The 41,251-nt window shown below is 72.6% G+C and carries 38 protein-coding genes, 2 pseudogenes and 1 riboswitch; of the genes and pseudogenes, 5 read left to right on the top strand and 35 right to left on the bottom strand.

The annotated features are described in order from the left end of the window. The 14 genes and pseudogenes from BU198_RS14430 to pyrR all read right to left on the bottom strand — a co-directional run. A pseudogene (locus BU198_RS14430) lies at nt 1-509 on the bottom strand (primosome assembly protein PriA); the annotation flags it as partial. A 91-nt stretch (nt 510-600) separates the two neighbouring features. Continuing rightward, nucleotides 601-1,824, bottom strand: a complete 1,224-nt coding sequence (gene metK, locus BU198_RS14425; RefSeq protein ID WP_188297241.1) for a methionine adenosyltransferase — start codon at nt 1,822-1,824, stop codon at nt 601-603. Nucleotides 1,825-1,975: 151 nt separating this feature from the next. Beyond that, the gene (coaBC, locus tag BU198_RS14420; RefSeq protein WP_188297243.1) at nt 1,976-3,193 is read right to left on the bottom strand and encodes a bifunctional phosphopantothenoylcysteine decarboxylase/phosphopantothenate--cysteine ligase CoaBC; all 1,218 of its coding nucleotides are present in this window, start codon (nt 3,191-3,193) and stop codon (nt 1,976-1,978) included. Between the two features lie 152 nt (nt 3,194-3,345). Continuing rightward, entirely contained in the window at nt 3,346-3,615 is a 270-nt protein-coding gene (gene rpoZ / locus BU198_RS14415; RefSeq protein ID WP_188297240.1) for a DNA-directed RNA polymerase subunit omega, read from the bottom strand. Nucleotides 3,616-3,652: 37 nt separating this feature from the next. Then, nucleotides 3,653-4,210, bottom strand: coding sequence for a guanylate kinase (gmk, locus tag BU198_RS14410; RefSeq protein WP_188297239.1), 558 nt, complete (start codon nt 4,208-4,210; stop codon nt 3,653-3,655). Between the two features lie 49 nt (nt 4,211-4,259). Next, nucleotides 4,260-4,586, bottom strand: a complete 327-nt coding sequence (gene mihF / locus BU198_RS14405) for an integration host factor, actinobacterial type (RefSeq protein ID WP_030056187.1) — start codon at nt 4,584-4,586, stop codon at nt 4,260-4,262. Between the two features lie 353 nt (nt 4,587-4,939). Then, complete coding sequence (pyrF, locus tag BU198_RS14400) at nt 4,940-5,773, bottom strand: orotidine-5'-phosphate decarboxylase (RefSeq protein ID WP_188297238.1); 834 nt, start codon at nt 5,771-5,773, stop codon at nt 4,940-4,942. A gap of 41 nt (nt 5,774-5,814) precedes the next feature. Beyond that, the gene (locus tag BU198_RS14395) at nt 5,815-6,918 is read right to left on the bottom strand and encodes a quinone-dependent dihydroorotate dehydrogenase (RefSeq protein WP_188297237.1); all 1,104 of its coding nucleotides are present in this window, start codon (nt 6,916-6,918) and stop codon (nt 5,815-5,817) included. A gap of 99 nt (nt 6,919-7,017) precedes the next feature. After that, entirely contained in the window at nt 7,018-10,326 is a 3,309-nt protein-coding gene (gene carB / locus BU198_RS14390; protein ID WP_188297236.1) for a carbamoyl-phosphate synthase large subunit, read from the bottom strand. Beyond that, a complete protein-coding gene (gene carA / locus BU198_RS14385) occupies nt 10,319-11,476 on the bottom strand; it encodes a glutamine-hydrolyzing carbamoyl-phosphate synthase small subunit (protein WP_188297235.1) in 1,158 nt (385 codons plus the stop codon). The genes carB and carA overlap by 8 nt, the downstream gene beginning before the upstream one ends. Then, nucleotides 11,473-12,078 carry a hypothetical protein gene (locus BU198_RS14380; protein ID WP_188297234.1) on the bottom strand — a complete coding sequence of 202 codons (606 nt, stop codon included), beginning with the start codon at nt 12,076-12,078 and terminating at the stop codon, nt 11,473-11,475. Before BU198_RS14380 ends, carA begins: the two co-directional genes overlap by 4 nt. Then, nucleotides 12,078-13,382 carry a dihydroorotase gene (locus tag BU198_RS14375; RefSeq protein WP_188297233.1) on the bottom strand — a complete coding sequence of 435 codons (1,305 nt, stop codon included), beginning with the start codon at nt 13,380-13,382 and terminating at the stop codon, nt 12,078-12,080. Before BU198_RS14375 ends, BU198_RS14380 begins: the two co-directional genes overlap by 1 nt. Then, on the bottom strand, nt 13,379-14,368 hold the full coding sequence (locus BU198_RS14370; protein ID WP_188297232.1) for an aspartate carbamoyltransferase catalytic subunit: 990 nt from the start codon (nt 14,366-14,368) through the stop codon (nt 13,379-13,381). Before BU198_RS14370 ends, BU198_RS14375 begins: the two co-directional genes overlap by 4 nt. Before the next feature lie 5 nt (nt 14,369-14,373). Further along, complete coding sequence (gene pyrR / locus BU198_RS14365; protein WP_188297231.1) at nt 14,374-14,997, bottom strand: bifunctional pyr operon transcriptional regulator/uracil phosphoribosyltransferase PyrR; 624 nt, start codon at nt 14,995-14,997, stop codon at nt 14,374-14,376. Between the two features lie 330 nt (nt 14,998-15,327). Here pyrR and BU198_RS14360 point away from each other — a divergent pair, with 330 nt between their 5' ends. Then, nucleotides 15,328-15,831 (top strand): transcriptional regulator, encoded by a 504-nt coding sequence (locus BU198_RS14360; RefSeq protein ID WP_188297230.1) that lies wholly within the window; start codon nt 15,328-15,330, stop codon nt 15,829-15,831. Nucleotides 15,832-15,968: 137 nt separating this feature from the next. On the opposite strand, the gene BU198_RS14355 is transcribed toward BU198_RS14360, so the two are convergent. From BU198_RS14355 to BU198_RS14335, 5 genes are all read right to left on the bottom strand, one after another. Beyond that, entirely contained in the window at nt 15,969-16,886 is a 918-nt protein-coding gene (locus BU198_RS14355; protein ID WP_188297229.1) for a hypothetical protein, read from the bottom strand. Nucleotides 16,887-17,095: 209 nt separating this feature from the next. Next, nucleotides 17,096-17,923 carry a thioesterase family protein gene (locus BU198_RS14350; protein WP_188297228.1) on the bottom strand — a complete coding sequence of 276 codons (828 nt, stop codon included), beginning with the start codon at nt 17,921-17,923 and terminating at the stop codon, nt 17,096-17,098. A 166-nt stretch (nt 17,924-18,089) separates the two neighbouring features. After that, nucleotides 18,090-18,527 (bottom strand): transcription antitermination factor NusB, encoded by a 438-nt coding sequence (gene nusB / locus BU198_RS14345; protein ID WP_188297227.1) that lies wholly within the window; start codon nt 18,525-18,527, stop codon nt 18,090-18,092. Nucleotides 18,528-18,531: 4 nt separating this feature from the next. Then, entirely contained in the window at nt 18,532-19,095 is a 564-nt protein-coding gene (gene efp / locus BU198_RS14340; protein ID WP_188297226.1) for an elongation factor P, read from the bottom strand. A 76-nt stretch (nt 19,096-19,171) separates the two neighbouring features. Next, entirely contained in the window at nt 19,172-20,278 is a 1,107-nt protein-coding gene (locus BU198_RS14335) for a M24 family metallopeptidase (protein ID WP_188297225.1), read from the bottom strand. Between the two features lie 259 nt (nt 20,279-20,537). Between BU198_RS14335 and rpmG the strand changes: the two genes are divergently transcribed. Then, nucleotides 20,538-20,702 (top strand): 50S ribosomal protein L33, encoded by a 165-nt coding sequence (gene rpmG / locus BU198_RS14330; protein WP_188297224.1) that lies wholly within the window; start codon nt 20,538-20,540, stop codon nt 20,700-20,702. A gap of 59 nt (nt 20,703-20,761) precedes the next feature. Here the strand turns inward: rpmG and BU198_RS14325 are convergent, their stop codons facing one another. Further along, nucleotides 20,762-21,889 (bottom strand): HoxN/HupN/NixA family nickel/cobalt transporter, encoded by a 1,128-nt coding sequence (locus tag BU198_RS14325; RefSeq protein ID WP_188297223.1) that lies wholly within the window; start codon nt 21,887-21,889, stop codon nt 20,762-20,764. A 30-nt stretch (nt 21,890-21,919) separates the two neighbouring features. Beyond that, a riboswitch (cobalamin riboswitch) is annotated at nt 21,920-22,134 on the bottom strand. 81 nt (nt 22,135-22,215) lie between these two features. Between BU198_RS14325 and BU198_RS14320 the strand changes: the two genes are divergently transcribed. Beyond that, complete coding sequence (locus BU198_RS14320) at nt 22,216-22,599, top strand: ArsR/SmtB family transcription factor (protein WP_188297222.1); 384 nt, start codon at nt 22,216-22,218, stop codon at nt 22,597-22,599. Nucleotides 22,600-22,650: 51 nt separating this feature from the next. Next, entirely contained in the window at nt 22,651-24,324 is a 1,674-nt protein-coding gene (locus tag BU198_RS14315) for a hypothetical protein (protein WP_223244368.1), read from the top strand. Here BU198_RS14315 and BU198_RS14310 read toward each other — a convergent pair. From BU198_RS14310 to BU198_RS14240, 15 genes are all read right to left on the bottom strand, one after another. Next, on the bottom strand, nt 24,308-26,347 hold the full coding sequence (locus tag BU198_RS14310; protein WP_188297221.1) for an AAA family ATPase: 2,040 nt from the start codon (nt 26,345-26,347) through the stop codon (nt 24,308-24,310). The two genes, BU198_RS14315 and BU198_RS14310, sit on opposite strands and share 17 nt — an antisense overlap. A 72-nt stretch (nt 26,348-26,419) precedes the next feature. After that, nucleotides 26,420-26,746, bottom strand: a complete 327-nt coding sequence (locus BU198_RS14305) for a putative quinol monooxygenase (RefSeq protein WP_188297220.1) — start codon at nt 26,744-26,746, stop codon at nt 26,420-26,422. Nucleotides 26,747-26,868: 122 nt separating this feature from the next. Beyond that, nucleotides 26,869-27,678: an Fpg/Nei family DNA glycosylase gene (locus BU198_RS14300; RefSeq protein WP_188297219.1), complete on the bottom strand. Its 810-nt coding sequence runs from the start codon at nt 27,676-27,678 to the stop codon at nt 26,869-26,871. A 79-nt stretch (nt 27,679-27,757) separates the two neighbouring features. Next, nucleotides 27,758-28,585, bottom strand: a complete 828-nt coding sequence (locus BU198_RS14295) for an AAA family ATPase (RefSeq protein ID WP_188297218.1) — start codon at nt 28,583-28,585, stop codon at nt 27,758-27,760. Nucleotides 28,586-28,670: 85 nt separating this feature from the next. After that, complete coding sequence (gene aroQ / locus BU198_RS14290) at nt 28,671-29,111, bottom strand: type II 3-dehydroquinate dehydratase (protein WP_188297217.1); 441 nt, start codon at nt 29,109-29,111, stop codon at nt 28,671-28,673. Further along, nucleotides 29,108-30,199 (bottom strand): 3-dehydroquinate synthase, encoded by a 1,092-nt coding sequence (aroB, locus tag BU198_RS14285; protein WP_188297216.1) that lies wholly within the window; start codon nt 30,197-30,199, stop codon nt 29,108-29,110. The genes aroQ and aroB overlap by 4 nt, the downstream gene beginning before the upstream one ends. Then, nucleotides 30,192-30,713 (bottom strand): shikimate kinase, encoded by a 522-nt coding sequence (locus tag BU198_RS14280; protein ID WP_188297215.1) that lies wholly within the window; start codon nt 30,711-30,713, stop codon nt 30,192-30,194. The genes aroB and BU198_RS14280 overlap by 8 nt, the downstream gene beginning before the upstream one ends. After that, nucleotides 30,710-31,894, bottom strand: coding sequence for a chorismate synthase (aroC, locus tag BU198_RS14275; RefSeq protein ID WP_188297214.1), 1,185 nt, complete (start codon nt 31,892-31,894; stop codon nt 30,710-30,712). The genes BU198_RS14280 and aroC overlap by 4 nt, the downstream gene beginning before the upstream one ends. A 194-nt stretch (nt 31,895-32,088) precedes the next feature. Further along, nucleotides 32,089-32,919 carry a shikimate dehydrogenase gene (locus tag BU198_RS14270; RefSeq protein ID WP_188297213.1) on the bottom strand — a complete coding sequence of 277 codons (831 nt, stop codon included), beginning with the start codon at nt 32,917-32,919 and terminating at the stop codon, nt 32,089-32,091. Between the two features lie 34 nt (nt 32,920-32,953). After that, nucleotides 32,954-34,870, bottom strand: coding sequence for an endolytic transglycosylase MltG (mltG, locus tag BU198_RS14265; RefSeq protein WP_188297212.1), 1,917 nt, complete (start codon nt 34,868-34,870; stop codon nt 32,954-32,956). Between the two features lie 188 nt (nt 34,871-35,058). Continuing rightward, a complete protein-coding gene (gene mltG / locus BU198_RS14260) occupies nt 35,059-36,306 on the bottom strand; it encodes an endolytic transglycosylase MltG (RefSeq protein WP_188297211.1) in 1,248 nt (415 codons plus the stop codon). Nucleotides 36,307-36,444: 138 nt separating this feature from the next. Next, on the bottom strand, nt 36,445-36,924 hold the full coding sequence (gene ruvX / locus BU198_RS14255) for a Holliday junction resolvase RuvX (RefSeq protein WP_188297210.1): 480 nt from the start codon (nt 36,922-36,924) through the stop codon (nt 36,445-36,447). Beyond that, entirely contained in the window at nt 36,924-39,593 is a 2,670-nt protein-coding gene (gene alaS / locus BU198_RS14250) for an alanine--tRNA ligase (protein WP_188297209.1), read from the bottom strand. Before alaS ends, ruvX begins: the two co-directional genes overlap by 1 nt. Beyond that, the gene (locus BU198_RS14245) at nt 39,593-40,069 is read right to left on the bottom strand and encodes a DUF6167 family protein (RefSeq protein WP_188297208.1); all 477 of its coding nucleotides are present in this window, start codon (nt 40,067-40,069) and stop codon (nt 39,593-39,595) included. Before BU198_RS14245 ends, alaS begins: the two co-directional genes overlap by 1 nt. Before the next feature lie 4 nt (nt 40,070-40,073). After that, entirely contained in the window at nt 40,074-40,553 is a 480-nt protein-coding gene (locus tag BU198_RS14240; protein ID WP_188297207.1) for a DUF948 domain-containing protein, read from the bottom strand. Between the two features lie 219 nt (nt 40,554-40,772). Between BU198_RS14240 and BU198_RS14235 the strand changes: the two are divergent. Then, nucleotides 40,773-41,251 (top strand): annotated as a pseudogene (locus BU198_RS14235) (hypothetical protein); the annotation flags it as partial.

Raw genomic sequence — 41,251 nt, 5'->3', positions numbered from 1 at the left:
GGGGCCGGCAGCGGCGGCGGCGAGGGCTCGGCCTCGGCCTTGGCGTGCCGGGGCGGGACGGCCAGCTGGAGCACGTCGGCCAGCGTCCCGGCGTACCGGTCGGCGACGGTGCGGCACAGCCGCAGCAGCTGCGGGGTGAGCACCGGCTCGGGCGAGAGCACCTGGGCCAGCGGGGCGAGCGGGCCGGCGAAGTCGCTCTTCTCCAGCCGGGCGACGATGAACCCGTCGTGCAGTTCCCCGCCCTCGCGCTGGCCCTTCACCACCCGCGCCCCGAACCGCACCCGCACCCGGACCCCCGGCTGGGCCTCCTCGGCCATGCCGGCCGGCACCGCGTAGTCGAAGAACTTGTCGATGGTGAGCACGCCCTTGTCCACCACGACCCGGGCCACCGGCAGGTGCTCGGCCGGCTTGGCCCCGTGCCAGGTGCGCGGTTTGGCCCGCTTGACCGTCTCCCGGATGAACGCCAGCTGCTCCGGCTCGCCGGCCCCGTTCTCCCCTGTGCTGCTCATCGTCACCAACTACTACCAGGTCACACCGACAATGCACGAAGCGGCGCCCGCCCCCGGACGGGGACGGGCGCCGCAACTCGCGCTTCGGACGTCAGTCCTTGACGGCGGCCTTCAGCTGCTCCACCCGGTCGGTGCGCTCCCAGGTGAAGTCCGGCAGCTCACGGCCGAAGTGGCCGTACGCGGCGGTCTGGGAGTAGATCGGGCGCAGCAGGTCCAGGTCGCGGATGATCGCGGCCGGACGCAGGTCGAAGACCTCGGAGACGGCGTTCTGGATGGAGAGGACCGGCACCGTCTCGGTGCCGAAGGTCTCCACGAACAGGCCGACCGGCTCGGCCTTGCCGATCGCGTACGCGACCTGCACCTCGGCGCGGCGGGCGAGGCCGGCGGCGACGATGTTCTTCGCCACCCAGCGCATCGCGTACGCGGCCGAGCGGTCCACCTTGGACGGGTCCTTGCCCGAGAAGGCGCCGCCGCCGTGGCGGGCCATGCCGCCGTAGGTGTCGATGATGATCTTGCGGCCGGTGAGGCCGGCGTCGCCCATCGGGCCGCCGATCTCGAAGCGGCCGGTCGGGTTGACCAGCAGGCGGTAGCCCTCGGTGGTGAGCTTGATGCCCTGCTCGGCCAGCGCCTTCAGCTCCGGCTCGACCACGAACTCGCGGATGTCCGGGGTGAGCAGCGACTCCAGGTCGATGTCGCTGGCGTGCTGGGTGGAGACGACCACGGTGTCGAGGCGGACGGCCTTGTCGCCGTCGTACTCGATGGTGACCTGGGTCTTGCCGTCGGGGCGCAGGTAGGGGATGGTCCCGTTCTTGCGCACCTCGGTCAGCCGCCGGGAGAGGCGGTGCGCCAGGGTGATCGGCAGCGGCATGAGCTCGGGCGTCTCGTCGGACGCGTAGCCGAACATCAGGCCCTGGTCACCGGCGCCCTGCTTGTCCAGGTCGTCGCCGTCGTCCCCCTGGGTGGCGCCTTCGACCCGTGCCTCGTACGCGGTGTCGACGCCCTGCGCGATGTCGGGCGACTGGGCACCGATGGACACCGAGACGCCACAGGAGGCGCCGTCGAAGCCCTTCTTGGAGCTGTCGTAGCCGATCTCCAGGATCTTGTCCCGGACGAGCTGGGCGATCGGCGCGTACGCCTTGGTGGTCACCTCGCCGGCCACGTGCACCTGGCCGGTGGTGATGAGCGTCTCCACGGCGACCCGGGAGGTCGGGTCCTCTCGCAGGAGAGCGTCAAGGATGGTGTCGCTGATCTGGTCAGCGATCTTGTCGGGGTGTCCCTCGGTCACGGACTCCGAGGTGAACAGGCGGCGAGACACAGCGCTCCCTGGGGTTGCAGCGGCTGCTGACTGAAGTTCCCCGGGCGGGCCGGGGATCTCCGGAAAGACTTGATTCCTGGAGTCTAACGGTCTGGTTCCGCCGAACGTCACCCGCTTCAGGAATTCTCGACCGCCGCGCGACCGGTTCCGATCACATCGCGACCGATTCCAGTCGCTTCGCGACCAGGTCCCAGACCACGTCCGCGAGCGCCTCCTTCGGGCCCACCGGAACGGCCGTCTCACTGCCGTCCGAGCCCAGTACCACGGCCTCGTTGACGTCCTGGCCGAAGGCCTTGCCGTTCCCCACCTCGTTCACGACGAGCAGGTCACAACCCTTGCGGACGAGCTTGGCCCGGCCGTTGGCGAGCACGTCGTCGGTCTCCGCCGCGAAGCCCACCACGAGTTGACCCGAACGGGCCCGGTGGGACGACAGCTCGGCCAGGATGTCGGGGTTGCGGACCAGGGCGACGGGCGCCGGCTCGGTCCCCTCGACCTTCTTGATCTTGCCGGTCGCGTACTCGGCGGGCCGGAAGTCCGCCACCGCCGCGGCCATCACCACGGCATCCGCGTCCCGGACGGCCTCCAGCGCGGCCCCGCGCAGCTCCAGCGCGGTCGAGACGTGCACCACGTCCACCCCGGCCGGGTCCGGCAGCTCGGCATTGGCCGAGAGCAGCGTCACCCTGGCCCCCCGCGCCGCGGCCGTCACGGCGAGCGCGTAGCCCTGCTTGCCGGAGGACCGGTTGCCCAGGTAGCGCACCGGGTCCAGCGGCTCCCGGGTGCCGCCGGCCGAGACCACCACGTGCCGGCCCGCGAGGTCGGTCGGCACCGCCCCGCCGCGGCGCAGCACGGCCCGGCAGGCGTCGAAGACCGCGGACGGCTCGGGCAGCCGGCCCTTGCCGGTGTCCTTGCCGGTGAGCCGCCCGACGGCCGGCTCCAGCACGATCACGCCCCGGCGGCGCAGCGTGGCGACGTTGTCCCTGGTGGCCGGGTGCTCCCACATCTCGGTGTGCATGGCGGGCGCCACCACGACCGGGCAGCGGGCGGTGAGCAGGGTGTTGGTCAGCAGGTCGTCGGCGAGGCCGTGGGCGGCCTTGGCGATCAGGTCGGCGGTGGCCGGGGCGACCACCACCAGGTCGGCCTGCTGCCCGATCCGCACGTGCGGCACCTCGTGCACGCGCTCCCAGGTCTCGGTGGCGGCCGGGCGGCCGGACAGCGCCGCCCAGGTCGCCTCGCCGACGAAGTGCAGCGCGGCCGCGGTCGGCACCACGGTCACCTGGTGGCCGGACTCGGTGAAGCGGCGCAGCAGCTCGCACGCCTTGTACGCGGCGATCCCGCCGCTCACGCCGAGGACCACGCGGGGGGCGTCCACAGTCACGTACCGACCTTTCTCCCGATCCGGAACCCGCTCACCCTACGACCCCCGGGACGGCACCCGCACGGCGCCCCACCCGCGAGCGGGAACGCCGGAGGGCCCGGCGGAAACGATTCCGCCGGGCCCTCCGGGAAAGGTGCGGGGCTGCCTCAGGCGGCGCCCTCGACCGCCTCGGCGGTCAGCATGCCGGCGTTGATCTCGCGCAGCGCGATCGACAGCGGCTTCTCGTGCACATGGGTGTCGACCAGCGGGCCGACGTACTCCAGCAGGCCCTCGCCCAGCTGGGAGTAGTACGCGTTGATCTGGCGCGCGCGCTTGGCGGCGTAGATCACGAGGCTGTACTTGGAGTCGGTGGCCTCGAGCAGCTCGTCGATCGGCGGGTTGATGATGCCCTCGGGCGCGGTCATGGAAGAGGACACGCTAAAACCTTCCGAAAGGGTGGAAAAGACAGACAGGTCAGGCTACACCGAGCAAGGCTAGCAGTTCGGCCGCTACCTGCTCGACGGAGGTGTTGACAAGGGTCGTGTCGAACTCCGGCTCGGCGGCGAGTTCGATCTTCGCCGCCTCCAGCCGCTTCTCGATCACGTCCTGCGACTCGGTGCCCCGGCCGGTCAGCCGGCGGACCAGCTCGTCCCAGCTCGGCGGAGCCAGGAAGACCAGCTGCGCCTCGGGCATCGACTCGCGCACCTGCCGGGCGCCCTGGAGGTCGATCTCCAGCAGCACCGGCTCGCCGCGCTCCAGCTTCTCCAGCACGGCCGCACGCGGGGTCCCGTAGCGGTTCCCGGCGAACTCGGCCCACTCCAGCAGTTCGCCGTTGGCGACCAGCTTGTCGAACTCGTCGTTGTCGACGAAGTGGTACTGGACCCCGTGCTTCTCGCCGGGCCTCGGGCGGCGGGTCGTCGCCGACACCGAGAGCCAGACCTCGGGGTACATCTTCCTCATATGAGCGACGACCGTGCTCTTGCCGACCCCCGAAGGGCCGGAGAGCACGGTCAGCCGCGGACGCTCACTCATGCACCGATTATCCCGGATCGCGGGGGATCCTGGGACCACGGGGGCACGGTCAGGCGGCGCCACCGCCGAACTCCCGCTCCAGGGAAGCGATCTGGTTCGTTCCGAGGCCGCGGACACGCCGGCTCTCGCTGATGCCGAGGCGCTCCATGATCTGCTTGGCCCGGACCTTGCCGACGCCCGGAAGGGACTCCAGCAGAGCCGAGACCTTCATCTTGCCGATGACGTCGTTGTCGGCCTTGCCGGCCTTGATCACCTCGTGCAGGGAGGCGCCGGAGTGCTTGAGCCGGTTCTTCACCTCGGCGCGCTCCCGGCGAGCCTCGGCGGCCTTGGCGAGCGCGGCGGTGCGCTGTTCAGGGGTAAGGGGCGGAAGAGCCACGCCGTTCACCTCAGGGTGTGGATGGATGGGATTGAGCTATGACTGGTTCGGTACCGAGGACACCGTCCGCAAGGGGAACCACAAGGCCCTGACCTGCGGGAGCCACGAAAATCGCGCCTCGCCGATGACCTATCGCCGGACACTACCCGGATTGCGGCTCCGCGTCAGGAAAAGAACACGAAAAGTCCTGGTCAGCCAAGGCCGACCAGGACTTTCCAGGGCAAAATGACCGCGATTGCGAAACTTTGACGGGTCCGATGTGACGGCGCTCACGTCAACTCCCGGGCGCAGCCGCCGTCCTGCGGACACTGCGCACGGTCACGGTGCGGCTACCTCGCCGGCCGGCCCGACGGCTACTTGACGGCGTCCGCGAACTCCCCGGCGAAGCGCTCCGCCGCCTCCCGCAGGGCCGCCACCGAGGGGCCGTGCCTGAGCACGTCGCGGCTCACGCTCGGCACCACGTTGATCACCGCGCCGCCGAACACCCGCGGCAGGTCCGCCATGGTCGCGCCCTGGGCGCCGATCCCGGGGGCCAGCAGCGGGCCGTTGATGGCCAGCTCCACGCCCGCGTCGGCCAGCGTCGCGCCGACCACCGCGCCGAAGGAGCCGAGCGGCGCGGCGCCCTCGTTCTCCGCCGCCAGCTGCCGCAGCACCGAGGCCGCGACCGGCTCGCCGTCCGCGCCCACCGCGCGCTGCACCTCGGCGCCCTCCGGGTTGGAGGTGAGCGCCAGCGCGAAGACGCCGCAGCCCTGCTCCCTGGCCAGGTCCAGGGCCGGGCGCAGCGAGCCGAAGCCCAGGTACGGGCTGACCGTCACGGCGTCCGAGAACAGCGGGCTGCCCGGCGACAGGAAGGCCTCGGCGTAGGCGGCCATGGTGGAGCCGATGTCGCCGCGCTTGGCGTCCATCAGGACCAGCGCGCCGGCCGCCCTGGCCTCCTCGACGGTCTTCTCCAGCACGGCGACGCCCTTGCTGCCGAAGCGCTCGAAGAAGGCGGCCTGCGGCTTGAGCACGGCCACCCGGTCGGCCAGTGCCTCGACCACGGTGCGGCTGAAGGCCTCCAGCCCGGCGAGGTCGTCGCCGAGGCCCCAGGAGGCGAGCAGGGAGGCGTGCGGGTCGATGCCGACGCAGAGCTGGCCGCGGGTGTCGAGGGCCTTGCGCAGCCGGGCGCCGAACGGGGCGAGGGTCATGTCGTCTCTTTCCTGGGGTGGCCTGGGGTGGTGGGAGGGGTTCAGGAGCTGCGCACGGCGCTGCCGACGGCCTCGGCCAAGCTGCGGAAGCCGCCCTCGCGGACCTTGGCGGACAGGCCCTTGTGGATCCGCCGGCACCAGAACGGGCCCTCGTAGATGAAGGCGCTGTAGCCCTGGACCAGGTCGGCGCCGTGGACGATCCGCTGCCAGGCGTCCTCGGCGGTCTCGATGCCGCCGACCGAGACCAGGGTCAGCCGGCCCTCGGTGCGGGCGCGCAGCCGCTGGAGCACCTCCAGGGCGCGGGCCTTGAGCGGGGCGCCGGACAGGCCGCCCATGCCGATCTCCTCGACCCGCCCGGCGTCGGTGCGCAGGCCCTCGCGGCCGATCGTGGTGTTGGTGGCGATGATGCCGTCCAGGCCCAGCTCCAGGGCGAGGTCGGCGACCGCGTCGACGTCCTCGTCGGCCAGGTCGGGGGCGATCTTGACCAGCAGCGGCACGTGGTGCGCGGTGGTCCGGTCGGCGGCCTCGCGGACGGCGGAGAGCAGCGGCCGCAGGTGGTCCACGGCCTGGAGGTTGCGCAGCCCGGGGGTGTTCGGCGAGCTGACGTTGACCACCAGGTAGTCGGCGTACTGGGCCAGCCGCTCGGTGGACTTCACGTAGTCGGCGACGGCGTCGGCCTCCTCGACCACCTTGGTCTTGCCGATGTTGACGCCGAGCACCGGGGTGGAGCTGGTGTGCGGGCGGGCGGCCAGCCGGGCGGCGACCCGGGCCGAGCCCTGGTTGTTGAAGCCCATCCGGTTGATCAGCGCGCGGTCCTCGACCAGGCGGAACAGCCGGGGCTCCGGGTTGCCGGGCTGGGGCTCGCCGGTGACGGTGCCGATCTCGACGTAGTCGAAGCCGAGCATCGACAGGCCGTCGATGCCGACGCCGTTCTTGTCGAAGCCGGCCGCCAGGCCGAACGGGCCCGGCAGGTCGAGGCCGAGGGCCCCGGTGCGCAGGGCCCGGTCGCGCGGGGCGAGCACCAGCCGCACCAGGGTGCGCAGGCCGGGCACCGAGGAGGCCAGGCGGATCCAGAAGAAGGCCAGGTGGTGGGCCTTCTCCGGGTCCATCTTCTTGAAGACGAGATCGAAGAGGAACTTGTACAAGGGTGGTTCAACTCCCGCGGCGCGGACCGTACGTGGCATGGAAGTGGGCATGGGAGTGGGGGGCACCCAAAGGCTCCGGTGCCCCCCACTGCGGTGGTGCTACTTGCGGCCGGCGTTGATCAGCTCGGCGTGCTCCTGGAGCGACATCACCCCGACCTCTTCGCGCAGCAGCCGGTCGATGCCCTGCACGGCCGCGCCCATCGCCTGGACGGTGGTCAGGCAGGGCACCGCGCGGGCCACGGCCGCAGTGCGGATCTCGTAGCCGTCGAGGCGGCCGCCGGTGCCGTACGGCGTGTTGATGATGAGGTCGACCTCACCGTCGTGGATCAGCTGGACGATGGTCCGCTCGCCGTTCGGGCCCTCGCCCTCGCTGTGCTTGCGCACCAGCGTGGACGGGATGCCGCCGCGCTGGAGCACCTCGGCGGTGCCGGCGGTGGCGAGCAGCTCGAAGCCGAGGCCGGCCAGCGCGCGGGCCGGGAAGACCAGGTTGCGCTTGTCCCGGTTGGCCACCGAGACGAAGACCTTGCCCTTGGTCGGCAGCGCGCCGTAGGCACCGGTCTGGGCCTTGGCGTAGGCCGTGCCGAAGACCTTGTCGATGCCCATGACCTCACCGGTCGAGCGCATCTCCGGGCCGAGCACGGTGTCCACCCCGCGGCCGTGGATGTCGCGGAAGCGGCTCCACGGCATCACGGCCTCCTTGACCGCGATCGGCGCGTCGGCGGGCAGCGTGCCGCCGTCGCCCTCGGCCGGGAGCAGGCCCTCGGCGCGCAGCTCGGCGATGGTGGCGCCGAGCGAGACCCGGGCGGCGGCCTTGGCCAGCGGCACGGCGGTCGCCTTGGAGGTGAACGGGACGGTCCGGGAGGCGCGCGGGTTGGCCTCCAGGACGTACAGGATGTCGCCGGAGAGGGCGAACTGGATGTTGATCAGACCACGGACGCCGACGCCGCGCGCGATGGCCTCGGTGGAGGTGCGCAGGCGCTTGATGTCGTGGCCGCCGAGGGTGATCGGGGGCAGCGCGCAGGCGGAGTCGCCGGAGTGGATGCCGGCCTCCTCGATGTGCTCCATGACGCCGCCGAGGTACAGCTCGGTGCCGTCGTAGAGCGCGTCGACGTCGATCTCCACCGCGTCGTCCAGGAAGCGGTCGATGAGCACCGGGTGCTCGGAGATCAGACCGGCGTGGCGCTCCAGGTACGAGGCGAGCGAGGCCTCGTCGTAGACGATCTCCATGCCGCGGCCGCCGAGCACGTAGGACGGGCGGGCGAGCACCGGGTAGCCGATCTCGTCGGCGATCGCCTTGGCCTCCTCGAAGGAGAAGGCGGTGCCGTGCTTGGGCGCGGGCAGGCCGGCGTCGCGCAGGACGCGGCCGAAGGCGCCGCGCTCCTCGGCGAGGTCGATCGCCTCGGGCTGGGTGCCGACGATCGGCACGCCGTTGTCCTTGAGCGCCTGGGCCAGGCCCAGCGGGGTCTGGCCGCCGAGCTGGACGATCACACCGGCGAGCGGGCCGGCCTGCTGCTCGGCGTGGACGATCTCCAGCACGTCCTCCAGGGTGAGCGGCTCGAAGTAGAGCCGGTCGGAGGTGTCGTAGTCGGTGGAGACGGTCTCCGGGTTGCAGTTGACCATGACGGTCTCGTACCCGGCGTCGGCGAGCGCGAAGGAGGCGTGCACGCAGGAGTAGTCGAACTCGATGCCCTGGCCGATGCGGTTCGGACCCGAGCCCAGGATGATCACCGCGGGCTTGGTGCGCGGGGCGACCTCGTTCTCCTCGTCGTAGGACGAGTAGAAGTACGGGGTCTTGGCGGCGAACTCGGCGGCGCAGGTGTCGACGGTCTTGAACACCGGGCGGATGCCGAGGGCGTGGCGCACCTCGCGGACGACGTCCGGCTTCAGGCCGCGGATCTCGCCGATCTGCTGGTCGGAGAAGCCGTGCCGCTTGGCGTGGCGCAGCAGCTCGGGGGTGAGCTCGGCGGCCTCGGCCAGCTCGCCCGCGATCTCGTCGAGCAGGAAGAGCTGGTCGACGAACCACGGGTCGATCCTGGTGGCCTCGAACACCTCCTCCGGGGTGGCGCCGGCCCGGACGGCCTCCATCACGGTGTTGATCCGGCCGTCGGTCGGGACGGCCGCCTTCTCCAGCAGCTCCGCCTTGCCGCCCACCGGGCCGGTCCAGGAGAACTGGGAGCCCTTCTTCTCCAGCGAGCGCAGCGCCTTCTGGAGCGCCTCGGGGAAGTTGCGGCCGAGGGCCATCGCCTCGCCGACCGACTTCATGGTGGTGGTCAGCGTCGCGTCGGCGCTCGGGAACTTCTCGAACGCGAACCGCGGCACCTTGACCACGACGTAGTCGAGGGCCGGCTCGAAGGAGGCCGGGGTCTCCTCGGTGATGTCGTTGGGGATCTCGTCCAGGGTGTAGCCGACGGCCAGCTTGGCGGCGATCTTGGCGATCGGGAAGCCGGTGGCCTTGGAGGCGAGCGCCGAGGAGCGGGAGACGCGCGGGTTCATCTCGATGACGATGATCCGGCCGTCGTCGGGGTTGACGGCGAACTGGATGTTGCAGCCGCCGGTGTCGACGCCGACCTCGCGGATGACGGCGATGCCGACGTCGCGCAGGATCTGGTACTCGCGGTCGGTGAGGGTCATCGCCGGGGCGACGGTGATCGAGTCACCGGTGTGCACGCCCATCGGGTCGAAGTTCTCGATGGAGCAGACGACCACGACGTTGTCGTTCTTGTCGCGCATCAGCTCCAGCTCGTACTCCTTCCAGCCGAGGATGGACTCCTCCAGGAGCACCTCGGTGGTCGGCGAGAGGGTCAGGCCCTGGCCGGCGATGCGGCGCAGGTCCTCCTCGTTGTGGGCGAAGCCGGAGCCGGCGCCGCCCATGGTGAAGGAGGGGCGGACGACGACCGGGTAGCCGCCGAGCGTGCCGACGCCGGCCAGCACCTCGTCCATGGTGTGGCAGATGACCGAGCGGGCGGACTCGCCGTGGCCGATCTTGGCGTTGACGGCCTCGACGACGCCCTTGAAGAGCTCGCGGTCCTCGCCCTTGTTGATCGCCTCGACGTCGGCGCCGATCAGCTCGACGCCGTACTTCTCCAGCGTGCCCGCCGCGTGCAGCGAGATCGCGGTGTTGAGCGCGGTCTGGCCGCCCAGCGTCGGCAGCAGCGCGTCGGGGCGCTCCTTGGCGATGATCTTCTCGACGAACTCCGGGGTGATCGGCTCGACGTAGGTGGCGTCGGCGATCTCCGGGTCGGTCATGATCGTGGCCGGGTTGGAGTTGACCAGGATGACCCGCAGGCCCTCGGCCCTGAGGACCCGGCAGGCCTGCGTACCCGAGTAGTCGAACTCGGCGGCCTGGCCGATCACGATCGGGCCGGAGCCGATCACCAGGACGGACTTGATGTCAGTGCGCTTAGGCACGCTGGCCCTCCAGGAGCTTCACGAAGCGGTCGAACAGGTAGGCGGCGTCGTGCGGACCGGCGGCCGCTTCGGGGTGGTACTGCACGCTGAACGCGGGGACGTCGAGCGCCTGGAGGCCCTCGACCACGTCGTCGTTGAGGCAGACGTGGGAGACCTCGACCCGCCCGAAGGGGGTGTCGCTCACCTTGTCCAGCGGGGCGTTCACGGCGAAGCCGTGGTTGTGGGCGGTCACCTCGACCTTGCCGGTGGTGCGGTCCTGCACCGGCTGGTTGATGCCGCGGTGGCCGTACTTGAGCTTGTAGGTGCCGAAGCCCAGGGCGCGGCCGAGGATCTGGTTGCCGAAGCAGATCCCGAAGAACGGGGTCCCGCGCTCCAGCACGCCCTGCGCGACGGCGACCTGGTGGTCGGCGGTGGCCGGGTCGCCCGGGCCGTTGGAGAAGAAGACGCCGTCCGGGTTCACCGCGTAGACGTCCTCCAGCGTCGAGTCGGCCGGCAGCACGTGCACCTCGATGCCGCGCTCGGCCATCCGCTGCGGGGTCATCGCCTTGATGCCGAGGTCCAGCGCGGCGACGGTGAAGCGCTTCTCACCGATCGCGGGCACCACGTACGGCTCGGTGGTGGCGACCTCGGCGCACAGGTCGGCGCCCTTCATCTCGGGCGACTGCTGCACCCGGGCGAGCAGGGCGGCCTGGTCGGCCAGGGCCTCGCCGGAGAAGATGCCGCAGCGCATCGCGCCGCGCTCGCGCAGGTGGCGGGTCAGCGCGCGGGTGTCGATGCCGCTGATGCCGACGACGCCCTGGGCGACCAGTTCCTCGTCGAGCGAGCGGCGGGAGCGCCAGTTGGAGGCGACCCGGGCGGGGTCGCGCACCACGTAGCCGGCGACCCAGATCCGCTTGGACTCGTCGTCCTCGTCGTTCCAGCCGGTGTTGCCGATCTGCGGGGCGGTCATCACGACCACCTGGCGGTGGTACGACGGGTCGGTGAGGGTCTCCTGGTAGCCGGACATGCCGGTGTTGAAGACCGCCTCGCCGAAGGTCTCGCCGGTGGCGCCGTAAGCCTCGCCGCGGAACGTCCGGCCGTCCTCCAGGACGAGCACGGCAGGCGTACGCTCCCGCCTTTGGCGCTGCGTGGTGGGGGCAGGTGCGGTCATTTGGCGGCCTCTTCCGTCTTCTTCGTCTTCGTACGTGTGGCGAGCTGCGTGATCGCCTCGACCCAGGCGGCGTGCTCGTCGGGGTGGTCGGCCCGGAAGCCGGAGTCCAGCTCGGTGTCCGGCTCGGTGTCCGTGGAGGTCTCCCCGGCCGGGGCCTGGGAAAGGGTCCAGGTGACGACGAGCAGCCCGGAGGGGACGACCTTGCCGGCGATCCCGGAGTCCGTGCGGGCGCCGGTCAGCCGGTCGGCCGGGATCCAGAAGTCGACGGCACCGGGGCGCTGCACCAGCAGGCCGTCCTCGCCGAGGGTGAGGTCGGCGCGGCTGCGGGTGCCGAGTCCGTGCGCGACGATCCGGTCGAGCCAGTTCCCCGCGGTGGTCGTGCCGTGGTACCGCCCGCTGGTCTCCAGGATCGTGCGCCCGGCCCTGGCCGGCACGGCGGGCAGCGGCGGGATGCCGGACTGCAGGGTGCGCCGCCAGTTCCAGCCCTGGCGCATCAGCCAGTAGACGAGGCCGATCAGGATCAGCAGGCCGACGGACCAGCCGATGTAGCCGGGCCAGTTGGTGACCTTCGCCTGCTCCTGGGCGAGTGCGGCGTGGTCCATCACCGCGTGCCGTCCTGCTCGACCGGCTCGCCGGCCAGCACGGTGGCCCGGCCGCGCAGGAAGGTGGCGTGCACCCGTCCGGGCAGGTCCAGGCCCTTGTAGGGGGTGTTGCGGCTGCGGGTGGCGAAGCTGTCCGGGTTCACGGCACCACGGTACGCGGGGTCGAACAGCACGAGGTTGGCGGGCTCACCCACCGAGACCGGCCGGCCGTGCCCGGCGAGACGGCCGATCCGGGCCGGGCGGTGCGACATCCGGTCCGCGACGCCCTCCCAGTTCAGCAGGCCGGTGTCGACCATGGTCTGCTGCACGACCGACAGCGCGGTCTCCAGGCCGACCATGCCCATCGCGGCCACGGCCCACTCGCAGTCCTTGTCCTCGGCCGGGTGCGGCGCGTGGTCGGTGGCGACGGCGTCGATGGTGCCGTCGGCCAGCGCCTCGCGCAGCGCCTGGACGTCCTCGGCGGTACGCAGCGGCGGGTTCACCTTGTACACCGGGTCGTAGCTGCGGACCAGCTCGTCGGTGAGCAGCAGGTGGTGCGGGGTCACCTCGGCGGTGACGTCCCAGCCCTTGGACTTGGCCCAGCGGATGATCTCGACCGAGCCGGCCGTGGAAACGTGGCAGACGTGCAGCCGGGAGCCGACGTGCGCGGCGAGCAGCACGTCGCGGGCGATGATCGACTCCTCGGCGACGGCCGGCCAGCCGCCGAGCCCGAGCTCGCCGGAGACCTGGCCCTCGTTCATCTGGGCGCCCTCGGTCAGCCGCGGCTCCTGGGCGTGCTGGGCGACGACGCCGTCGAAGGCCTTGACGTACTCCAGGGCGCGGCGCATCAGCACCGCGTCGTCCACGCACCTGCCGTCGTCGGAGAAGACCCGGACGCCCGCGGCGGACTCGTGCATCGCGCCGAGCTCGGCGAGCTTCTTGCCGCCCAGGCCGACGGTGACGGCGCCGACCGGCTGCACGTCGCAGTAGCCGGCCTCCTGGCCGAGCCGCCAGACCTGCTCGACCACGCCGGCCGTGTCGGCCACCGGGGTGGTGTTGGCCATCGCGTGCACGGCGGTGAAGCCGCCCATCGCGGCGGCCCGGGTACCGGTGAACACCGTCTCGGCGTCCTCGCGGCCGGGCTCGCGCAGGTGGGTGTGGAGGTCGACCAGGCCGGGCAGGACGACCAGCCCGGTGGCGTCGATGTCGATGTCCGCCTCGACCGCCAGGCCGGTGCCGATCTCCTTGATCACGCCGTCGGCGAGGTGGAGGTCCTGCGGGGCTCCGCCCAGGATCTTGGCGTTGCGGATCAGGTAGCTGGTCACTTGGCGGTCTCCACGGAGTCGGTACGGGGGGCGTCGGTGGGCGCGTCGGCGAAGACGGCGCCGCCGAGCAGCAGGTAGAGGACGGCCATCCGGACGGACACGCCGTTGGCGACCTGCTCGATCGCGGTGCAGCGCGGCGAGTCGGCGACCTCGGCGGTGATCTCCATGCCGCGGACCATCGGGCCGGGGTGCATCACGATCGCCCGGTCCGGCAGCTGGGCCATCCGGCGGCCGTTCATGCCGTAGCGGCGGCTGTACTCGCGCTCGGTCGGGAAGAACGCGGCGTTCATCCGCTCGCGCTGCACCCGCAGCATCATCAGCGCGTCCGTCTTGGGCAGCACGCTGTCCAGGTCGTAGCTGATCTCGCAGGGCCAGTTCTCGATGCCGATCGGCAGCAGCGTCGGCGGGGCGACGAAGGTGACCTGGGCGCCGAGGGTGTTCAGCAGGTGGACGTTGGAGCGGGCGACCCGGCTGTGCAGCACGTCGCCGACGAGGGTCACCCGGCGGCCCGCCAGGTCGTTGCCGCCGCCCGGGTTGAGGTGGCGGCGCATGGTGAAGGCGTCGAGCAGCGCCTGGGTGGGGTGCTCGTGGGTGCCGTCACCGGCGTTGATCACGCTGCCGTGCAGCCAGTCGGACTGGGCCAGCCGGGCCGGCGCGCCGGAGGCGTGGTGGCGGATGACCACCGCGTCGGCGCCCATCGCCTGGAGGGTCAGCGCGGTGTCCTTGAGGCTCTCGCCCTTGGAGACCGAGGAGCCCTTGGCGGAGAAGTTGATGACGTCGGCCGAGAGTCGCTTCTCGGCGACCTCGAAGGAGGTCTTCGTCCGGGTGGAGTCCTCGAAGAAGAGGTTGACGACGGTGCGGCCGCGCAGCGTGGGCAGCTTCTTGACGGCCCGGCCGGAGAGCTGGGCCAGCTCCTCGGCGGTGTCCAGGATCAGCAGCGCGTCGTCGCGGCTGAGATCGGCGGCGGAGACGAGGTGGCGCTTCACGCGGGTTACTCCGGGAGGTGCGGTTCGGTGGGCCTGGAGGCCAGGGCCTGGGAGCTGCGGGCGGCGTGGTCGCGGTCGCCGACCAGGACGGCGTCCACGCCGTCGCTGTCGGACAGGCGCACCTGCACGGCCTCGCGCAGCGAGGTGGGGAGGTTCTTGCCCACGTAGTCGGCGCGGATCGGCAGCTCGCGGTGGCCTCGGTCGACCAGGACGGCGAGCTGGACGGCGCGCGGGCGCCCGATGTCGTTCAGCGCGTCGAGCGCGGCCCGGATGGTGCGGCCGGAGAAGAGCACGTCGTCGACCAGGACGACGAGCTTGCCGTCGATGCCGCCGGGCGGGATCTCGGTGTGCTCCAGGGCGCGGGCGGGCTTCAGCCGCAGGTCGTCCCGGTACATGGTGATGTCCAGGGTGCCCAGCGGGATCTCGCGCCCGGTGATCTGGGCCAGCCGGGCGTGCAGCCGGCGGGCGAGGTGGACGCCCCTGGTGTGGATGCCGAGCAGCACGACGTCCTCCGCGCCCTTGGCGCGCTCGACGATCTCGTGCGCTATCCGGGTGATGACCCGGGCGATGTCCGTGCCGTCCAGCACCTGGTGGGGCGGCCGGGGCGTCGGTTCGTGGTTGGTGGTCATGCCGAAGCGGACCTCCTTCCCCGCCTCACTGGACGGGTCTTAAAGGATGTCTGGGGATGGCCCCCGCCGACCGGGCGCGGGCTTCGGTCATCCTAGCAGCGCACTGGATCGCAAACGGACGGCCACCATTCCGCTTCCCCGGGTTAACACCCCGGACGCGCCGACGATGCGGGCCATTCGCACGACTGCCCCATTCGGCTTGACGCAACTACCTTACTCTACGTAACCTCACAGTGAGTTACGAGACGGACGTCGGACCCACCGGTAACGGCGTCGACAATCGCCCGTGACCCACCACTGAACGCGAAACAATCTCGTCCGGGGAGATCAATGTCCAGCGACTACGCGAAGCAACTCGGAGGCAAGCTCCGAGCGATCCGCACCCAGCAGGGTCTCTCCCTGCACGGTGTCGAGGAGAAGTCCCAGGGGCGCTGGAAGGCAGTCGTCGTCGGCTCGTACGAGCGCGGCGACCGTGCGGTCACCGTGCAGCGACTGGCCGAGCTGGCCGAGTTCTACGGCGTCCCGGTCCAGGAGCTGCTGCCCGGCGGCACCCCCGGCGGCGCGGCAGAGCCGCCGCCGCGCCTGGTGCTCGACCTGGAGAGACTGACCCAGGTCCCTTCCGAGAAGGCCGGCCCGCTCCAGCGCTACGCAGCGACCATCCAGAGCCAGCGCGGTGACTACAACGGCAAGGTGCTGTCGATCCGTCAGGACGACCTGCGCACCCTGGCGGTCATCTACGACCAGTCGCCGTCGATCCTCACCGAGCAGCTCATCTCGTGGGGCGTACTCAACCCCGACGCGCGCCGCGCGGTGCGCGAGGAAGACGTGAGCTGAGCCTCGCCGCACCGGCTCCCGCCAGCGGATCCAGGCACGGCCCAGCACGTTTTTCACCTGTGCTGGCAAGCAGAAACGTCACGGCGCGGCTCCCCAGAGCGGGGGCCGCGCCGCGGTGCGTGGCACGGCCGGAGGCGTCAGCAGACCGTGTCCAGGCTGTAGCCGGGCTGCGCCGACACCCCGTCCAGCCGGACCTGCCGGTCCGCGGGCGCCCAGTCCTGCCCGCCGCTCGACCAGGCCCAGGAGGCCGGCAGGTACTCCCCGCAGGAGGCGGCCGAGCCCTGCGAGCCGTGCAGCACCGCGACGCCCGGCAGCTCCAGGGCCAGCCCGGCGCAGAGCACCGCGCAGACCAGCTCCAGGTCCTCGTCGTTGATCCGGACCACGCCGTCCTCCCACTGGAGCACCCGCGCCGCCGCGTTCAGCTGCCCGCCGGGTGCGTCCACCCGCAGGCGCAGCTCGTACACGCCGGCGCCCGCGCCGACCAGCATCCGCCGGAACACCTCGCCCCCGCGCCGGTAGGCGGCGCGCACCCAGGCGGCGTGCTCCTCGTCGGGCGCGGCAGCGCCCCCGTACAGGCCCCCGTCGAGCAGCAGGTCGGTGTGGCAGAGCGTCAGCCCGTTCTCCCGGGCGCGCACCAGGCGCGGCACGAAGTCCCCGGCCAGCTCCTCGCCCTGATAGGCGAGCAGCTGGGTCTGCAGGGCCGGGTTGACCAGGTAGCGGTCCCGCGCGGCGGGCTCGGCCGGGTCCAGCCCGTGCAGCACGCAGAACTCCTCGAAGTCCTGCGGGTGGAACATCCGGGCCCGGACGGTGTCGAACCGCTCCAGCGCCTCGGCCAGCAGGTCGGCGGTGTCGGCCAGGTAGCGCTCGTGGTCGGGGGCGTCGGAGACCCCCCAGGCGCGTGCCCGGGCGAAGTCCGCGGCATTGGCGAGCACCCCGATGACGAACGCCTGCTCGGCGCCCGCGGCCCGCTGCGGCCCGTGCGGCGCGCGCACCGCGGGCCGCGAACCGCCGGCGGTGCAGTCGGAGTTGCGGCGGGCGCGACCCTTCTGGCTCATGCGCCCACCTCGCTGCGCTCGGCAGAGGCATTCGCCCAGACGCACCTATCGACTGTTCGCTCGCTGCGCTCGCTCACGAGTGGCTCCTGGCTTCAGGGGTGGACGGTCCGCGGCAGTCATGCCGCTGACCGTCTTCCTCCCCATCCGCGCGCGCCGCACACGTACGGCGTGTCACAGGAATGTAACCACCGGTAATGCGGGGCCGCGGGTCAGGCCGTCCGGGGCACCCGGGCCAGCTGGCGGGACTGCGCGACCAGGCGGCCGGACTCGTCCCAGACCTCGGCGTCCTCCTCGAAGTAGCCGCCGGCCAGGTTGCGGGTGGCGTGGGCGACCCGCAGCCAGCCGGGTACGGGCCTGGCGCGCAGGTGGACGGTCAGCTCGACGGTCGGGGCCCAGCCCGGCATGCCCAGGTCGAAGGTGACAGGCGGCAGCGCGTCGGCGACCAGCAGGAGCAGCAGCGGGTCGGGGTCGCGACCGTCGGCGAGCCGGAACCAGCCCTGGATCCGCCCCTGGCCGGAGGGCTGCCCGAGCGCCCAGCCGACGGTGGCCGGGTCCAGCCGCAGGTCGAACCGCTCCAGCAGGGCGGCCTGGGCGATCAGCTCCCTGGGCGCGTGCTCGACGCCGACGCACTGGTCGGGCGGCGGCAGCTGCGGCGGCCGCGCGCTGGTGCGCACCTCGCCGTCGGCGGTGGCGAGGTCGCCGTGGCTGGCCACCACCCGCAGCCGCTCGACGCCGTCCTGGCTGAGCGAGGCGGTACCGGTGGACAGGCCGCGGCCGGAGCGCAGCACCTCGGTGCGGACGGTGGCGGGCCCCGGGGTGGAGGCGGACAGGTAGTAACCGCTGATCGACACCGGGTCCGGGTGGGTGCCGTGCTCCAGCGACAGCGCGTGTCCGGCCACCGCGAGCAGCAGTCCACCGTTCACCCCGCCGCCGATCTGCCAGCCGGCGCCGAGCTCGGCCTCGTAGCGGCCGGCCTCCTCGGGGTGCCTGGTCAGGGCGATGCCCTGGTCGAACTCGCTGCGGATCGCCGTGGTCATGGGGAGAGACCTGCCCTTCAGGCGTGCTTACGGACATCAAGTTACTGATGGGTAAGCCATCACCCTACGCCGCCCGGGTGAAACGCGGAACGGCCGCCGGACCCGTGTTCGGGTCCGGCGGCCGTTCCGAGGTCGATCCGTGCGGTCGACCCGCGAGGTCGATCCGTCAGCGGCGGATGCTCGGCTTCAGCTCCAGGAAGCGGGCGAGCAGGCCGTTGACGAAGGCCGGGGAGTCGTCCGTGGAGAACTCCTTGGCGATCTCGACGGACTCGTCCAGGACGACGGCGTCCGGGACGCCGTCCTCCCAGATCAGCTCGTACGCACCGAGCCGCAGGACGTTGCGGTCCACGATCGGCATCCGGTCGAGCGTCCAGCCCACCGCGTACTGCTCGATCAGGTCGTCGATGCGACGGGCGTGCTGGACGTACCCCTCGATGAGCTCCATGGTGTACTCACCGACCTGCGGGGTGCCCTCGTCGGGCTTGGGCTCGCGAGCGCGGGCCACCCAGTCGGCGAGGACCCGCTGCGGGTCTACCCCGCGGTGGTCGGCCTCGAAGAGGATCTGGAAGGCCCGGGTACGGGCCTTGCTGCGTGCGGCCGACACGGACTTACTTCACCCGGCCGAGGTAGCTGCCGTCGCGGGTGTCGACCTTGACCTTCTCGCCGGTGGTGACGAAGAGCGGGACGGCGATCTCGGCGCCGGTCTCCAGCTTGGCCGGCTTGGTGCCACCGGTGGAGCGGTCGCCCTGGACGCCCGGCTCGGTCTCGGCGATGACCAGCTCGACGGCGGCCGGCAGCTCGATGTACAGGACCGAGCCCTCGTTCTGCGCGACCGTGGCCTCGAAGCCCTCGAGCAGGTAGTCGGCGGCGCCGCCGACGACGGCCGGCTCGATGGTCAGCTGGTCGTAGGTGCTCATGTCCATGAACACGAAGTTCTCGCCGTCCTTGTACGAGAACTGCATGGTGCGCTTGTCGACGTTGGCGGTCTCGACCTTGGTGCCCGCGTTGAAGGTCTTGTCGACGACCTTGCCGGTCAGGACCTCCTTCAGCTTGGTACGCACGAAGGCCGGGCCCTTGCCGGGCTTGACGTGCTGGAACTCCACGACGGACCAGAGCTTGCCGCCGTCCAGCTTGAGGACCATGCCGTTCTTGAGATCGTTCGTGGAAGCCACGGGCGCACTTACTCCTGGATATAGCTGTCAAGGAACCAAGGTTCGCGTCCTGCCGCCGACGGCCGGAGGGCCGCGGTCACAGGGCGAGGAGCTCCTTGGTGGTGATGGTGAGCAGCTCGGGCCCGCCCTCTTCGAAGGGGCGCACGACGAGCGTGTCCTCGATCCGGACGCCGCCCTTGCCCGGGAGGTGGACCCCTGGGCCGACGGTGACCGGCACGCGGCTGTCCAGTTTACCCATGTCCGACGGACCGAGGCGCGGCGCCTCCCGGATCTCCAGCCCGATGCCGTGGCCCACCGGGTGCGGGGAGGCCTCGGCGTGGCCGGCCGCCTCCAGCACCTGCCGGGCGGCACGGTCGGGCACGCACTGCTCCACCCCTGGTCCGAGCGCCTCCCGCCCGGCCCGCTGGGCCCGGAAGACCAGCCGGTGCAGCTCCACCTGCCAGGGCGCGGGGGCGGCGCCGATCACGAAGGTGCGGGCGGTGGAGACGCCGTAGCCGCGGTACTGGGCGCCCATCACCACGGTCAGGAAGTCACCCTCCTCCACCCGGCGGTCGGTCGGCTGGTGGGCGGCCTGGCCGGAGTGGCTGCCGGTGCCGACCGAGACCGGGAAGGCGGCCCGGTCGGCGCCGTGGTCGATCATCCGGCGCTCCAGCTCCATCGCCAGGTGCCGCTCGGTGCGGCCGACCAGGATCGACTCCAGCAGCTCGCCGAGCGCCTGGTCGGCGATCTCGGCGGCGATCCGCAGGTCGGCGATCTCGTGCTCGTCCTTGACCACCCGCAGCCCCTCGACCACCCGGCCGAGGTCCACCAGCCGGGCCCCCTCGGTCAGGCCCCCCACCGCCCGGTGCCTGCTGACGGTCAGGTCGTGCTCCTCCACGGCCAGGCCCGACACACCGGACCTGGCGGCGGCGGCCGCGGCGGCCAGCGCGGTGTCCGCCCCGGCCGCCACCGGCATCCGGGCGACGTCCGGGGCGATCAGGTGCTCCCCGGAGTCGTCCGGGGGCAGGTCGTCCGGCAGCGCGAGCAGCGCTCTTTCCCTGGTGAGCAGCAGGGTCGCCCCACAGGGCGCGCAGCCCGTGAGGTACCGCACGTTCGCCGCACGGGTGACCAGGGCCGCATCGGCCCCCGTCGCACTGCAGTGCTCCCTCACCCGTTCCCGCCGCCCCGCGTACGCATCCGCCATGCGTCGAGCCTACGAACCCCCGGCCCGAAGCGCCCGCCGAGCACCCCCGACAGAACCCCCAGTACCCCTTGCGCGCCCCCCGTGCTTCCGTGCCCTCCCCCTCGGGCACGCGCCGGGTTCCCCGCTCCCCCGGGCGTCGGACGCCGGGAATGGGCGGGGCCGGGCCCGCGTTGGACGGGGTGGAAATGAATTCCATTTCGGTGAACGGGTTCGGTCCACCGTCCGAGACCCGCCGCCCCTGGCCCCAGGAGGACGCCCGATGGCCCGCAGCGAACTGCGCCCGGTGATCAAGCTCCGCTCCACCGCCGGCACCGGCTTCACGTACGTGACCCGCAAGAACCGCCGCAACGACCCGGACCGGATGGTCCTGCGCAAGTTCGACCCGGCCGCCGGCCGGCACGTCGACTTCCGCGAGGAGCGCTGACCCCGCCCACCCGGACGGCGCCTCCCCCGGCCCGGGGGAGGCGCCGTTCCGCGCGCCGGTCAGTGCTTCTGTGCCCCCTGGCCGGGCGTCCAGCGCTTCTCGACGTGGGCGAGCTTCCAGTACCCGATCGCGATCGCCCAGACCACCACGAACAGCCCGGCGATGGCGTACCCGACGTTGTCCAGCGAGATCTCGGCGATGAACCCGGTGACCGGGTCGGTCAGGTCCAGCTTCTCGTGCAGCACCCCGACCAGCTCGATGGTGCCGATGATGAAGGCCACCGCGATCGACAGACCCGTGATGGTCAGGTTGTAGTACACCTTCCGCACCGGGTTGGCGAAGGCCCACTGGTACGCGAAGTTCATGAACGTCCCGTCCAGGGTGTCGAACAGGCTCATCCCGGCCGCGAACAGCAGCGGCAGGCAGACGATCGCGTACCAGGGCAGCCCGGAGGCCGCGCCCGAGCCGGCCATCACCATCAGGGTGACCTCGGTCGCGGTGTCGAAGCCCAGGCCCAGCACCATGCCGACCGGGAACATCTGGCCCGGCCTGGTGATCGAGCGGGTCGCCCGGTTCAGCACCCGGGCCATGAAGCCGCGCGAGTCGAGGTGGGCCTCCAGCTCCTTCTCGTCGTACTGCCCGGCCCGCATCGAACGGAACACCTTGAGGATGCCGAGCAGCGCCGCCAGGTTGAGCGCGCCGATCAGGTAGAGGAACACGCCGGAGGTGGTGGTGCCGACCACGCCGAGCCACTTGTGGGTGGCCGACTCGTCGTCCATCAGGGTGTTCGCCAGCTGCGCGCCGCCCGCCACCAGGGCGGCCATCAGCACCACCATCGAGGAGTGCCCGAGGGCGAACCAGAAGCCCACCGAGACGGGCCGCTTGCCGTCCGCCATCAGCTTGCGGGTGGTGTTGTCGATCACCGCGATGTGGTCGGCGTCGAAGGCGTGCCGCATCCCGAGGGTGTAGGCGGTGATGCCCAGGCCCACCCCGAAGACCTGGGTGCCGACCTCGTACTTCTCGGGCGCGACCAGGAAGAGGAGCGTCCCGAAGGCCACCACGTGCATGGCCAGGATCACCCCCATCAGCCCAGCCGTACGGATGGTGTCCTCGCGCCGCCACTGGAAGCTGGGCAGCACCGAGGGCGCCGGATTCGCCCCGGCGGCAACGGTTTCGGGCAGGGTCATCTGCGGATCACGCTCCAGCACCTCGTGGAAAACCTCGTGAGATGCCGTGGCCGGTCTCCTGGCTTACGGGACGCCCGTACCCGCCTTCCCAGGTGCGCGGGGCACCCAGTGGCTCCATGGGTACGGACGACGCTCCTCCGCGGACGGAGGAACGACCCGATCACAGTGGCGAGGGCCGCTCCGGACTGGGGACCCCTGAGGGTCCGTCACCGGTCTTCCCGAGCACCACGGCGGGCTACACCGTAGGGGCCCCGCCCGACCCGTGCAAGGCTGCGCACTTGCGCAGGTGTCCAGGATCACAGACCCTTGCCTGCGAGAATGCCGGCATGCATCTCGTACCTGCCGACCGCGTGGGCCACCGCACCATCGACGGGCACCGGGTCTGCGAGGCCATCGCCGCGATCGGCGATCCCGCGCACGTCCGGACCTGGGCCGAGCGCTTCTCGCTGCTCGCCGACCCCGGACGCCTCGCCCTGCTGCTCGCCCTCCACCGGGCCGGGCCGCTCGCCGTGACGGACCTGGCGGTCGCCACCGGCATGCGCGACCCCGCCGTCTCCCAGGCCCTGCGCCTGCTCCGCACCGCCGGGGTGGTCACCGGCGACCGGGACGGACGAGTGGTGCGCTACCGGCTCGTGGACGAGGCCATGCGCCCCCTCCTCGACGAGTGCGCCGCCGCCGAGCACCACGAGCCCAGCGCGGCGGCGGGCTGACCCCCACTCGGAAACCGTGCCGCGGCGGAGCCGGATGAGTACGATCATGGTGTGCCGTCCCACCCCCACGCCTGGCCCGCCGATCGCTGGAGCACCCGACCGGTCAGGGCCCGCGTGCTGGCGGTCGCCCGCACCCTCACCTCGGCCACCCGGGTCCTGGACGTCCTCACCCTGCTGAGCCCGGACGGCATCGAGCGGTACTTCACCGTCAACCCCGGCTCCGCCTTCGCCGACCGCGCCCTGGACGAGTACCTGCGCGCCCTTCCCGGCTTCACCGTGCTGGACTGGGAGGACGCCGTCCGGCACCGCTTCGACCTGGCCGTCGCCTGCGCCGTCCACTCCTCCATGCACCGGCTGGACGCCCGCCTCGTCGTCCTCCCGCACGGCGTCGGCTACAACCGCCTGGTCACCGAGTCCACCGGCGACACGGTCACCGCCGCCGGCCTGTCCCGCAACGAACTCACCCACCGCGGACGGGTGTTCGTGGACGTCCTCGGCCTCTCCCACCCCGAACAGCTGGACCGGCTGCGGGTCTCCTGCCCCGAGGCGCTGGACGTCGCCCGGGTCGTCGGCGACCCGTGCTTCGACCGGATGCTCGCCAGCCGGCGCTCCCGCGACGGCTACCGCGCCGCGCTCGGCGCCACCGGCGGCCGACGGCTCGTCGTCGTCAGCTCCACCTGGAGCGGGCACTCGCTGTTCGGCCGCCACCCCGACCTCCCCCAGCGGCTGGTCCGCCGGCTGCCCGCCGACGAGTACACCGTGGCCGTCGTCCTGCACCCCAACGTCTGGAGCCGCCACGACCCCGAGGCGCTGCTCGACGACGCCCGCCGGATGGGCCTGCGCCTGATCCCGCCCCACCAGGGCTGGCAGGCCGCACTCGTCGCCGCCGACTGCGTGATCGGCGACCACGGCTCGGTCACCGTCTACGGCGCCGCCCTGGAACACCACACCGTGCTCGTCGCCACCGGCGCCGCCGAACTCGACCCGCACTCCCCCGGCTACGCCTTCGGCCAGGCCGCGCCCGTCCTCGACCCGGACGGGGACCTCGCCGCCCAGCTCGAACTCGCCCTGGCCCGGGGCCCGGCCGACCTCAGCGGCGTCACCGGCCGCTCGCTCGCCCACCAGGGCGAATCCGCCTACCTGCTGCGCCCGCTGCTCTACTCCTTCCTGGACGGACTCGACGAACCCGCGGACGAACCGGCCGTACCGCCCTACCCCAGACCCGTTCCGCGCCCCGCGACCGCCGAGGGGCCCACCGCGTACGACGTCGAGGGCGTGAGCGAGGGCACCGAGGTCAGCCTCCGGCGCTACCCCTTCGACCCGCGCGACCACACCCCGCGCGGCTTCCACGCCCTCACCGACGACCACCCCGGCGACGCCCTGCGCCACACCGCCGAGGTGCTCGCCCGCACCGAGGCACACGCCGAACGCCCCGCCACCCGCTGGCTCGCCGACACCACCGCCGAACTGCCCGGCCTCGCCGTCGCGGTGGCCGCCCTCGGCCCGGCCCGCCACCTGCTGCGGCTGCGCGGCGGCCTGCTGCTGGAGGCCCGCGCCGAACCGGACTGGGGCCGCCCCGACCCCGGCATCGACCCGCTGCTGCTCGGCTCCGCCGTCGCCTCCTGGCTCGCCGACGGCGGCGACCCGGCCGGCCTCCCCGACCACGGACTCACCGTCCGCACCGGCGGCCACCGCACCCGGGTGTCCTTCAGTACCGGCCCCTAGGCTCCTGGGACAGGCCCTGACCGGCCAGTTCCCGCAGCCGTTCACGGCTGCGCTCCGCCAGTTCCCCGTCGCCCCGCTCCTCGGCGAGGCCGAGCAGCAGGGTGTGCGCCTGCGCCTCCTTGGCGTACTGGCTCCGCTCCCTGGCCTGCCGGGCGCAGTCGTCCGCCTGGGCGACGGCGAGGTCCAGCTGCCCGAGCGCCCGGTGGGCCCGGGCGCGGACCAGCGGCAGCTTCATCAGCATGTCGTCGTCCCGCGTCCGCCCCGCCTGGGCGGTGGCCCCGGCCAGCAGGGCCAGCGCCTCCTCGGGACGGCCGTCGGCGATCAGCGCCTGCGCCACGTTGTAGCTCTGGACGATCTCGCCGTGGTCGTCGCCCCGGTTCTCCGCCAGGGCCAGGGTGAACCGCTCCACCGCGTCGGCCGGGCGCCCGTCGGCCAGGCAGAGCAGACCGTCCGTCTCGTAGAGCACCCCCACCACCTGACGGTCGGTCACCAGCGGGACCACCTCGGTGGCGAGCGCCAACTGCTCGGCGGCGAGCCGGTACTCCCCGCGCTCGAAGTGGGCCCTGGCGAGCTGGTTGCGCATCCGGACCACGGCGGCCGGCCGGTTGTCCCACTGGGCCGACTCGATGCCGAGCCGGTGGGCGGCGATCCAGTCCTGGTAGAGCTTCCGGTCGTGGTAGAGCGGCCAGAGCGACTCGCAGAGCCGCCACACCTCGCCGTGCCGGCCCCGCTCGGCCGCCGTCTCCACCACGGCGCGGAAGTTGGCGCGTTCGGCGTACAGCCACTCCAGGGCCGCGGCCCCGGAGGGGAAGCGGGGCAGGTCGTCACCGCTCGGCTCCTGGAGGCGCAGCCGCTTCCCGGTCATCGCCCGGTCGGCCGCCGACGCCCGGCCGCGGTAGTACGCGACGACTCCGGCGAGCAGCCCCTCGCGGTCGGGCAGTTCCCGCGCCCGGCCGTAGGCGTGCGTCCGCACCACGTCATGGGCCCGGAAGCGGTCCTCGCCGTCGTCGTCCAGCACCTCGTCCAGCAGGTGGACGCCGCGCAGCTCCCCGATCGCCCGCTCGGCCCGCCGGACGCCGACCGCACGCGCCAGTCCGGCGGACACGAAGGGGCCCGGGTGCACGCCGATCAGGTGGTAGAGCGCCCGGCCCTCCGGCGACAGCCGCTCGTAGACCAGGTCGTACGTCGCGCCGAGATCGTTCTCCTCGTCCTCCAGCATCGCCAACCTGCCCTCGCGGTCGTGCAGTTCGGCCAGCACCCGGCCGACCGGCAGGCTGTCGCGGTCCAGCAGCTGGCTGCCGACCGCGTTCAGCGCGAGCGGCAGTCCGCCGCACAGCTCGACCAGCTCCGCCAGCTCCCCGTCGGTGCCCCGCCCCGAGCCCACCCAGCCGCGCACCAGCTCGGCGCCCGCCGTCGCGCTCAGCGGCCCGAGCTGGCGCACCCGCGCGCCGTCCGTCCGCAGCGCGGGCAGCCGGCGCCGGCTCGCGACCACCACCAGCCCGCGGGCCGGGAGCAGCGCCCGGACCTCCGCGGCGTGTTCGACGTTGTCCAGGAAGAACAGGCAGCGGCGCTCGGCGGTGGCGGTACGGAAGGCCGTGAACCGCTCGGCCTCCACGGCCGGCGGCTCGGTGCCGAGGGCGCGCAGGAAGCCGGCCAGCAGCTCGGGGAGGTCCACCCCGCCCTGGTGCCGGTAGGCGAGGAGGTCCGCGTAGAGGTCGCCGTCCGGGAAGTCCGCCCGGTGCTCCTCGGTGAACTTGGCGATCAGCTCGGTCTTGCCGACCCCGCCCAGACCGGTGAACACCACGATCCCGAGTCCGCCCGCCTCGACCAGGGCCAGGGCCTCGGCGAGGGCGGCGAGTTCCGGCTCGCGGTTGACGAACGGGCCGTGCGGCGCCCGGACCTGACGAGGTCTCGCCTTCTGCTCGGGCTGGTGAATGTGCAGCGATCCGATGGTCCCGGCCTGCACCACATGGCCGCCCACCGTGGCCCCCGACAGGGTGTTGGCCACCTCGTGCCGCTCCATCTGCCCGCTCCCTCCGACCGGCCCGGGCCCCAGCCTACGGGCTGGGCACCGGGCCGGAGGGGCACTCGGATGTCAGCGGGGGGTGATCTCGCCCATCTCCGCCCAGCCGTCCATGCCGGGGATCTCGGTGGAGACGATCCGCGGCTTGGCGGCCACCGCGTACGACAGGTCCTCCATGGCCTTGGCGAAGTGCGCGGACTCCACGTGCTCCTTGCCGGCCTCGCCGTCGCGGAACGCCTCGACCAGGACGAACTCGTTGGGGTCGTCGACGCTGCGGGACCACTCGAAGAAGATGTTGCCGGGCTCGTTCCGGGTGGCCCGGGTGAACTCGTCGACCAGGTCGAGCCAGCCGTCGACGCGCTCGGGGCGGACCGGGAACTTGACGGTGATGAAGATCATGGGGCTTCCTTCCACGCCACGCTCACACGTGGCCGTACGGGTTCGGGGGCGGGCGGCTCGACGAGCACAGTGTCCATCGTCGCAGGTCAGCAGGGCCGCCTACGACACAGGACCGGTTCCGCTCAGGCCGCCTGGCAGCTCGGGCACCAGAAGAGGTTGCGGGCGGCGTGCTCCTCCGTCCGCACGTCGGTGCCGCAGACCAGGCACGGCATGGCGGCCCGCCGGTAGACGTAGACCTCGCCGCCGTGGTCGTCCACCCGGGGCGGACGGCCCATCGCCTCGGGGGTGTGCTCGGGGCGGACGGTGTCGATCCGGCCCGCGGTGACGCCCTCGCGCATCAGCGCGACCAGGTCCGCCCAGATCGCGTCCCACTCCCGGCGGGTGAGGTCACGGCCGGCCCGGTGCGGGTCGATGCCGTGGCGGAACAGCACCTCGGCCCGGTAGACGTTGCCCACCCCGGCCAGCACCTTCTGGTCCATCAGCAGCGCCGCGACCGTCGTCCGGCTGCCCGATATCCGGCGCCAGGCGGCCTCCGCGTCGGCGTCGGCGCGCAGCGGGTCCGGCCCCAGCCGGGCGGCGACGGCCGCCTTCTGCTCCTCCGTGACGAGCGCGCAGGTGTTGGGGCCGCGCAGGTCCGCGTAGCCGTCCTCGTTCTCCAGCCGCAGCCGGACCAGCCCGACCGGCTCCGGCGCCGGGCCCGTGCCGAAGGTGAAGCCGCCGTAGAGGCCGAGGTGGACGTGCACCCAGCCGCCCTCCTCGAAGCCGAGGAAGAGGTGCTTGCCGGTGGCCTCCGCGCCGGTGAGCAGCTGCCCGTCGATCACCTTCGCCTCGTCGGCGAACCGGCCCTGCGGACTGGAGACCCGGACCGGGCGGCCGCCGAAGGCCTTCCGGTTCTCGGTGGCGAGGCGGTGGATGATGTGGCCTTCCGGCACGGGCGTCAGCTCCTCCGGGCGCTGCGACAGGACCCGCCCATCATCGCAGCCGGCCCCGACAGTTCCACGACCGTGCAGGTCAGCGGACCGGGACGCCCATCAGCCTGGCCAGGATGACGCGGTCCAGCTCGGCGGCCGTCCCGGCGACGTCCAGGGCGGAGTTGTCGATGATCGGCAGCCCGGAGTTGTACCAGCCGGCCATCCGCCCGTGGATCCGGGCCACCTCCTCGTCCCCGAGGCGGCGGTTGCCGCTGCGCCGGGCGTTGCGGTGCAGCACCGAGTCCAGGCTGGGCAGCAGCACGACCGGGATCATGCCGGGGCCGATGTGCCGCTTCCAGCCGCCGAGGCCGATCGCCGGGCGGTCCGGGAAGACGGCGTCGTCGACGATGCAGGAGATGCCGTTGGCCAGGTAGTTGCGGCAGGCGAAGCCGCAGGTGCGGCGGGCCAGCCGGTACTGCGCCTCGGAGGCGTTGTTCCAGCCGGACTGCGGGTTGGCGAAGCCGGACTGCACCCACTCGCGGACGTCGTCCAGGCTGATGTGCGCGGTCGGGGTGGGCCTGCGCTCGGCCCAGTACCGGGCGACGGTGGTCTTGCCGGCCCCGGCCGGTCCGATCAGCAGGACGGCGATCGGCCCGGTGGGCGCGTGCTGCCGCGGCGGGTGGGCGGGCAGCTGGACCGGCATCCCGGCCGGCAGCACGAAGTGCCCGGTGCCTCCCGCGGGCACCGGCGCGCTCGGCGCCGGGGCGGGGGGAGGCGCAGGAGCCGGTGCGGGGGCGGGCGCCGGACGGACCGGCGGCGGAGCGGAGATCGGCGTCCCCGGCGACGTCCCCCGCGGACCGCCCCCCGGCGGCACCGGCGGAGCGACGGGACGCGGCGGGACCTGCCCGCCTCCGGCGTACTGCGTCACGACACCTCCCGACACCTCTCAGCGGGGACACTACACGGAGGCCCGGCAGCGGGCACAGTCCGCCGCCGGGCCACCGCCCGTACCCTCAGCGCGTGGTGAGCTGCTCGGCCAGCGCACGCAGCGCCAGCTCGTAGGAGCCGAGCCCGAATCCGGCGATGGTGCCGGAGGCCACCGCGGCGATCACCGAGGTGTGCCGGAAGGTCTCCCGGGCGTACGGGTTGGAGATGTGCACCTCGATCAGCGGCGCGGTGCGCTGGGCGGCGGCGTCCCGCATCGCGTACGAGTAGTGGGTGAACGCGCCGGGGTTGATCACCACCGGCAGCTGCCCGTCGGCCGCCTCGTGCAGCCACTCCACCATCTGCTGCTCGGAGTTGGTCTCGTGCACCTCGACCTCGAAGCCGAACTCCCGGCCGAGCGCGGTGCAGCGCTCGACCAGTCCGGCGTACGAGGTGGCGCCGTAGACGTCCGGCTCGCGGCTGCCCAGCCGGCCCAGGTTGGGGCCGTTGAGCACCAGCACCCTGGTCACGCCGAGACCTCCGCGTAGGCGGCGACCAGCAGGGACGGGTCGGGGCCCTCCAGCACGGAGGTCTTGCCCAGGCCGTCCAGCACGATGAAGCGGATCAGGTCGCCGCGGGACTTCTTGTCGATCTTCATCGCGTCCAGCAGCTTCGGCCAGGCGTCCGCCCGGTAGCTCAGCGGCAGGCCGACCGAGGCCAGCACGGTGCGGTGCCTGTCGGCCGTCTCGTCGTCCAGCCGCCCGGCCAGCCGGCCGAGTTCGGCGGCGAAGACCATGCCGATGGAGATCGCGGCGCCGTGCCGCCACTTGTACCGCTCGTTGCGCTCGATGGCGTGGCCGAGGGTGTGGCCGTAGTTGAGGATCTCGCGGCGCCCAGATTCCTTGAGGTCCCCGGAGACCACGTCGGCCTTGACCTGGATGGCGCGGCGGATCAGCTCGACGGTGTGCGGGCCCGCCGGGGTCTTGGCGCCCTCGGGGTCGGCCTCGATCAGGTCGAGGATGGCCGGGTCGGCGATGAAGCCGCACTTGATGACCTCGGCGAGGCCGGAGACGTAGTCGTGCTTCGGCACGGTCTCCAGGGTGCCGAGGTCGGCCAGCACGCCCACCGGCGGGTGGAAGGCGCCGACCATGTTCTTGCCCTCGGCGATGTTGATGCCGGTCTTGCCGCCGACCGCCGCGTCGACCATGCCGAGCAGCGTGGTGGGCATGGAGATCCAGCGCACCCCGCGCAGCCAGGTGGCGGCCACGAAGCCGGCCAGGTCGGTGGTGGCGCCGCCGCCGAGGCCGACGACGACGTCGCTGCGGGTGAAGCCGGTCTGTCCGAGCACCGACCAGCAGTACGCGGCGACCTCGGCGCTCTTGGCGTCCTCGGCGTTGGGCACCTGGAGCGCGATGGCCTCGTAGCCCTCGCCGGCCAGGTCCTCGCGGACGGCGTCGGCAGTGGCGGCCAGCGCCTCCGGGTGGATGATCGCGACCCGCTTGGCCCGGGGACCGATCAGCGGCGCCAGCTCACCGAGCAGCTGGTGCCCGATCAGCACGTCGTACGGGTCGTGGCCGGCGCTGCCGCCGACGTGGATCCTGACGGTGGTGTCAGTCATGGGGGGTCTTCAGCTCCAGTGCTTCCAGTACGGCGTCCGCGACCTGCTCCGGGGTGCGCCCGGCGGTGTCGACCACGGCGGTGGCCACCTCCAGGTAGAGGGGGCGGCGGGCCTCCATCAGCTCGCGCCAGCGGGCCCGCGGGTTGACGGCCAGCAGCGGGCGCGGGGCGTCCAGGCCGACCCGCTTGACCGCGTCGGCGAGCGGGACCTCCAGCAGGACCACCGGCAGTTCGTGCAGCAGCGCGCGGGTGGCCTCGGCCAGCACCGCGCCGCCGCCGAGCGCCAGGATCCCGTCGTGCCCCTCGGTGGCGGCGCGCACGGCCGCCGCCTCCAGCTCACGGAAGTGCGGCTCGCCCTCGTCGACGAAGATGTCCGGGATCGGCTTGCCGGCCGTCGCCTCGATGTCGGCGTCGGTGTCCCGGAAGCCGACGCCCAGGCGCTCGGCCAGGACCCGCCCGACGGTGGACTTGCCACTGCCGGGCGGGCCGACCAGCACGACAACTGGATAGGTCATCGGATGATCAGGTTGTCGAGGTAGCCCTGCACGTTGCGACGGGTCTCGGCGACGTTGTCGCCGCCGAACTTCTCGCTGACCGCGTCCGCCAGCACCAGCGCGACCATCGCCTCCGCGACGATGCCGGCGGCCGGCACCGCGCAGACGTCCGAGCGCTGGTGGTGCGCCTTGGCCGGCTCGCCGGTGCGCACGTCCAGGGTCTGGAGCGCCCGCGGCACGGTGGCGATCGGCTTCATCGCGGCGCGCACCCGCAGCACCTCGCCGGTGGACAGGCCGCCCTCGGTGCCGCCGGAGCGGCCGGAGGTGCGCTTGACGCCCTCGGCGGTCGGGACGATCTCGTCGTGCGCCTGGGAGCCCGGCACCCGGGCCAGCTCGAAGCCGTCGCCGACCTCGACGCCCTTGATCGCCTGGATGCCCATCAGCGCGGCGGCCAGCCGCGCGTCCAGTCGGCGGTCCCAGTGCACGTGCGAGCCGAGGCCCACCGGCACGCCGTACGCGAGCACCTCGACCACGCCGCCCAGGGTGTCGCCGTCCTTGTGGGCCTGGTCGATCTCGGCGACCATCGCCTTCGAGGCGTCGGCGTCCAGGCAGCGCACCGGGTCGGCGTCCAGCGCGGCCTCGTCCGAGGGCAGCGGGACCACGCCGGCCGGCGCCTTGGCGGCGGCCAGCTCGACCACGTGGCTGACGATCTCGATCCCGGCCACCTCGCGCAGGTACGAGCGGGCGACGGCGCCCAGCGCGACCCGGGCGGCCGTCTCCCGGGCGCTGGCGCGCTCCAGGATCGGCCTGGCCTCGTCGATCGAGTACTTCTGCATGCCGGCCAGGTCGGCGTGACCGGGCCGGGGGCGGGTGAGCGCCTCGTTGCGGGCCAGGCCCGCCAGCACCTCGGGGTCGACCGGGTCGGCCGACATGACCTGCTCCCACTTCGGCCACTCGGTGTTGCCGACCATGACCGCGACCGGGCTGCCCATGGTCAGGCCGTGCCGGACGCCGCCGAGGAAGGTCACCTGGTCCTGCTCGAACTTCATCCGCGCCCCGCGACCGTAACCGAGCCGGCGGCGCGCCAGCGCGTCGGCCACCAGGTCGGTGGTGACCGGTACACCGGCGGGCAGGCCTTCCAGCGTCGCGACGAGTGCGGGGCCGTGCGACTCCCCCGCGGTGAGCCAGCGCAACGTACCCAACGGAGCTCCTTCATCAGCGGACCGGCCTCGGCACCGCCGGGGCCGCCCGGGCGTGCCTTGTGGCTGAATCCTTTCATGCCCCAGGAGCACCCGGCGGCACAGTCCGCGTGACGGACGGCGACCGGCCACCATCCGGCCGGGAAACCGGTCGCAGGACGGGCCCTGCCCCCCGCCCTACGGCCGGGCCGCCCGGCTCAGCGGCCGGCGAGCGCCTTCTCCCCCGCCTCGCGCATCGCCGCCAGCGGCCCGGGGGCCCGCCCGGTGAAGGCCTCGCTCTGCAACACCGCCTGGTGCACCAGCAGGTCCAGCCCGCCCAGGACGGTCGCCCCGCGCCCGGCCACGGCGGCGGCCAGCGCCGTCGGCCAGGGGTGGTACAGCACGTCGAACAGCGCGCCCGGCCCTGCGGGCAGCCCGTCGGCGAAGACGTCGGTGGCGCCGGCCGGCGTGGTGGAGACGGTCAGCGGCCCGGCCAGCGCCCCGGCCCCGCGCTCCCAGTCCGCGGTCCGGACGGCCACGCCCAGCCGCTCGCCCAGCTCGGCCATCTCCCTGGCCCGCTCGGCGCTGCGCACGTAGACCGTCACCTCGCCGGTGCACACCTGGGCCAGCGCGGCCAGCGCCGAGGAGGCGGTCGCCCCGGCACCCAGCACGGCCGCCTCTGGCACCTCGGTGATCCCGCGCTCGCGCAGCGCGTTGACCAGCCCGGGGACGTCGGTGTTGTCCCCGGTGCGCCGGCCGTCGGCGGTGAAGACCACCGTGTTCACCGCGTCCACCGAGCGGGCCGTCGCGCTGACCTCGTCGAGCAGCGGGACGATCGCCCGCTTCAGCGGCATCGTGAGCGACAGCCCCGCCCACTCGGCCTCGTCCAGGGCGGCGACGAACCCCGGCAGCCCGGCCTCGTCGACCTCGAAGCGGTCGTAGCGCCAGCCGTCCAGCCCGAGCGCCGCGAAGGCGGCCCGGTGCAGGTCCGGCGAGAGCGAGTGGGCGATCGGCGAGCCGAGTACGGCTGCCCGGTGCTTGCTGGTCAAGGCTGTCTCTCCGCGAACTGTCTTCCGGCCGTTGCTACTTGGTGGTGCAGTGGCCACGGGCCTCGTCGAAGTTCTGCCCGGCCGCCGTGCAGTACTCCTTGACGTTGGCGTAGTGCTCCTTGCTCGTCTCCGCGAACCTGGTCTCGGTCGGGGACATCGCGATGAAGTAGAGCCACTTGCCGTCCGCCGGGTGCAGCACCGCGTTGAGCGCGTCGTCGCCGGGGTTGGCGATCGGCGTCGGCGGCAGGCCCTGGTTGATGTAGGTGTTGTACTTGTTGGACGCGTCGTCCATGTCCTTCTTGTTGAGTTCCTTGCGGTTCAACGAGTACTGGAGCGTGGTGTCCATGCCGAGCCGGTGGTTGATCTCGCCACCGGCCGCCAGCCGGTTCTGGATGGTCTTGGCCATCTTGGCGAAGTCCGCCGCGTTGTTGCCCTCGCGCTGGAGGATGCTCGCCTCGATGAGTACCTCGTAGCCCGTCTTCAGGCCCACCGAGGCGGCCTGGGAGTCCAGGTTGGCGTACTTCTCGGTGGCGTTCTTCACCATCTGCTTGAGCAGGTCCTCGGGCTTCATGCCCTCGGCGATGTTGTAGCGGGTCGGCCAGAGGAAGCCCTCCAGGTTGCCATTCGCGTACGGCGGCAGGCCGAGGTCGTTGACCTGGGCCTTGGCGACGCCCGCCGTGGTGCCCTGCTGGAGCTTCAGCTTGGTGTCGATCAGGGTGTAGATCTCGGTGGAGTTCTTGCCCTCCGGGACCACGATCGCCGCACCGCCCGCCTGGGCGAGCAGCTCCTTGAGCGCGGCCGCGGCCGGCATCTCCTTCTTCAGCCCGTAGTAGCCGTACTGGATGGTGCCGCACTTGGGCTCGGCGTTGCAGGCGCCGGTGAAGGCGTCGACGCTCTTGACCACGCCCGCGTTCTTCAGCACCAGGCCGATCTGCCCGCCGACCGCGCCCTTCTTGACCTCGACCTGGACGGAGCCGGTGCCCTCGCCGGTGAAGTCCGGGGCCGGGCCGAAGTGGTCCTGGTAGAAGCCGTAGCCCCACCAGCCGGCCCCGCCCATGGCGCCGAGCAGCACCATCGCGACCAGCAGGCAGGCGCCGCCGTTGCGGCGGCCCGACTTCTTGCCCTTCTCCTTGCGCTTCTTCTGGGCCTCGCGGGAGTCGTCCCGGTCCCCGAGGAAGCCCGCCTCGGGCTGCTCCTCCAGGTACCCGCCGTCCTCGTGGCGGCCGTCCTCGTGGCCGTCCCACTCGTCCGCGGCGTCCTCGCGCGCTCCGCCGACCGGGTCGGTGCCGGCCTCCAGCGCGGCGGCCTCGGCCTCCCAGTCGATCCCGTCCGGGCCGGGACCCGCGGCCGGGGCGGGAGCCGGAGCCGGCTGCGGCCGGGCCTGCTGCTGTTGCCGGGCCTGCTGCTGTTGGGCCACCTGCTGCTGGGACTGCGCGGCCTGCTGCGGCATCCCCTGCTGGGGCATTCCGAGCTGGGGCATCCCCTGCTGCTGCGCCGGCGCCTGCTGCTGGGGCACCTGCTGCGGGTAGCCCTGCTGCATCGGGTGCTGGGGCTGCCTGCCCTGCATGAACCCCTGCTGGGCGTAGCCCTGCTGCTGCATCTGCTGCGGGTAGCCCTGCTGCCCATCGGGGTAGCCCTGCTGCGGCGCCATCTGCTGCTGGGGCTGCTGCTGGGGGTAGCCCTGCTGCTGCATCATCTGCTGCTGCATCTGCGGCGCCATCTGATGCTGGGGCTGCTGCTGGGACTGCTGGGGCTGCTGCTGCGCGTACCCCTGCTGCACGTCCCCGTACGGCTGCTGGACCTGCTGGCCCTGCTGCTGGACCTGCTGCGGGTACTGCTGCTGCCACTGGCCGTCCTGCTGGCCGGGGACCGGCTGCCGGCCGTCGTACCCGGGATCACCGGGGTGCCACGGCTCGCCCTGGGGGCCGTAGCCCCCACCCAGATCGGTCATCGATCCCCTTAACCGACGGTGACGGCCGGAGGATCGAACCGGCCGTCCGGGACGACGCCGTCCCGGCTGATTCTCGAACCGGCGTGCTAGCGCAGCGCCTGGAGGGAGACGTTACCGTACCGCAGCCTCACCCCCGGCCGGGCGGACGCACCGTCAGTGAGCGACCTCACCGACGGCACACAGCACCGTCACGGGGTCGCCGCACCGGCGCCGGACGGTGCGCCGGACCCGCCCGGCGCCGACGGGGCCCCGGAGCCCGGGGCGCTCGGCTTGGCCGCCGCCCGGTTGGCGTTGAACTCCGCCACGTTGCGTTGCTGCACGTCGAAGCTGTCGGTGAAACGGGTGTCCCCCGGCTTCACGGTGACGAAGTACAGCCAGTCCCCCGGCGTCGGGTCCAGCGCCGCCATGATCGCCTGCCGCCCCGGGTTGGAGATCGGGCTCGGCGGCAGCCCGGCGTGCAGGTAGGTGTTGTACGGGGAGTCCAGCCTGGTGTCGGTCACCGAGGTGTTCAGGGTCGAACGGCCGAGCGCGTAGTTGATGGTCGAGTCCAGTTGCAGGGGCATGCCCTTGGCCAGCCGGTTGTAGATCACCCTGGCCACCTTGCCCATGTCCTCGGTGTTGTCGGCCTCGCCCTGGACCATGCTGGCCACGGTGACCAGCCCGTACTCGCTCTGCCCGAGGTTCTGCGCGACCACGGTGGCGTCGTCCCGGCTGAACTCCTTCCCGGCCCGGTCCACCATCTGCTTCAGCAGGTCGAAGGCGGTGGTGCCCTCGGTGACGCTGTACGTCGCCGGGAACAGGTAGCCCTCGGGGCTGCCGTTGGTGAAGTCCGGCAGGCCGAGGTCCGCGCCCTGCTCCTGGGCGGTCTTCTGGGCGGTGCCCTCGGGCAGGTCCAGCTTCTTGTCGATGGCCGCGTAGATCTGGTAGCCGCGCCAGCCCTCGGGGATGGTCAGGCCGTTGGCGTTGGCCGGGTCGATCAGGATCGCCAGCGCCGCCGCGGCCGACATCTTCTGCCTGAGCGTGTACGTCCCCGGCTGGATCCGCCCGGCGGCCGCCGCGCTGCCCTTCGCGGCCCGGGTGAAGGCGAGCGAGCTGGCCACCACCCCGTTGCGCACCAGCGCGGACGCGATCTGGGCGAGGCCGGCGCCCTCCGGCACCGAGACCTGGACGCTGCCGGTGCCCTGCCCGGCGAAGTCGGCGGCGACCGGGGGCTTGCGCTGCGACTGGACCCAGGTGTACCCGGTCAGCCCGATCCCGCCGAAGACCACGATCAGCGCCAGCGCGGTGAGCCCGCAGGCCAGTCCGTTACGCCGTCGGTGCGGATCGGGCGCATCGAAGCGCGGACGGGGCGCGCCCGGCGGGCGGCCCTCCGGTTCCAGCACCGGCGCACCCAGGTGCCCGGGCGTGAGCCCCGGATGGAAGTCCTGGTCGGTCATGGCTCGCGTCCCCTCGGCGGTCCCAGAGCGTTCAGGATCGACGCGAATCAATCCAAAACGGACATGGAAACGAACGAAAAAGGGGTCCGTGCGGACGCGTCCGCACGGACCCCTCTTCGGGACGTTAGATCAGACCGGTCAGCCGGCCGCCTCGACGCTCTCACCGGGCGGGCGTCCGCTCACCCGTTCGGACTCAAGGGCGGACTGGAGGATCACCACCGCGGCAGCCTGGTCGACCACCGAGCGGCCCTTCTTCGCCTTGACCCCCGACGCGCGCAGCCCGTGGGTCGCGGTGACGGTCGACATCCGCTCGTCCACCAGCCGCACCGGCACCGGGTAGAGCCGGTTGGCCAGCCGCGCCGTGTACGCCCTGACCTTCTCCGCCGCCGGGCCCTCCTTGCCGCTGAGCGAGCGCGGCAGCCCGACGATCACCTCCATCGCGCCGTACTCGTCGACGATGGCGGCGATCCTGGCCTGCGACTTCACTCCGGCCGGGACGGTCTCCACGGGTGTGGCGAGCACCCCGTCGGGGTCGCAGGACGCGACCCCGATCCGGGCGTCCCCGACGTCGACGGCGATCCGCCGCCCCCGCCGGAAGGGCCTCTCCTCCTGCTCCATCAGCTGGCGCGCTCCGCGACCAGGCCGCGCACCGCGGCGATGGCCTCGCCGACCGCGGCCGCGTCGGAGCCGCCGCCCTGGGCGACGTCGTCCTTGCCGCCACCGCCGCCGCCGAGGGTCTTGGCGGCGACCCTGACCAGCTCGCCGGCCTTGATGCCGCGGCCGCGGGCGTCCTCGTTGGTGGCGATCACGGTCAGCGGACGGTCGTTCGCCACGGTGAAGGCGGCGACCACGGCCGGGCGCGCGCCGAGGCGGCCGCGCACGTCCAGGACCAGCTTGCGCAGCTCGTCCGCGCCCACGCCGTCGGCGACCTGCGCGGCGACCACGGCGATGCCGTGCACATCCTCGGCCGAGTCGGCCAGGCCCGCCGCGGCGGCCAGCACCTTCTCGGCGCGGAAGCGCTCGATCTCCTTCTCGGCGTCCTTGAGCTTGGCGAGCATGCCGGAGATCTTCTCCGGCAGCTCCTCCGGGCGGCCCTTGACCAGCTCGGTGAGCTGGGCGACCACGGTGTGCTCACGGGCCAGGAAGTTGTACGCGTCGGTGCCGACCAGCGCCTCGACGCGGCGCACGCCGGAGCCGATCGACGACTCGCCGAGCAGCTTCACCAGGCCCAGCTGGGCGGTGTTGCCGACGTGGGTACCGCCGCACAGCTCCTTGGAGAAGTCGCCGATGGTGACGACCCGGACCTCGTCGCCGTACTTCTCGCCGAACATCGCGATGGCGCCGGCCTTGCGGGCCTGGTCCATCGTCATGACCTCGGCGCTGACCTCCAGCTCGCGGCCCAGCACGTCGTTGATCTTCTGCTCGACGTCGGTCAGCACGCTGCCGGGCACGGCGGCGGGCGAGCCGAAGTCGAAGCGGAAGCGGCCGGGGGCGTTCTCGGAGCCGGCCTGGGCGGCCGTCGGGCCGAGCGCGTCACGCAGCGCCTGGTGGGTCAAGTGGGTGGCCGAGTGGGCGCGGGCGATCGCCCGGCGGCGCTCGGTGTCGATCGTGGCGTACGCCGAGGCGCCCAGCACGACCTCGCCGAACAGCACCCCGCCGGAGTGCACCACGACACCGGGGACGGGCTTCTGCACGTCGCGGATCTCCACCACCGCGCCGGACTCCAGCCGGATCCGGCCCTGGTCGGCGAGCTGGCCGCCGCCCTCGGCGTAGAACGGGGTCCGGTCGAGGATGATCTCGACCTCGTCGCCCTCGGAGGCGGCCGGCGACGGGACACCGTTCACCAGCAGGCCGACCACGGTGGCCTCGCCCTCGGTGAGGGTGTAGCCGGTGAAGACGCTGGCGCCGGACCTGTCGGCGACCTCGCGGTACGCCGCGACGTCGGCGTGGCCCATCTTCTTGGCCTTGGCGTCCGCCTTGGCGCGGTCCCGCTGCTCCTGCATCAGACGGCGGAAGCCCGCCTCGTCCACCTGGAGGCCCTGCTCCTCGGCCATCTCCAGGGTGAGGTCGATCGGGAAGCCGTAGGTGTCGTGCAGCTTGAACGCCTGCTCGCCGGAGAGCACCGCGCCGCCGGACTGCTTGGTCTCGGTGACCGCGACGTCCAGCAGGTTGGTGCCGGCCTTCAGGGTCTGGAGGAAGGCCGCCTCCTCGCCGACGACGACCGTCTCGACGCGCTTGCGGTCGGACTCCAGCTCCGGGTACTGCGGGGCCATCGCCTTGATCGCGACGTCGATGAGCTCCTTGGCCACCGGCTCGGTGGCGCCCAGCAGCCGCATGTTGCGGATGGCCCGGCGCAGGATGCGGCGCAGCACGTAGCCGCGGCCCTCGTTGCCCGGGGAGACGCCGTCGCCCACCAGCATCAGCGCGGTGCGGATGTGGTCGGTGACCACGCGCAGCGAGACGTCCGACTTGTGGTCGGCACCGTAGGCGTGGCCGGTGAGCTCGGCGGCGCGGTCGAGGATCATCCGGCTGGTGTCGATCTCGAAGAGGTTGTCGACGCCCTGCAGGATGGCGGCGAGACGCTCCAGGCCGAGGCCGGTGTCGATGTTCTTGCTCGGCAGGTCGCCGAGGATCTCGAAGCCGTCCTTGCCGTCGCCGTGGCCGCGCTCGTACTGCATGAAGACCAGGTTCCAGATCTCCAGGTAGCGCTCGCCGTTGACGGCCGGGCCGCCCTCCTCGCCGTACGCGGGGCCGCGGTCGTAGTTGATCTCCGAGCACGGGCCGCACGGGCCGGGGACGCCCATCGACCAGAAGTTGTCCTTCATGCCCAGGCGCTGGATGCGCTCGGAGGGCACGCCGATGACGTCACGCCAGATCTGCTCGGCCTCGTCGTCGTCCTTGTAGACGGTGATCCAGAGCTTCTCCTTCTCCAGGCCGTAGCCGCCGTCCGCGACGGGAGAGGTGAGCAGCTCCCAGGCGAACTTGATGGCTCCTTCCTTGAAGTAGTCACCGAAGGAGAAGTTGCCGCACATCTGGAAGAAGGAGCCGTGCCGGGTGGTCTTCCCGACCTCCTCGATGTCCAGGGTGCGCACGCACTTCTGGACGCTGGTGGCGCGCGAGAACTGCGGCTTGACCTCGCCCAGGAAGTAGGGCTTGAACGGCACCATGCCGGCGTTGACGAGCAGCAGGGTGGGGTCGTCGGCGACCAGGGACGCCGACGGAACGACGGTGTGGCCGCGCTCCTCGAAGAAGCGCAGCCAGCGGCGGCGGATCTCAGCCGACTCCATTAGTGGTCCTTCCGGTTCGGGGTGCCGCCCCGCGGCGGCAGCGCGCGGCGGGGCGTTTCTTCAGTGGTCTCGGGGGTGGTGCGGGCGCCGTCGGATCCGGCGCGGGTGCGGGACGGAGGCAGGGCGGCGGCCGGGCTACCGGGCACCGCCGAGATAGCTCGGTACCGCTCCGCCGAGGGGGGCAGCGCGGAGCGCCGCCCGTGCGGGGCGGCGGGCAGCGGGCGGGAGCCGCGGGGCTCCGTCACGGCGGTGCCGTGCAGCCCGAGGTCGTCCTTCAGCTGCTCCTCGCGCTCGGCCATGCCGGCCTTCACGTCCTGGGCGAACTGCTTGGCCAGGTCGCCCAGGTGCAGCGCACTGCGGGCGGCGGTGCCGGAGAGGCTGTCCGGGGTGAGCCGGTGCACGGCCTCGTTGGCCTTGTTCATGGCCCAGACGGTGGCGCCGGCGCCGACCGCCATCCAGAAGATGCGTCGCACCATGCCGTCAGCCCCTCACCGCGCGCCGGACCCGGGAGAACAGGCCGCTCCTGGGCGCGGTCGCGGCGCGCACCTCGGCCCGGATCAGCCGGGCCAGCTCCTCGCGCTCGCCGGCCTGCCCGGGCACCGACGACAGACCGCCCTGCTGCCGGGCGACGGCCTTGCGCACGCCGTAGCTGAAGGCGGCGACCTTCACCAGCGGTCCGCCCAGGGTGGCGGCCACGGTGGAGGAGAGCGCGTTGGCGTTGGCGGCGGCGTCCTGCACGTTGGCGGTGATCTCGTCGACCCGCTCCAGCTGCTCGTTGGCGCTGCGCACCGCGGCGCCCGCGTCGGTCAGCAGCGGGACGGCCTGCTCGGTGACCGCGGAGACCAGGACGGTGGCCTCCTTGAGCACCCGCGAGAGGCGGACCAGCACCACGGCGAGCAGGGTGACCAGGACCGCCCAGAAGACGGCGACGAGCAATCCGGCCAGCTCTCCCACGGACACCTTTGCGCGCTCCCTCGCCTTGCTGTTCTCCAGGGGAACCCTATCGCGCCCGGGCCCGGTTTCCGGACCGGGTCGTTTCCCGGCGATCCGGTCGGGTGTGCGATCCGCGCGCGTAACCTACCGGCCGGTCACCTCGTTCTGCCGTGCAGGCCGTCGCCCGGACGGCCCGACGCACGCCCGGACCGCGACGGTCCGGCCTGGAAGCACGGGGAGCAGCCCTTGGCCGGGGACCGGAGAGCACGGGCCGGCGAGCCCGCGGCGGGGCCGCCCGAGCCGGAGCCGGGACGGCTGCCGGCCGAGGTGACCGGGTTCGTCGGGCGGCAGGACGAACTGGCCGAACTGGCCGGCCTGCTGGCCTCGGCCCGGCTGGTGACCGTCACCGGGCCCGGCGGCGTGGGCAAGAGCCGGCTCGCCCTGCGCGCGGCGGTGCTGGCGGCCGGCCCGTTCCCGGACGGCGCCTGGCTGGTGGACGTGACCCCGGTGCAGGACTCGCTGCTGCTCGGCCACGCCGTCCTGGAGGCGCTGCGCCTGGCCGAGGGCACCGCCCGTCCGCCGCTGGACGTCCTGGCCGAGCGGCTGGAGGGCCGGCGCCTGCTGCTGGTCCTGGACGGCTGCGAGCACCTGGTGGAGGCCGGCGCCGAGCTGGCCGACGCGCTGCTGCGGGCACTGCCCGGCCTGCGGCTGCTGGCCACCAGCCG

This window comes from Streptomyces sp. CBMA156, assembly GCF_014596515.1.
GTDB lineage: Bacteria > Actinomycetota > Actinomycetes > Streptomycetales > Streptomycetaceae > Kitasatospora.
Note: the sequence above shows the minus strand (reverse complement) of the source record. Positions and strands in the feature narration are given on the sequence as shown.

What these genes read in the sequence shown, in the direction of transcription:
- pyrR (WP_188297231.1), bottom strand. Translation starts at nt 14,997, where the DNA reads ATGACCACCAACCACGAACCGACGCCCCGGCCGCCCCACCAGGTGCTG.
- BU198_RS14335 (WP_188297225.1), bottom strand. Translation starts at nt 20,278, where the DNA reads ATGGCGGATGCGTACGCGGGGCGGCGGGAACGGGTGAGGGAGCACTGC.
- BU198_RS14310 (WP_188297221.1), bottom strand. Translation starts at nt 26,347, where the DNA reads ATGGAGCGGCACGAGGTGGCCAACACCCTGTCGGGGGCCACGGTGGGC.
- rpmG (WP_188297224.1), top strand. Translation starts at nt 20,538, where the DNA reads ATGGCCCGCAGCGAACTGCGCCCGGTGATCAAGCTCCGCTCCACCGCC.
- aroB (WP_188297216.1), bottom strand. Translation starts at nt 30,199, where the DNA reads ATGACTGACACCACCGTCAGGATCCACGTCGGCGGCAGCGCCGGCCAC.
- alaS (WP_188297209.1), bottom strand. Translation starts at nt 39,593, where the DNA reads ATGGAGTCGGCTGAGATCCGCCGCCGCTGGCTGCGCTTCTTCGAGGAG.
- ruvX (WP_188297210.1), bottom strand. Translation starts at nt 36,924, where the DNA reads ATGGAGCAGGAGGAGAGGCCCTTCCGGCGGGGGCGGCGGATCGCCGTC.
- BU198_RS14380 (WP_188297234.1), bottom strand. Translation starts at nt 12,078, where the DNA reads ATGGACCACGCCGCACTCGCCCAGGAGCAGGCGAAGGTCACCAACTGG.
- BU198_RS14355 (WP_188297229.1), bottom strand. Translation starts at nt 16,886, where the DNA reads ATGAGCCAGAAGGGTCGCGCCCGCCGCAACTCCGACTGCACCGCCGGC.
- BU198_RS14280 (WP_188297215.1), bottom strand. Translation starts at nt 30,713, where the DNA reads ATGACCTATCCAGTTGTCGTGCTGGTCGGCCCGCCCGGCAGTGGCAAG.
- BU198_RS14245 (WP_188297208.1), bottom strand. Translation starts at nt 40,069, where the DNA reads ATGGTGCGACGCATCTTCTGGATGGCGGTCGGCGCCGGCGCCACCGTC.
- mltG (WP_188297211.1), bottom strand. Translation starts at nt 36,306, where the DNA reads ATGACCGACCAGGACTTCCATCCGGGGCTCACGCCCGGGCACCTGGGT.
- pyrF (WP_188297238.1), bottom strand. Translation starts at nt 5,773, where the DNA reads ATGACCCTCGCCCCGTTCGGCGCCCGGCTGCGCAAGGCCCTCGACACC.
- carA (WP_188297235.1), bottom strand. Translation starts at nt 11,476, where the DNA reads ATGACCGCACCTGCCCCCACCACGCAGCGCCAAAGGCGGGAGCGTACG.
- mltG (WP_188297212.1), bottom strand. Translation starts at nt 34,870, where the DNA reads ATGACCGATCTGGGTGGGGGCTACGGCCCCCAGGGCGAGCCGTGGCAC.
- gmk (WP_188297239.1), bottom strand. Translation starts at nt 4,210, where the DNA reads ATGAGTGAGCGTCCGCGGCTGACCGTGCTCTCCGGCCCTTCGGGGGTC.
- BU198_RS14305 (WP_188297220.1), bottom strand. Translation starts at nt 26,746, where the DNA reads ATGATCTTCATCACCGTCAAGTTCCCGGTCCGCCCCGAGCGCGTCGAC.
- BU198_RS14325 (WP_188297223.1), bottom strand. Translation starts at nt 21,889, where the DNA reads ATGACCCTGCCCGAAACCGTTGCCGCCGGGGCGAATCCGGCGCCCTCG.
- BU198_RS14350 (WP_188297228.1), bottom strand. Translation starts at nt 17,923, where the DNA reads ATGACCACGGCGATCCGCAGCGAGTTCGACCAGGGCATCGCCCTGACC.
- BU198_RS14360 (WP_188297230.1), top strand. Translation starts at nt 15,328, where the DNA reads ATGTCCAGCGACTACGCGAAGCAACTCGGAGGCAAGCTCCGAGCGATC.
- BU198_RS14320 (WP_188297222.1), top strand. Translation starts at nt 22,216, where the DNA reads ATGCATCTCGTACCTGCCGACCGCGTGGGCCACCGCACCATCGACGGG.